Raw genomic sequence first — 57,671 nt, forward strand, 5'->3', positions numbered from 1 at the left:
TTCCGCAGCCACCGCGGCCGCGGCGTACCGATCGGTTGAGACACTGGCCCAGATGACGATTCCCCGTGACAGTTCGGGACCGCCGCCGGTCGTGGCCGACTTGGCCCGGGGACGACCGGTACGCCCGGTGACAGGTGTCAGTGGTAGCGCAAACTTGGCGGACCCTTTTGCTCAAGCTTATCGGTCAATTGTCCCGCGCATCCAATCGGGGACGCGGGACAATTGACCGATAAGCGTGAGCGAAGGGGTGGGGGTGGGGGATCGCCGTAGACTCGGCCCGGTGAAGGATGAGCTGCCACCGCCCCCGGACCCGCTGCCGCGGCCCGTCGTCGACTCGCACTGCCACCTGGACACCGCCCAGCAGGTGACCGGGTTGGACCCCGCCGAGGCGATCCAGCGCGCGGCCGCGGCGAACATCCACCGCATCGTGCAGATCGGCTGCGACGTCGAGGGCTCCCGGTGGGCGGTCGAGGCCGCTCGTCGGTTCGACACGGTGGTGGCCACGGTGTCGCTGCACCCCAACGACGCCGCCCGGATCGGCCGTGACCGACTGCCCGCCGCGCTGGCCGAGATCGACCGGCTGGCCGGCAATGAGGTGGTGCGCGGGGTGGGGGAGACCGGGCTTGACCATTTCCGTACTCGGGAAGCGGATCTCCAGCAGCTGCAGCGTGAATCCTTCGCCGCGCACATCCAGATCGCCAAGCAGCACCAGAAGACCCTGGTCATCCACGACCGCGACGCGCACGCCGACGTGTTGCAGGTGCTGGACGCCGAGGGGGTGCCGGAGCGGGTGGTGATGCACTGCTTCTCCGGCGATGCCGCGTTTGCCCGTAGGTGCCTGGATCGCGGCGCCTGGCTGTCTTTTCCCGGGCCGGTCACCTACAAGGCCAACCACGAACTGCGCGAGGCGATGCGGATCACCCCGAGCGACCGCTTGTTGACCGAGACCGACGCCCCCTATCTGGTTCCGGTGCCCTGGCGTGGCTATCCGAACGCGTCCTATCTGGTCCCGCACACGGTGCGTTTCCTTGCCGAGGAGCGCGGCGACGACCTCGAAGAGCTGTGTGATTCCCTGACCAGCAACGCGTTTGCGGCGTTCGGTGGTGCCTGGTGAGGTTGGCGGCGGCGATCCGCAAGCGACGGATGGTGCGTTCGTACGCCGATCGTCCGGTTCCCGCGGAGGTGCTGGAGGAGCTGATCGACTTCGGCGTACGCGCCCCCTCGGCGGGGTTCAGCCAGGGGGTCAGCCTGCAGCTGCTCGACGGTGCCGACCTGCAGCGGTTCTGGCAGGTCACCGTCGACCGGGAAACCAAATGGCTGGAGCGGATGAGCACCGCCCCGGTGCTGATCCTGGTCTGGGCGAGCAAGGACGCCTACCTGGACCGGTACGCCGAGCCGGACAAGGGGTGGACCGACCGCGACGAGGACCGCTGGACCGCGCCCTACTGGTTTGTCGACGCCGGCATGGCCGCCGAGAACATCCTGCTCGGGGCCGTGGCCCACGGCCTGGGGGCATGCTTCTTCGGCGTACCCCCGGAAAAGGTGGACGCCGTACGCCGCGAGTTCGGCGTACCGGACGAACAGTTGAGCGTCGGCGTGATCAGCCTCGGCTGGCCGGCGGAGGGGGAGATCCAGTCGGGATCCCCGCGGAGCCGCGGGCGCATCGCGCGCGAGCAGCAGGTGCATCGGGGGAACTGGTGAGCGGGCTGCTGGACGCCCGTTCGGTGCGCGAGCTCGCGACTCGGCTCGACCTGCGCCCGACCAAACAGCGCGGGCAGAACTTCGTGATCGATGCCAACACCGTCCGCCGGATCGTCAAGGCTGCCGAGCTTTCCGCCGATGACATCGCCCTGGAGATCGGCCCCGGGTTGGGGTCGCTCACCCTCGGCCTGCTGGACGTGGCTCGGCACGTCACGGTGGTGGAGATCGAGGACTCGCTGGCCGCGCAGCTGCCACGCACCGTTGCCGAGCGGATGCCCGAGCGGGCCGACCGGCTCGACGTGGTCGGCGCCGACGCGCTGCGGGTCACCGACCTGCCCGGGCCGGCACCCACCACCGTGGTCGCCAACCTGCCCTACAACGTCAGCGTTCCGGTGCTGCTGCACCTGCTGGCCACTTTTGGTTCCCTGCAACGGGGTCTGGTGATGGTGCAGCTGGAGGTGGCCGACCGGCTGGTCGCTGCCCCGGGGTCGAAGATCTATGGCGTGCCGTCGGTCAAGCTGGCCTGGTACTGCGAGGCCAGGCGCGTCGGCACCGTGCCGCCGTCGGTGTTCTGGCCGGTGCCCAACGTCGACTCCGGCCTGGTCCGGATGATCCGACGCGAACCACCTGCGACCACCGCCACCCGCGAGCAGGTGTTTCAGGTGATCGACCTGGCCTTCGCCCAGCGACGCAAGATGTTGCGTGCCGCGCTCTCCGGGCTGTGCGGTGGCTCGGCCGCCGCCAGCCAGGTGCTGGAGCGGGCCGGGGTGGATCCGCAGGCGCGCGGGGAATCCCTGCTGGTGCAGGACTTCGCGCGGATCGCCCAAACGCTCTCGCTACCAAGGGAATGACTGAGAAGGGTTGCTCAGCAAGTCGTGCACGCGTTTCCGCATTCGGGGTTCTGGGCTGATCAAGCCAACTCCGCGACGCGAGGCCGCGGTCACGTATCCGGATGCGGTGAGGCGATCAATCGCCTCCGGAACTGACGCTCGGAGCGGTAGAGGAAGCCCCCGTGACAGGGCATCGACCTTTCTTGCGGATCCCCGCTGAACATACACCTTGCGAAGAATCGTGAGCGCTACCTTTTCGACATCTTGGAGTGGGAGATTCAATATCGCATCATTGGTGTCGGATTCGGCGCTGAAAGATTCAATCTCGCAGTTGATAAAGTTTGATTCGCATTCAGGTGGGACTTTCGACCAGCCGACGACTGAGTTGATCAGACAGCCGCTGAATGAGGGGAACTTCTCATGCGATTCCACTAGCAAGACATCCAGTTCGTCAATCATGCAGTCCCTGAAGTTGGAGCTCGCCATGTAGCCACCTCCTTCTACGGCCAACCTAGGAATAAGTAGCTCGTGAAACTCAGGAGCCAAGGCCGAGTCTATCTCGCACCCCAGAGAGTCCGCGCAACGGGCGACTTCCATCAGCGGCTCGTCAGTAAAATTCTGGTTGATGCGATGGTTAAGGGCCTGCTTCGCATGGGCCGGCTGAAATCCCAGTTCGATCAAACGACTCGCGGCGACTTCCCCTGGTAAACCGTCGGTCGCATTGCTCCACGAGGAGGGACGACCTAATGCATGAGGTCCGAATGGATTCGCCATATAGATGGCCAAGTCTTGCCCGTAGGCGGCATTAGCTAAATCGACGTCCGCGAATTGACGACTCTCCAGCCCTTGCTCGCTTGAATTGACCGAGACGAGACCGGGAAGGCGAAGAAGCTGCTGAAGGGCCTCTTGCTCTGGGTCATATCCGCAAACTTCTCGAAACTTCTTGCGCATGTCATCTAGGCTGATTGGGCCCAGATTCCCGTCGCTTGCTCGCGCCATGGTGGCGATCCCTGCCAAGAGTGCAAGAACGGAATCGGGGCTAACTGTCTGCAGAAGGTCGGCTTCGCGGCGAGACAGCTGGCTGAGGATTGTGGCCCAAGCATCGCCACGGTCCAACCCCATCAGAGACTCTGGCCGGTCTACCGCGAGTAGAAATCTGAGAAGTAGGGGCCTTGTGGGGAGCCATGGCGGAGTTGACACATCACCAATCAGGCTGCGCACCCGACCCTCGTCAAAATCACGAAGATGCACAATGTCAGCCGTGTCCAATCCCAGAGTCTCTAGCAATTCTTCATCTGAGGAAAAGTACTGTGCGCGCCCAGCCACGAGTATTCCGATGGAACTGGGACTTTCTTGGATCAGGTTCCGAACTGGGTGCAGAGCAGCGCGTCGAACAGTCTTGAGGTCGCGAGCCCCCCCAACCCATTGAACGGGGACAAGCTCATCGAATCCATCCAAGAGTAGATCGCACGCTCCAGCTCGCCAAGCAGAAATAAGCTGTCTCTCTGAAGTGAATCCTATGTCTTCGGCGTGTCGAGAGAGCACCTCGCGGGGTGTCCGTAAACCGTGAAGATCGCGCAGGTTGATGTGGAGCGGAAAGCGATTCTCGTCAGGCGTCTTGAAATACGTCTTTCGGAGGTGGAGAAAGGTTTGACGGAGGGCCTCACTCTTTCCTGAGCCATAGTCACCGAGCAAAATCGTTGGGTCAGAGTCGCGGACGCGGTCTACGAGGGCGCTGACTCCAAAGGGCCCTGCGTTCAAGAGGGCAGATTCCATGATCGGGTCAACATAGTCACCTTGCTTATGAACATTTGTTCGATCCCACCCGGCACTCCCAAATGGCGCAGCTTGACGTAGGGAGAGATACGCCTCGGTGTCGATCAGTCTCTTGCGTAGGCCAAGATAGCTGATAGCGTGGATCTGCAGTCCATGAGCCTTGGCAATCCTATGTATTTCGGCGCGCTGGTGGGCTTCTGGTTCGGATTGGGTAACGAAGAATCCTTGAAGGTTCTTGTAGGGATCCTGGATTGCGACCTTACCCAAGAGTTGAGCGATCTTTTCGCCATCTTTGGCAGCCTTTGCCTTGCTACGATCGGTGGTGAACTCGAATACCTGTACTGAGTCCTCGGAGGTGAACACTGCGTCCCGCTCTTGGCCATCGATGATCGCACTACCGCCGGTATCTGACGGATCAAAGATTGCGCGAGCTAGTGCAAGTGCTCGGATTTCAAACTCGCGGCCCGAGTCCTTGTTGTCGCGTGGGGTACGAGACGGTTCGGCCATCAGGACTCCTTTGTCATCGAGGCAGCCTCAGCATAGCTGAACGTGCTTGCAGGTTGGTCGCTCCTATGGGGTCTCGACCAATTCCTCAGCCGCGTCGCCCGCCCAGATAAGAGCCGACGACCGCGGCCCCGAGGTCGTCCAGGTCGGGGGCGACCACCTCGCCGTCCACGCGGCGGGCCAGCCGATCGATGAACCGGGCGAGCCCCCAATCCTCGCCCAGCCGGAAGAAGGTGACGTTCGCCCCCAGCCGGCGGGCGGTGTCCAGCTCCTGCACGGTGAGCCCGATCGTGTACGCCGACGGGGGATAGCTGAACACCGACTCGCCATCCGGTTCGAGGTGGGCGGTCGGTTCACCGTCGGTGACCACCAGCAGCACCGGCTGCGCCGAGGGGTGCCGTCGGAAGAACCGGTTCGCCAGCAGCAGTCCGTGATGCAGGTTGGTGCCCTGGACGCCCCAGTTCGCCTCCAGCGAGGTGAGCTCGGTGATCTCGAGTCGCTCGGCGTGCCGACCGAAGCCGACCAGCTCCAGCGCGTCCCCGCGGAAGCGCGTCGACACCAGCTGATGCAGCGCCAGCGCGGTCTGCTTCATCGGCACCCAACGCCCCTCGATCGCCATCGAGAACGAGGTGTCCACCAGCAGCGCCACCGCCGCCTGGGTGCGCGCCTCGGTCTCGGACACCTCGATGTCGTCCATCCGCAGGCGGACGCCCCGGCTCGGATCCCCGCCCTCGGCCACCGTCCGGCGGACCGCGTTGCCGACCGAACTGGTGACGTCCCACGGCTCGGAGTCGCCGAATTGCCACGTCCGCACCGCACCGGTCCGATCGCCGGCCGCTCCCGCGGTGCGGGTTTCCCGCTGCCCGGTACGCCCGGACAACCGCTTCGCCACCTGCCGCAGCAGCGCCCGGCCCAGGTGGCGCATCGCCTTCGGCGACAGCCGCAGTTTGTCGTCCGGCCCGCGGGTGAGGAACCCCGAATTCTTCAACGCCCGCTCCAGTTCGGCGAGGGTGCGCGCGTCGACCGCGGCCTGATCGCCGAGTTGCCTAGCCAGCCGCTCCAGGTCGAGGTCGTCCATCGTGGCGCCGGCGTGCTGCTGGGCCAACTGTTCCGCGAGCGCGTCCAGGTCGGCCAGGTCCTGCATCATCGATGCCGCCTCACCCAGCCCGACGCCCTGCTCACCCTCGAACCCCTCGGAGCCGCCCCAGTCCTCACCGGGTCGCAGCTCCCGCAGCGTGGAATCCAACGCCGAGAGCGATGCCATCAGCTCCGGTGAGCCGAACGCCTGCTGCGCCAAGGCGTCCAGCTCGGCCCGCTGCTCGGGGCTGAGCGAGTTGCGCATCCGCTGTGCCGCGGCGGCCCGGGTGGCCAGCGCATCCAGCAGCTCGTCGATGTTGCGCGGGTTCTCGGGGAAGAACTCGCCGTGTTTCGCCATGAACTCGGCGAAGTCGTCGGGGGTGTCCTCACCGCGGGAATGCTTGCCCAGCAGGGAGTTCAGGTCGTCCAGCATCTGCTTGACCTGGGCCCGGTCCTCGTCGGTGGCGTTCTCCAGCGCCTGCTTCATCCCGGCGAACCGCTGGTCCAGCTGTTCGCGGCCGAGCAGGTCGGAGATCTTCTGGTACGCCTCCCGCGCCTCGCTGGAGCGCCACTGGTAGTCCCGCAGTTCGTTCACCGCGGCCGCGGTGGAGCCGGGCAGGTTCTCCAGTTGCAGCTCGGCGAACCGGGCATCGTCGTCGAGGTCGCGGGCCAGCTGCTTGCGCTCGGCCAGCACCGCCTGGTCGAGCAGTTGGCGTACCTCGTCCAGGGTGCCGTCGAGTCGATGCCGCTGCAGCAGCTGCTGCCGCTTCTCCGCCACCCGACGGGCCAGGTCGTCCAGCCCCTGCTGGTCCCGGCCGCCGTGGCGCAGGAACTCCTGCATCGCCCGCTGCGGCGAGGTGCCCTCCATCACATCGCGCCCGATCGCGTCCAGCGCCTCGGCCAGGTCGACCGGCGGCGCGAGCGGATCAGGCCCGCCGCGATAGGGGCCGTAGGAGAAGCGGTGCGCGTCGCGACGCTCCATCAGCCGTAGACCGTCCCGCCGTCGCCGGACTCCTTGCCGATCCGACGGGCCAGGTAGAGCCCCTCCAGTGCCAGCTCGACCGCGCCGGCGCGTTCACCGATGCTTTCCGCGTCGACCCGGTCGGCGACCCGCTCGGCGACCCGCTCGGCGATCCGGTCATAGAGGTCGGAGTCCAACGAGGGCAGTGATTCCAGCAGTTCGGCCGCGGTCACCCGGTCGCCGGTGCTGACCAGCGTGGAACCGTCCATCGCGTCCACCAGGTCGGCCAGGTCGAGCCCGCGGAACCGTTCCCGGACGGTCGCTGCGGTGGCGCTTCGCAGCAGGTGGGTGAGCAGCTCGGACTCCCGGCCCTCCTCGCCGACCTCGAACTCCACCTTGCCGCCGAGCACCTCTGTCGCCGCGGCCAGATCCACCAGCCGGGCCACCGCCTCGTCCTCTCCGCGCACGGTGGCGCGGTGCAGGGCGGCGGCGGCCACGGTCTCGGCCCCGGCGATCGCGAACCGCGCCGACACCCCGGAGCGCTGGTCCACCGCGGCCGAGGAGCGCAGCTCGCGGGTGAACCGGGCGAGGATCTCCAGCAGCACCGCCGGCACCGCGGCGACCAGCGTCGCCTCCTGCCGGATCACCGCCACCTCGTCGTCGATCTCCAGCGGATAGTGGGTGCGGATCTCGGCGCCGAACCGGTCCTTCAGCGGGCTGATGATCCGGCCGCGGTTGGTGTAGTCCTCGGGGTTTGCGGAGGCGACAACGAGCACGTCCAACGGCAGTCGCAGCAGATAGCCGCGGATCTGGATGTCGCGTTCCTCCATCACGTTGAGCAGCGCCACCTGGATCCGCTCGGCCAGGTCGGGCAGCTCGTTGATCGCCACGATGCCGCGGTGCGCCCGCGGCACCAGCCCGAAGTGGATGGTCTCCGGGTCGCCGAGGCTGCGGCCCTCGGCCACCTTCATCGGGTCCACGTCACCGACCAGGTCACCGACGCTGGTGTCCGGGGTGGCCAGCTTCTCGGCGTACCGCTCGTCGCGGTGCCGCCAGGCCACCGGCAGGTCGTCGCCCAACTCGGCTGCCCGCCGGCGCGAGACCACGGTGATCGGCTCGAACGGGTGCTCGCCGAGCTCGGAGCCGTCGATCACCGGCGTCCACTCGTCCAGCAGCCCGACCAGGCTGCGCAGCAACCGGGTCTTGCCCTGTCCACGTTCACCGAGCAGCACCACGTCGTGACCGGCCAGCAGCGCCCGCTCGAGTTGCGGGATCACCGTGCCGGAAAAACCGTGCAGCCCCGGCCACGGATCCTCGCCAGCGGCGAGCAGCGCGAGCAGGTTGTCCCGCAGCTCCGTGCGCAGTGGCTTGTGCTCGTGGCCGCTGGCCCGCAACTCGCCCACGGTGGCGATGTTCGGGGCCGAGGAATTCTGCTGGGAGATGGAAGAGTCCGTCACCCCGTTCATGCTACGCGCGGGGCCCCAGAGTGGCATCAGCGCTTGCGCAGGCGGCGGCGGGCCGCCTCGGTTCCGCGGGCGATCTTGTTGGCGTGCTTGCCGCCGGTACGCCGGTTGGCCATCTCCGCGCCGCGGTCGAGCAGCCGGTTCGCCTTCTCCGGGTTCTTCTCGACGTAGTCGCTCGCCTTGCGCAGAATCTTGTCGAACACGCTCATGGTGCCTCCTCGTCGGATTTCTCTCCACGATAACCGGGAGGCCCGAATCGCCCCCCGCGGCGATGGCGTACCCCGGGCCGGTTAGCGTGTGCGCGTGGCATCAGCAGCAGCACCGGACGAGACCGCGATCAGGGTCCGGGTCCCGGCGAAGATCAACCTGACCCTGGGGGTCGGGCCGGTGGCCGAGGACGGCTACCACCCGCTCACCACGGTTTTCCAGGCGGTCTCGCTGCACGACGAGCTGACCGCGCAGTGGGACGAGCCCGGTGCCTTCTCGATCGCGATGTGGGGCGAGGGCGTCGATCAGGTGGCGGCCGACGACAGCAACCTGGCCATGCGGGCCGCTCGCCTGGTGGCCGAGCGGTTCGGCGCCGAGGATCAGCTCGGGGTGCGGATGTCGGTGAAGAAGTCGATCCCGGTGGCCGGTGGCATGGCGGGCGGGTCGGCCAACGCGGCCGCGGCGCTGCTCGCCTGTTCGGTGCTCTGGGACCTGGACGCCGACCCCGAGGAGCTGCGTGAGCTGGGCGCCGAGCTGGGCGCCGACGTCCCGTTCTCGCTGATGGGTGGAACCGCCATCGGGACCGGGCGCGGCGACAAACTGGTACCGGTGCTGACCCGGGGGCAGCACCACTGGGTGCTGGCCGTGGCCGAGGACGGTCTGAGCACCCCCAAGGTGTTCGCCCGCTTCGACGAGTTGACTCCCGACGGCGGCGACCTGGAAATGCCGACCGAGTTGATGAACGCGCTGGCCAGTGGCGATTCGGTGGCGCTCGGCAAGTGCCTGCGCAACGACCTGGCGGCGGCCGCCATCGACCTGCGGCCGCGGCTGCAGCAGACCCTCGAGGAGGGGATGGAGTTCGGTGCGCTGGGGGCGATTGTCTCCGGCTCCGGTCCGACCTGCGCCTTCCTGTGTCGCAACGAGGAGGCCGCTGTGGCGTTGAGCGTACGCCTCAGCGCCGAAGGAGTGGCAAGAGCCGTACGCCGGGTGCAGGGCCCGGTGCCGGGAGCACGATTGATCAGCTGACCAACCACGGAAATCCGCCATGACCGACAGGGTGCGAATCGGCGTACAACTGCAACCGCAGCATGCCGACTATGCGGCGATCCGCCGCGCGGCCGCGGCCGTCGATGAGCTCGGCGCCGACGTGTTGTTCAACTGGGACCACTTCTATCCGTTGTATGGCGAGCCCGAGGGCAAGCACTTCGAGTGCTGGACCATGCTGGCGGCCTGGGCCGAGGCCACCGAGCGCGTCGAGATCGGCGCGCTGGTGACCTGCAACTCCTATCGCAACCCGCAGTTGCTGGCCGACATGGCGCGCACAGTCGACCACATCTCGGCCCGCGACGGAGGTGGTGGACGACTGGTGCTCGGCATCGGATCGGGCTGGTTCGAGAAGGACTACGACGAATACAGTTATGAGTTCGGCACCGCCGGTGGCCGGTTGCGGGCACTGTCCCGCGACCTGCCGATCATCAAGCAGCGTTGGGAAAAACTGAACCCGGCCCCGACTCGGCAGATCCCGATCCTGATCGGCGGTGGGGGCGAGAAGAAGACGCTGCGGATCGTCGCCGAGCACGCCCACATCTGGCACTCCTTCGGCGACGCCGACACGTTCACCCGCAAGTCGCGAATCCTCGCCGAGCACTGCGCCGACGTCGGCCGCGACTCCGCCGAGATCGAACGATCGATCGGGGTGGACGCCGACAATCTGCAGCAGGACACAGAATCCAAGCACGCCGCGGGGGCGCGGCTGTTCACCCTCGGGGTGGGCGGACCCGACTATGACCTGGGTGCGGTCCGCGAACTGATCGCCTGGCGGGATCAGCAGAACGGCTGACCGCCACGCCCGATCCGGGCGGGTTCAGATGCGGTGCGCCACCACGAACGCCCGCGGGAACGGCAGCACGGTGCCGAACGGACGAGACGGGTACGCCTGGCGCAGCAGCTTGCGGTATTCGGCCGAGAAGGTGGCGCGCAACGAGTCCGGAAGTGCTTCCAGGGTTGGTCTTGCGCCGGTCCCGGAGATCCACGAGAACACCGGGTCCGGTCCGGTCAGCACGTGCAGATAGGTGGTCTCCCAGGCGTCCACCGTGCAGCCCCAGCCGGCCAGCAGCTCCACGGCGTCCGCGGTGGGCTGCTGCCGCATCGTGGCGACCCCGTCCAGCCGTGACGCGAACCGCGGGTCGGCGGAGAGTTCGCGGAGCAGCCGATGGCTCGGCTCGTTGAAGTTGACCGGCACCTGATAGGCCAACCAGCCGTCCGGGGTGAGCATTTCGAGCAACCGCGGCAGCAGCTGTTGATGATCCGGAATCCATTGCAGGGCGGCGTTCGAGATGATCACGTCGACTGGCTCGTCGGGCTCCCAGTCACGCAGATCCGCGCGCACCCAGCTGGGGTCGGTCGGGCCGCCGTCGTCCTGGCGGGCGCGGGTGATCATCGCCGGCGACGAGTCCACCCCGATCAACTCGGCGCCGGGCCAACGGGCGCCCAGGGTGCGGGTCAGGTTGCCGGGTCCGCAACCCAGATCCACCACCCGGCGGGGTTGCTCGGCACCCACCCGGGCCAGCAGGTCGAAGAACGGCCTGCCGCGATCGTCGGCGTACCGCAGGTAGAGCCCCGGATCCCAATCAGCCATGCACGCCTCCCGCCGTCGAGGCACAGCCGACCATGCCAAGATTCTCGATGTCAAGAGGTCGCGTACGCTGGGCCCATGGCCACCCAAGACGACGAAGTCGACCGGCTCGTCGCCGCCTGGGGGAGGGAACGCGACGACCTCGACCTCGCCCCGATGCAGGTGCTGAGCCGGGTCAGTCGACTGGCCAGGCTGCTCGATCGGGCGCGGCACCAGGCGTTCGCCGATCACGGCATCGTCGCCTGGGAGTTCGACGTGCTGGCGGCACTGCGGCGGGCCGGTGAGCCCTACCGGCTCACCCCCGGGCAACTGCTGCGCGAGACCATGGTGACCTCGGGGACGATGACCAACCGGGTGGATCGCCTGGTCTCCCGTGGACTGGTCCGCCGGGCACCGGACCCCAGCGATCGGCGCGGTGTGCTCGTCAGCCTGAGCGATGCCGGCCGCGAGGTCGTGGACGGGGCGCTCGCCTCGCTGCTGGCGCATGAGTCCGAACTGCTCGATGGGCTGGATCGCGAACAGCAGAAAGAAATCTCCGGGCTGCTCAGAGCGCTGTTGTTGCGCTTCGAGCAGCCCGGAGAGTGACCCTTCGACAGGCTCAGGGGCCCTTCGACGGGCTCAGGGAGCGATCAGTGACCGTGGGCCTCGTGGCCCGGTTTCGCCTCACGCAGTTGGCTCGGGTCGGGGTCCTTGGGCGGGGGTGCCGCCTTGAGGATCAGGGTGATGATCGCGGCGATCACCATTGAGGCACCGACCACCCACAGGCCGGCCTTCTGGTTGCCGGTGAGGTCGGCCAGCCAGCCGGTGATGTAGGGGGCCGCGAACCCGGCCAGGTTGCCGATCGAGTTGATCAGCGCGATACCGGTGGCCGCCGCAGCGCCGGACAGGAAGGCGGTGGGCAGCGTCCAGAAGGTCGGCAGGAACGCCATGATGCCGACGGCGCAGATGCTCACCATCACCATCGCCATGAACGGGTTGCCCATATAGAGGGTGATCGGGATCGCGACGCCACCGATGATCAGCGGGACCGCGTTGTGCATCACCCGCTCACCGGTCTTGTCCGAGTGCCGCGACCAGAGCAGCATCGAGATCGTGCCCAGCGCGAACGGGATCGCGTTGATCAGGCCACGCTCGACCAGGGAATACTTGGTGTTGTACTGCCCCTCGAAGCCCTTGATGATCGTGGGCAGGAAGAAGCTGAGGGCGTACAACCCGTAGACGCCACCGAAATAGACCAGCGACAACGCCCAGACTCGCGGCATCGCCAGCGCCCTGCCCATGCTGATCTGGTAGGTGGAGTCCTTGTGCTCGTGCTCGTAGTCGAGCTTGGCCTGCAGCACCTCCTGCTCGCTGGGCTGCAGCCACTTGGCGGCCGACGGCCGATCGGTCAGATAGAACCAGCAGATGATGCCGATGATGACCGCCGGAATGCCTTCCACCAGGAACATCGCGCGCCAGCCGGCCATCCCGAAGATGCTGCCGTGGGTGATCTCGATGATCCACGAGGAGAGCGGTGCGCCCAGTGCGGTGGAGATCGGGATCGCGGTCATGAACAGCGCGGTGTAGCGGGCGCGGTCCTTCTGCGGGAACCAGTAGGTGAGATAGAGGATGATCCCGGGGAAGAAGCCGGCCTCGGCGATACCGAGCAGGAAGCGCAGCACGTACAGCCAGGTCGCGTTCGGCACGAAGGCGAAGATCGTCGCGATGATTCCCCAGGACACCATGATGCGGGCGATCCAGCGCCGCGCGCCAAACTTGTGCAGGGCGATGTTGGAGGGCACCTCGAGGATCAGGTAGCCGATGAAGAACAGGCCGGAGGCCAGGCCGAACTGGGTCTGGGAGAGGCCCAGGTCCCGGTTCATGCCGTTGGGGCCGGCGAAGGCGATGTTGGTCCGGTCCAGGTAGTTGATGAAGTACAGCAGGATCAGGAAGGGCACCAGCCGCTTCGCGACCTTCTGGATGGTCGCATGCAACTCCGGCGAATCGCCGTCAGCTCTCACTTCTGCGGGTGGGACGGACGAGCTCATACGTCACCTTTCAGAGTCTTGGAGGGAACCCGGCTGGCTGGGCTGGGGTGGCTCATCGGCTGCGTCGCTCGACGGCAGCGGTGGGGTGAAGCGCCCGTCGATGGCGGTCCAGCCGCCGTCGACGGGCAGCGGTACGCCGGTCATGAACCCGGCCGCATCGCTGATCAGGAAGGTGACCGCACCGGCGATCTCGGCCGGCTGGGCCCAGCGGCCCAGGGCGCCCTTGGTGGCGTACGCGTTGTACCAGTCGGGGGAGGAGCGGATCTGGTCGGTCAGCGGAGTCTCCACCACCCCCGGCAGCACTGCGTTCACGCGTACGCCGGCCGGCCCGAACTCGGCGGCGGCGGTGCGGACCAGCTGCACCGCGCCCGCCTTCGCTGCGGCGTACGCCGACTGTCCCGGCTCGACGGTGGTGGCGCGGATCGAGGAGAAGACCACGATGCTGCCGCGTCCCTGTTCGGCCATCCGCGGCGCGAACGCCTGCACCGCCCAGTAGGGGCCCTTGAGGTTGAGCGCCAGCACCTTGTCCAGGTCTGCCTCGGTGTAGTCGACGATCCGCTGCCGGACGTTGGCCCCGACGGTGACGACGAGGCCGTCGACGGGGCCGACCTCGGTGGCGAGGGCGTGCACCGCGGAGCGGTCCGTGATGTCCAGGGTGTGCGCGGTGGCGCTGGGATGCTGGGCGGCGACCCGCTCAGCGGTTTCGGCGGAGACGTCGGCGCAGACCAGGGTGGCGCCGGCCTCGGCCAGGCTGGCGGCCACCTCGGCCCCGATGCCGCCGACACCGATCAGGACCACCCGCCGGTCGGCGAGGGAGAAGGCCCCCGGCCGTCCCGTCTGCTGCATCGAAGACCCCCTGGCACGACTGTGTGCACGCTGTTGCGTGTGGGGAAACTCTGCCGCTGGGGACTGGGGTGGTCAAGGGCGCTGTATACAACTCTGACCTACCGGTATAGAGCTGTGACCAATGTGGCCAGAGGAAGGGCTACTGCTCCAGGTCCGGGTCGCTCGCCGGCATCACCACGGCCAGCAGCAACAGGCCCATGAGCAGGGCGGCCGGCACGAACATCGCGTGCTGGATGCCCAGCAGGTGGACCAATCCGCCGACCACGGCGGGCCCGGCCAGGAAGGTGGCGTACCCGAAGGTGACGACCAGGGCGAGGACCCGCCCCCCGCCCATGTGGCCGGCCACGGCGTACACCTGGGGGGCGATCATGCCCATGCCGAGCCCGACCAGGGCCCAGCCGACCACCAGCACCGGCAGCGCGCTGGAAATCGCCACCAGCAGATAACCGACGGCCGCGCAGACCCCGCCGACGCGGACCACGGCGCGGCGACCGAAACGGGTGACCAACCGGTCGCCGACCAGGCGGATCAGGAACATCGCCGCGGCGACGGTGGTGAGCCCGAGCGCGCCGGTGGTCGGGGCGACCTGGGCGACGTCGGTGACGTGGATCGAGGACCAGTCGTACGCCGTGCCCTCGCCCAGGCCGAAGGCGATCGCCATCAATCCGAGCAGCCAGGCTGCGGCCGGGATCTTCGCCCGGCCGCCGCTCTGCTCGTCGTGGTGCGACAGCGGGGCGGCCGCCGGGGCCACCCGGGCCAGCACGAGCAGGGTGATCAGCGCCGCGGCGCAGGCCAGCCCGCCGAGCAGGGGGAGGGCGCCGGCACCGGCCAGGCTCGACAGACCGGGCAGGGTGGCGAGCCCGGCGGTGGCCAGCACCAGGCCGGCCCCGGCGAAGTTGCCCAGCGACCACATTGCGTGCAGCGTGCTCATCACCGGCCGTCGGCGGGCCTGCTCGACCTGCACCCCGTAGGCGTTCATCGCGACGTCGATCGCGCCGTTGCCGAGTCCGGTCAGCGCCGCGCCGACCAGGGCCAGCGGGTACGCGGGGGCGAGGCACAGCCCGAGCACGCCGATCCCGAGCAGCGGCAGGGACGCCAGGACCACGGTCCGGGCGCCGACCCGATCGGCCAGGCGGCCGCCGAGCTGCATCGAGAGGATGCCCATCACGCCGAGGGTGAACAGCACGGCCGGCAGCTGCCAGTCGGTCATCTGGTGCCGGTCGCGCAGGCTGGGCAGGGCGGCGGCATAGGTGCCGATGACCAGGCCGTTCACGGCGAACATGGCGATCGCCGAGCCGATGGCGACGCGGCTGTGCAGGGGCGGGTTGACGGTGGTGGACACGCGGGAACTCCAGGACTCGTCTGTATCGATTTAGAAGAGGTTCAAGTCTGACGCGCACGGGAGGCGTGTGTCAACCGACCGGTCAGGAGTCGGTCGGGCGAGCGCGCAGCGTCGGCTTCCGCTCCAGGTGCCGCAGCCCGTTCCAGGCCAGGTTGACCAGATGTGCGGCCACCACCTGCTTGGACTGCTTGCGGTTGTCCAGCCACCACTGACCGGTCAACCCGACCATGCCGACCAGCATCTGGGCATAGATGGGGGCGGCCTTGGCGTCCAGCTTCCGCGTCTTGAACTCGGTGACCAGGATGTCGGTCACCTGGGAGGCGACGTCGGAGAGGATGCTGGCGAAGGAGCCCGAGCTCTGCCCGACGTCGGAGTCGCGGACCAGGATCCGGAATCCGTCGGTGTGGTTCTCTACATAGTCGAGCAGCGCGATGGTGGCGTACTCGATCAGGTCCCGCTGGGTCCCCGGGCGCTGCAACGAGCTGCGGATCGCTTCGAGCAGCGTGCGCACCTCGCGGTCGATCACCACGGCGTACAACCCCTCCTTGCCGCCGAAGTGCTCATAGACGACAGGCTTGGACACCTGCGCCCGGGCCGCGATCTCCTCGATCGAGCTGCCCTCGAACCCCTTGTCGGCGAACAGCGAGCGGGCGATCGTGATCAGCTGCTCGCGACGCTCTTGACCGGTCATCCGGACCCGACGCCGACCGGTCGCACGCTCGCTGCTCACCGGCCCAGTGTGGCACGCTAGGCTGGTCCGGCCGCACGGCGGCGATCCCCGGTTGGTCTGTCGGCAGGGCCCGCCTGACTTTGAATCAGGACAAGCGACGTAGGTTCGACTCCTACCCGGGGAGCGGAAATGTTCGTCCAGCTGAGGGAGAGCCTCCTTTGACCGATTCGGCACAGACCGATTCCGCGCGTCGGGTTGCTGCGGTCGTCGTGCTGGCCGCCGGCGCCGGCACCCGGATGAAATCGTCCAGATCCAAACTGCTGCACGAGGTGGCCGGCCGGTCCATGCTCTCCTACGCCGTTTCGGCGGCCGAGGCGCTGGACCCCGAACACCTGGTCGTGGTGGTCGGGCACCAGCGTGAGCAGGTGGAGTCCCACCTGCAGGAGATCGCACCCGAGGTGCGTACCGCCGTCCAGGACCAGCAGAACGGAACCGGACACGCGGTCGCCTGCGGACTCACCGGGCTCGAGTCGCTGACCGGGGAGGTGGTGGTCACCTATGGGGACGTACCGCTGCTGGCGGGGGAGACCCTGGCCGACCTGGTCGCCGCCCACCGGGCCGCCGGGGCAGCCGCCAGCGTGCTCACCGCCGAGTTGGCCGACGCCGGCAGCTATGGCCGGATCGTGCGGGACGCCAACGGTGAGTTCGAGCGGATCGTCGAGGCCAAGGACGCCGACCCCGACCAGTTGGCCATCACCGAGATCAACTCCGGGATCTATGTCTTCGACGCCGAGGTGCTGCGCGACGGGCTCGGCCGGCTGACCACCGGCAACGCCCAGGGCGAGCTCTATCTGACCGACGTGCTCGGGATCGCCCGCGGCGACGGCCGCAGCATCGGCACCGTCACCATCGAGGACCTGTGGCAGACCGAGGGGGTCAACGACCGCGTCCAACTGGCGGCGATGAACGCCGAGATGAACCGGCGGATCTGCGAGCGGTGGATGCGCGCGGGGGTCACGATCATCGATCCGGCCAGCACCTGGATCCACTCCGGGGTCGACCTGGCGCGCGACGTGACGCTGCTGCCGGGCACCTCGCTGGAGGGTGCCACCTCGGTCGGCGAGGGTGCCACCATCGGCCCGGACACCACCCTGCGCGATGTCGAGGTCGGGGCCGGGGCGACCGTGGTCCGCTGCCAGGGTGAGCTGGCGGTGATCGGGGAGAACGCCACGGTCGGGCCGTTCGCGTTCCTGCGGCCGGGCACCCAGCTCGGAGCCGGCGGCAAGGTGGGCACGTTCGTGGAGACGAAGAACACCACCATCGGCGAGGGCGCCAAGGTGCCGCACCTGTGCTATGCCGGGGATGCGGTGATCGACGCCGGCGCGAACATCGGCGCCGGCACGATCTTCGCCAACTATGACGGCGAGAAGAAGTGGCACACCCATGTCGGGGAGCGGGCGTTCGTCGGGTCGAACTCGGTGCTGGTGTCGCCGGTCGACATCGGACCGGGCGCCTTCGTGGCCGCCGGCTCGGGGATCACCGACAACGTGCCACCGGGGGCGCTGGCGGTGGCCCGCGGCCGGCAGCACAACTCGCAGGGGTGGGTCCAGCGGCGCAAGCCCGACAGCAAGCAGGCCCGCGCGGCCGCGGCCGCTGAGGCGTACCAACCGGATGAGCAGGTGACCGCGGACCAGCAGGTGCCACGGGACTAGGGCAAGGAGCAGCGCCAGTGAGCGGGTTGAAGCAGAATCGCGAGAAGCACCTGATGCTGTTCTCCGGCCGCGCGCACCCGGAACTGGCCGAGGAGGTGTCCGCGCTGCTGGAGACCGAGCTGACCGAGACCCGCTCGGTGACCTATGCGAACTCCGAGATCTATGTGCGGTTCGAGGAGTCGGTACGCGGCAGCGACGCGTTCGTCATCCAGGCCCACCCGGCGCCGGTGAACGAGTGGCTGATGGAGCAGCTGATCATGGTGGACGCGCTGAAACGGGCCTCGGCCGACCGGATCACCGTGGTCTCCCCGTTCTATCCGTATGCCCGCCAGGACAAGAAGCACGTCGGCCGCGAACCGATCTCGGCCCGGCTGATCGCCGACCTCTACCGCACCGCGGGTGCGGACCGGATCATGTCGGTCGACCTGCACGCGGCGCAGATCCAGGGGTTCTTCGACGGGCCGGTCGACCACCTGTGGGCGCTGCCAGTGCTGTCGGACTATCTCAGCAAGAAGTACGCCGGCGAGGACCTGGTGGTGGTCTCGCCCGATGCCGGACGGGTACGCCTGGCCGACCTGTGGACCGACAAGCTGGGCTGCCCGCTGGCGATCATCCACAAGCGGCGTGACCCGAACGTGGCCAACCAGGTCGCGGTGCACGAGGTGGTCGGTGAGGTCGAGGGCAAGGTGTGCCTGCTGGTCGATGACATGATCGACACGGCCGGCACCATCTGCCAGGCGGCCGACGCGCTGACGGCCCGCGGGGCCAAGAAGGTGATCGCCGCCGCCACCCACCCGATCCTGTCCGGGCCCGCGGCGCAGCGGCTGAACGACTCCGCCTTCGCCGAGGTGGTGGTCACCAACACCCTGCCGATCTCCAGCGAGGTGGCGGTCGACAAGCTCACGGTGCTGTCCATCGCTCCGCTGATCGCCCAGGCCATCCACGAGGTGTTCACCGACGGTTCGGTGACCTCGCTCTTCGGCGGCCAGAGCTGACCGTGCCGGTCCGGGCCTTTGTCGCGGTCCTGGTGCTGGCGCTGCTGGGACTCGGTGGCTGGGGGGCGTACGCCTGGTTCACCCAGAGCCCGGACAACCAGTTCGAGTCGCTGAGGGCCGGCGACTGCATCCGGCTGCTCGACGTGCCGGGGGTGGGCCCGGCCCCCGACGGCACGCTCACGGTGCGGCACGAGGAGGCCGACTGCGCGGAGGGCCCGACGCCGATGACCTACACGGTCGGGGTGGTCGGCCCCGGTCAGACCCCGTGCCCGAACGGCGACTACGTCGAGTACTACCAGGTCTCCACCAGTCGTACGGCGGGCCAGAACACCCGCGAGCACACCGCCTGCCTGGTGCCGAACTTCGAGCCAGACCTCTGCTACGGGGAGGACGACAGCACCTTGGGCTATCAGGTGGTGCCCTGCGGACAGGGCGCCCTGCTGCACGTGGACTCGGTCACCAGCGACCCCAGCCAGACCTGCCGCAACGGGGCCCGAAAACTGAGCTTCCCGCACCCGCCGCGACTCTTCTGCGTGCGCCCTCCCGCCTGAGGCCCACCTCGCCCCCCGCACATCTCCGGTCTCTCGACCCGGGGCCGACGAGCGGACGCGGGTCTGCGCGCCGACGGCCACGAAGAGACCGGAGTTGTGCGGTCACCTCCACAGCAGGGCGTTCTGCACCGTGGTGACGAACGACTCCGGATGGTCCTGGATCATCCGCCAGGTGAACTCGAGCACGGTCCAGCCAGCCAGGGTCAGCGCGTTGCGGCGCCAGTGGTCGTCTTCGAACACCTCTCGCTGGGTGTGCCGTTCGAACCCGTTGACCTCCACCCCGAGCATGCGGCCGGGAAAGGCGGCGTCCAGGAAGTAGTTCATGCCCTCGATCGTCACCGGGTGGTTGGTCATCCAACCCGTCAGCCCGGACGAGCGGAGCAAGCGGTGCGCGGCTCGCTCGGCCTCGGACCACGGCCGATCACGGGAATCGGTGAGGATCTCCCGGCGAGCCTGGTTGCCGGGCCGCTTCGGGTGATCGCGGTAGGCCCGCCACAGTTGCTCCAACGCCCACTCGCCCCGGCTCGGATGGCGGCGGAGCACGTCGTCGACCAGTTCGCCGCCACGCTCGGGGATGAGGTCCACCGCGGTCAGCACCTCGGAGGCGCAGGGCACTCCGCACACGCTCCTGATCCAGTCGGGAGCCACCGTGCGGTGGACGAACTCGAAGCCGGGAAACCGTCTCGCCTCCCCGCTCACCGCCGCGGTGATCGTGTTGGGCGCGAGCCTCGGCCAGCCGGTGAGCGCCGCCGCGGAGGCACCGACCACGACGGCGCTCGGGTCATAGCGGGTCACGGCCAGGGCCCGGGTGGCGTGATCGTCGGCCAACTCGGGAGTGGTGTACACCCCGGGCAGCAGGGAGACCAGGTTGCCCCGTCTGTGGTGCCAGCGCAGCGAGCCCCGGAGGGCACCCGCATCGCGGAGCAGGAGCACCCCGCCCCGTTCACACAGCAGTTCTTGGATCGCTGTTTGACTGTTCATACCCCTCACGTGCTGCCCGAGGCCCCGGATCCTCCGGTCGCGCGGGGGAACTGTGGACAAGTCCGGGCAACGGGGACCCTGTGGACAGCCCGCACATCTCCGGTCTCTCGGTCCGGCCGCAACGAGCGGACGCGGGTCTGCGCGTCGGGGGCCACGAAGACACCGGAGATGTGCGGGCCATCCGCTGAGCCCTGGCGGTTTGCCGGGGAATCGGGGCCGCCGGTAGAGTGGGCGACTGTCTTGGCGAGGGACCGCTGGTCCGTGATCGACTGGAAACCTCCTCGTCCGCTGCATGTCCGACTTGAGGAGTTGAAATGTCCCAGCAGAACAAGCTGTCCGCCGAGCTGCGCACCGAGTTCGGCAAGGGCGCGGCCCGCCGGCTGCGTCGCGCCGACCAGGTGCCCGCCGTGATGTACGGCCACGGCACCGACCCGATCCACATCTCCCTGCCCGGTCACGAGACCCTGCTGGCGCTGCGCACCGCCAACGCGGTGCTCTCGATCGCCGTCGACGGCAAGGAGCAGCTGGCCCTGGCCAAGCAGGTCCAGCGTGACCCGATCAAGGGATTCATCGAGCACGTCGACTTCATCATCGTCAAGCGCGGCGAGAAGGTCACCGTCGACGTGGCCGTCGTCGTCACCGGCGAGGCCGGCCCCGAGACCGTCGTCGTGGTGGACAACACCACCGTCTCCCTCGAGGTCCCCGCCACCGACATCCCCGAGAGCGTCGAGGTGTCGGTCGAGGGCATGGAGTACGGCAGCCAGGTGCTCGCCCAGGACCTGAAGCTGCCCAGCGGCGCCACCCTGGTCACCGACCCGGAGACCCTGATCGTGAACATCACCCAGCAGCAGTCCGCCGAGGCTCTGGAGGCCGAACTGGCCGAGGCCGAGGCCGAGGCCGGGATCGAGCGCGAGGAGTCCGACGCCGAGGCCGAGGAGTCGGCGGAGTCCGCCGAGGACGGCGAGTCCACGGACTCCGACGAGGGCGACTCCGCGGAGTAATCCACAGATGGCGAACGGTTGGCTGGTGGTCGGGCTCGGTAATCCGGGCCCGACCTACCAGTTGCACCGGCACAACATCGGCTATCTCGTGCTCGACGAGCTGGCCCGTCGCGCCGGTGCCGGGTTCAGCACCCCGCGGGGGATGCGCGCCGAGGTCTGCGAGACGCGGATCGGCCCCCTCGGCACCGGCGCCATCGGACCCGACGCCCAGAAGGTCATCCTGGCCAGGTCACGGACCTACATGAACGAACTGGGCGGGCCGGTCTCCGGCCTGGTGAAGTATCACCGCATCCCGGTCGAGCAGGTGATCGCGGTGCACGACGAGCTGGACCTCGATCAGGGGGTGCTCCGGCTCAAGAAGGGTGGCGGCGACAACGGCCACAACGGGCTGAAGTCGATGCGTGCCTCACTGGGCTCGGGTGACTTCCACCGGGTCCGCTTCGGGATCGGCCGCCCGCCCGGCCGGCAGGCCCCCGCCGACTTCGTGTTGTCGGACTTCCCCGCTTCGGTACGCCCCGAGCTCGAGGTCGACATCGTCCGGGCGGCGGACGCGATCGAGGCGCTGGTCACCGACGGGCTCGCCGCGGCACAGAATCGGTTCAATGGCTGACCGGCGGCCGGATCGGCTGACCTTGCTCCCGGGCACGCCCTATTCTGGCGGCCATGAGCTCCGACCCGTTCAACTTCGGTCCCCCCAGCGGGTCTGCGCCACCACCACAATCCCCGCCACCACCGGGTTTTGGCGGACAGGGCTTCGGCGGACAGCCACCCCAGGGGCAGCCACCCCAGGGGGCGGCTCCCCAGCAACAGGGCTTCGGCGGACAGAGCCCGTTCGGTGACTCGGACAACCCGCTCAGCGCCCCCGCCCCGACCAACCGCCCCACCGACGTATTCGGCTCCGGCGACGCCGCCGCGGCCGGCCAGCCGGCGCTCACCATCGCCCGGCCGCCCGCCTTCCTGCTGCTGATCGCCCTCGGGGTGGCCGTGGTCGCCGGTGTCGTCGCGCTGCTGCTCAACAACATCGTGGTCGCCATCATCTGCTGGTTCCTCGCCGGGCCGATCGCGATCGGGCTGGTCGCGCTGTTCGTGATCCGCGACAACTGGGCGCGCGCCTCCGGGGCGTACTCCTCGCCCGGCTGGCTGAAACCGCTGCACATCGCCACCGTCGCGCTCTGCCTGCTCGCCATCCTGGCGCCGGCGCTGCGCATCGCCGACTGGGTGGGGCACCTGTGAACCGCCCGCTCGCCCGTGGCGTACGCCTGATCCTCGCCCTGATCCTGCTCGGGGGGCTGGCCGCGCTGGGCGCCGGCGGCACCCGGGCGTACGCCGAGGAGACCGCCGCCGACCGCTATGTCGCCTGCCTGAACGGCTCCAAGAAGGGCGACCTGCTGATCCTGGTCGACTCCTCGGCCAGCCTCAAGACCTCCGACCAGGCGAACGCCAGGGTCACCGCCGGGGAATACCTGCTGCGCCGGCTGGCCCGCTCCGCCGAGGACGGCAAACTCCAGCTCAACGTCAGCCTGGCCGGGTTCGCCAACCGTTACGAACCCGGCAACGGGCAGTGGGACCAGCTCAACCCGGGCAGCGTGAACAAGGTCGTCGGCGACATCAAGACCTTCGCCCAGCGCAACGACGGCCGCGGCACCGACTATTGGCTGGGTCTGGACGGCGCCCGCCGCGCGCTGACCGACCGCAAGAACGCCGCCCCCGACTCCTGCCAGGCGGTCGTCTTCTTCTCCGACGGCTCGCTCGACATCGACCGCGCCCCCGACGAGGACCGCAACCCGATCGCCCGGCCCTACGACCCCGACAACAAGCTGCGCAACGCCGCCGACCGCGAGCGCGCCAAGCGCGCCGCCGCCGACGACCTGTGCCGCCCCGGCGGCCTGGCCGACCAGCTGCGTACGCCACCGATCACCATCTTCGGCGTCGGGCTGACCGCCGGCGGCTCGCAGGCCTCCGACTTCGACCTGATGAAACGGGTCGTGGTGGGCGGGGGCGGCTGCGGCGCACAACCCCCGGTCGGCGCGTTCGCGCTGGCCAGCGACATCGACTCGCTGCTGCAGGCGTTCGACCGGATCGCCGGCGAGGGCACCCAGCAGGAGGGCCGCTACTGCCAGGGCGGGCAGGCCCAGGCCTGCGATGAGGGCGCCCACGACTTCGTGCTCGACCAGTCCATCTCGTCGGTGGCGGTGCTCGGTTCCGGCGACATCGAGGAACCGCGGATCGTGCTGATCGCGCCCAACGACAAGCAGGTCGAGCTCAAGCACGGGGCCGCCGGCCAGCAGCAGACCGCCGACCTCGACGGGGTGAAGCTGACCTGGACGTGGATGTCGAAGAAGTCGTTCTCGGTCGACCTCGGCCAGGGCAATCGTCCCGAGAGCTGGACCGGGCGCTGGCGGGTGGTGTTCTTCGACCCGAAGGGGAGCAACCCGCAGGCCCGCTCGCGGACCAACGTGCACATCTCCGGCAACGTGTTCCCGACCTGGCCGAACGCGACGAAGGCGACGGTACGCGCGGGCGAGGCGAGCCAGGTCACCTTCGGCCTGGAGAACGCCCAGCGGCAGCCTATCGATGCGACCAAGCTGCTGGGCACCGCCACCATGGACGCGGTGCTGATCGACTCCACCGGCGGGGAGACCCCGATCGCGACCGGCCTGACCAAGGACAGGATCGCCACGCCGCAGAAGCTGGACGCCAGCAAACTGAAGCCGGGCCCGGCCAAGGTCCGGCTGGCGCTGAAGGTGAAGACCGCGAGCTGGACCAACCCGCGTACCCAACAGGTCGTCCAGGGCACCGACCTGAAGCCGCAGCTGGCCGAGATCGGGTTCACCGTCGCCGCGCCCGCCGGCTTCGGCAAGGTCGCCGACCGGGTCAACTTCGGCGCCGTCGAGGGCCCGGTCAACCTCAACGGCAGCCTCCAGGTGACCGGCCCGGGCTGCGTCTGGCTCGACCCGGCGAAGCCGCCGACGGTGACCACCGGACCCAAGGAGATCAGCCAGGTCAGCATCACCTCCAGCGCGACCGATGCCGCCAGCTGCCTCAAGGTGGCCGAGGGGGCGACCGCCGAGCTGCCGCTGAACCTGGCCAGCCCGCAGATCGGCACCGGCGGGCTGAGCGGCACCTTCGGGGTGCAGATGTCCTCGCTGGACGCCCCGGACAAGGTGCAGGACTTCACCGTCGGCTATGGCGCCGAGGTCGCCCGACCGCTGAACAGGACCAACTTCGCGCTCACCCTGATCGCCGCGCTGATCCTCGGCCCGGGCATCCCGCTGCTGTTGTTGTACGCCGCAAAGTTCGTCTCCGCGAAGATTCCGGGTCGCCCACTGCTCACCCAGCAGTTGCCGGTCCAGGTCGCCGGCAGCCAGCTGCTGCGTGACGGGGCGCCGCTGGCGTGGCGCCGCGGTGACCTGACCCAGATGGCGCAGATCAGCAGCAAGGGTGCGCGCAGCGTCGACCTGGGCGGGATCACCCTGCAGGCGCGGACCGGCGGTTCGCCGTTCGGTTCCGGGCACGTGGTGGTGGAGGCGCCCGGGCAGGTCGGGGCCTCCTCGGCGTACACCGAACCGTCGGGCAAGCAGCACCAGGCGCGGTTGCCGCTGGCGGTGCACCAGAACTGGGTGCTGCTGCACGACCCGAACGGTCCGGCCGACCGGGCCACCGCGCTGCTGCTGGTCGGCGGCGCGACCACCGAGCGGCAGCGCGAGGAGCTGCTTGAGGATCTCGGCCGGCGCGGGTCCAGGGTGTTCCAGGGGCTGCGCAGCCACAACCGGTCCGCGGCCGCCGGTCCGCAGCAACCGGGCTCACCGTTCGGCGGTCAGCCCGGTCCCGGCGGCCCGGGCCAGCCCGAGCCGTCACCGTTCGGCGGTGGTGGGGCTCAGCAGTTCCCGCAGCAGCAGTTCCCGCAGCAGCAGTCGGGGCCGCAGCAGCCGCAGCAGCAGTCGGGGCCGCAGCAACCGCAGCAGCCCCCGCACCAGCAGCAACCACCGCAGCCGAACAACCCGTTCGGCCAGAACCCGTTCGCCTGAGAGTGACAGCGGTGACGGTGCGGGCTGTCAGGGTGGCCGGGGCAGGTCCTAGGCTGGCGACGGTGCTTGGTGCGCGGCGGGTGCAGTGCCGCGACATGAGGGGAGAGAAGGGCAGATGAGGCGTTTCCTGGTGGTGGGCTGTGGTGGCTCCGGCGGATCGACCCTGGCGTACATGATGGACCAGCTCCGCTCGGACCTGGCCGCCAAGGGGGTTGACCACCTGCCGCGGGGTTGGCAGTTCGTGCACCTGGACGTGCCGAGCGCCGAGGAGTCCGGACCGGACGGGCTGGGCAACGTGGAGAACCAGAGCGGGCGCTACCTGGGACTGGGTCCCAAGGCGGGCTCGTACGCCGACCTGGACTATGCGGTCTCCCGCAAGCTGACCTCGGCCCGGGCGATCGACACCATCGCCACCTGGGCCCCGCGCAACCCGCAGGCCGTCGCCACCCCGATCTCGGTCGGAGCCGGGCAGTATCGCTCGGTTGGCCGGATGATCACCCTGTCCAAGGCCGACCAGCTGCGCTCGGGCCTGGTCGCCGCCTGGGAGGACCTGCACCGGGTCGAGACCCACGCCGACATGAAGGCCGCCGCGGCCCGCCTGCGGATGGGCGACTATTCCGAGAACGAGGTGCCGATCGTGCTGGTCGTCTCCTCGATGGCCGGCGGCGCTGGTGCGTCGATGGCGCTCGACGTGTGCCGGCTGCTGACCACCATCAACGGGCTCGACCCGAAGCTGATGGCGGTGTTCATGGTGTCCTCCGACATCTTCGACCAGCTGCCCGAGTCGGCCCGTTCGGGTGTCCGCGCGAACGCGCTGGCGATGCTCGGTGAGATCGTCGCCTCGCAGACTGGGGCCGCGCACTCCCACGACGTGCAGACCCTGGACGCGCTCGGCCAGCAATACGGCTCGGGGGCGCCGATCCCGTTCGCCCGGGTGTTCCCAGTGGGCCGGTTCGTCGGCTCCCAGCGCACCATGTTCGGCGACGGGTCGCCGAAGGCGGTCTATCGAGGGCTGGCCCGCGGCCTGGCCGGGATGATGATGTCGGAGCAGGCGACCGACCAGTTCGTCTCCTATGACCTCGGCAACACCGGCTCGGTCCCGCCGGACTCCTCCTATCTCGGCTGGGGCGCCCAGCCCGACCCGCTGCCGTGGGGCTCGTTCGGGTTCGCGTCGCTGTCGATGGGCCGCGACCGGTACGCCGAATACGCCGCCCAGCGGATCGCCCGCGCCAGCGTCGACCGGCTGCTGGACGGGCACCTGCAGGAGGGCAACACCGCCTCCGGCACCGAGCAGGTGAAGGCGCTGCTCGATTCGCAGTGGGGGCGTACCTGCAACGACCTGGGCCTGTTCGCCGGCTCGGGCGCCCAGGACGGCGGGGCGCTGGCGCAGTGGCTGATGGCCGTGGCGATGCCGCGGGATCGGGTGAACAGTGCCGCCCACCAGCTCGTGCAGTCCGAGGTGATCTCCCAGGTGCCGCGCCCCGACGGCCACGAGGCGTCCCAGTGGAACCCGATGCTGGCCGGCGTGCTCAACGCCCGCCGCGCCGCGCTGTCCGACGGGGCCGCGCGGGTGGCGTACAACTGGGCGTTCGAGTGGCACCAGGAACTACTGCGCCGGCTGGTCGCGGTGACCTCCCAGGCGATCGCCAACCTCGGCCTGGCGTACGCCACCGCCCTGGTGGAGCGGTTGCAGCAGCACGTCAAGGAGTCGATGATCCCCGCCAGCCTGGCGCTCACCCAGCACGGGCGCGGCGACATCGCCGCGATGCCGCAGCAGGTCGGAATCGCGCTGAACGGGGTCCGCGGCAAGATCGCCGGCGGCGACCAGATCATGACCGCGCTCACCCACGGCCTGGTCGACAACGTGCAGACCCACCTCTATGCCCGGGCGTCGGGGATGCTGGGGGAGGTGCTCGCCAACTTCACCACCGACGTGCTCGGCCCGCTCGGCGACGCGCTCAGCGAGCAGCAGCGACTGCTGGAGCAGGCCCGCGGCTCGGCGGTCCGCCACGACGGGCTGGCCCGGCTCGCCACCGACCAATACTCGGCCTGGCCCAGCGACGCCGACCAGAAGGCGCCCGAACGCTTCGACGAGGCCAACAACGAGGTGCTGCTGACCAGCTCCCAGCAGTTCCTCGGCCAGTACGTGTCCGACCTGCGCGCCTCGGTACCGGCCGAGGGTGGCCCCGGCGGTCCCGGTGGGCTGCCGAACTTCCCGCAGGCCCGCAGCCAGGTCGTCACCCGGGTCGTCTCCGGCCTGTGGGAGACCACCGGTGGTGTACGCCCGCCCGGCGGCCTGGTCGAGCAGACCAGCAGCTGGCAGTCCCGGGTGTTCCCGACCAACCCGCACAATGGCGAGTCCGTGGTGCCGTCGCGGGCCCGCTTCGACGTGCACGCGCGTCCGGCGGAACTGCTGGAGCGGGCCCGGTTGTTCGTGCACCGCCCCGAACAGTCCTTCCACCGGTTCTGCTCGATGTCGCTGCGCGACTACGTCCGCGGGGTCGGGGCGGCCGAGTCGGAGCGGCAGGCCCGGGTCGACGACATCTCCGGCAAGTTCGCCCAGGCGCTCACCCTGGCGCTGCCGCTGATCTCGGCCAACGACGCCGCGGTGCAACTGCTGCACGGCGGCGCCAGCGTGGAATACCGGTTCAAGTTCTCCGCGGTCCCGTTCGCCGACCTGCCGGTGGCGGCCGACCTGGAGCGGGTGCTGGTGAACAACCCGCAGATCGACGCCTCCACCCGCGACAACTACCTGCGCTCGGTGAACGACTCCGACCACGTGCTGCGCCTCGACATCTTCGGCTCCTATCCGCTCTATGCGCCGATCTGCTTCGACTCGGTGCTGCGCCCGGTCTCCGAGCAGTGGTCCACCACCTCGCCGGCCGGTCGGGAGGCGTTCTGGAACAACCGGCGGGCGCGGCCGCTGCACTCCTCGCTGCCGATGGCCGACGTGGAACGGCGGGCGATGGTCGCCGGCTGGTTCCTGGCCCAGCTGGTCGGGGCGCTGCGGATCCCGGAGTCCCCGTTCACCCGGCCCGTCGAGGTGTTCGACACCGTCAACCGGGACTGGGTCGCCTTCCCGAATCCGCTGCTCACCCCGCCGGAGCGGTTCAAGGCCCCCTATGACTGGTTGCCCGCGGTGCTCGAGTCGATCATGCTCGCCATCGCCCGCTCCCACCAGAACCCGGTGATGGGGTCCATGCAGCCCTACCGGGTGCTGCGAGGGGTGTTCGACGCCTCCCCGCTGGGCCCGGCCGCCGGGATCGTGGAGCGCTCCGGCAAGCAGCTGCTGGTCGACTGGCTCGCCGGCGGCGACATCGGCTCGGGGATCACCTCCCGGGTGCCCGAGGCCGCTCGCGCCACCGACATCGACTCCCGGGCCGAGGCGGCGAAGGAGTTCCTGAGCAAGATCCGCGACCTGGCCGGCACCCACTTCATGGCGCCCGGTGAGCAGGGCGCCCCCGGCGGCGGCACCTTCTCGGTGGTCGACGATCGGCAGGTGGGCGCCCAGGCGCCGATCTTCCGTGATCTGGCCGGTGACGTCTGGTGGGCGTGCGCCGAGCTGAGTTCGATGATCGACGACGCGGTACGCCTGGCGAACAACCCGAGCGGTCCCGGCTCGGACGGGCCGATCACACCCGAGGCGAAGCGGATCGAGATGCCGGGGGCGGGTGGGGTGTTCTGATGCCCGCCCTCACCGTGCTGATCGCCCCACCCGGACCGGCCGAGGGTGTCGGTGACGCCCTCGCCGACTGGTCGGCGGCCGGGCTGCTGCACCCGTTCCTGTGGGTGGACGGCGGCTCGGCGGCCGAATCCGGTCGCGGCAACACCCCGGCGCTGCTGGTGCACGCCGGACGCCGGGTCGGCACCAGCCTGGAGCAGACGCTGACCCAGCAGCGGTTCGAGCAGGTCCGGCTGGTGGTGCTGGTGCCGGCGCTGGCCGGCGCGGCCGGCGTACCCTCGCAGGTCGAGCAGCAGATCCACCAGGCCGCCCTGGCCACCGGGGCCGCCAGTCAGGTGCAGCTGCTGCGCGCGGTGCTCACCCGGCCCGATTCGGGTCCGGTCGCCGCCGACCTGGTCCGCGAGGGGTGGCACAACATCGTGTTGGCGCCCGAGCAGTCCCGCGGTCCCGGGCTGGGCCAGTCGGTGCTGCCGCCGGCCACCGATGCGGTGTCGGTGGGTGCCGACGCGGCCGCGGCCGTGGCCGGGCTGACGGGATTGTGGCAGCACCTCGACGCGGCCCCCCTCGACGGCGTACCCGCGCCGTTCGGGCGTACGCTGCGCCTGGCCCGCTCCTTCTATCGGAGCCTGGACGCCAGCGCCGTGGCCGACCAGGTGCGCGCCGAGCTGCTCTCGGTCGCCGACGGGGTGCCGCTGCCGCGTCAGCACGGCGTCCAGGCGGTGCACATCGACGACGCGCCGATGGCCGCCAACGACATGGCCGTCTCGGTGCTGCGTCGGCACGCGTCCCAGTTCCGCGGCGAACGGGTCGCCCCGGCCCCGGTCGAGGCCGAGAAGGTGGGCGCCTGGCGGGCGCTGAAGATGCTGTTCGGGTTCCTCTGGGCCTCGCTGACCATGGCGCCGATGAAGTGGTATTCGATGGTGGTCGGCGATACCGGTGGAGCCACCGCCAACCGGGTGCAGCAGCTCGTCTTCGGGGCCGACCCCGCCGCGTACAACGTGGTCGCCCAGGGGGAGTTGGCCGCCGGCCGCGCCGACTGGCAGGACCTCAACCGGGCCACCGCCAGCCTCGACCAGGCGCTGGACGGCGGCAAGCGTACCCACGAGATCGCCGGCGACTTCTCCGCGGTCTGGAGCGACTATGTCGACGCCGGGCTGACCCTGGTCGACGCCGGGGAACGGTCGGCGAACACCCCCATCCAGGTCGGCACCGAGCGCGGGGTGCTGCGCCGGATGTCGGACTGCGCCCCGGGCCCCGACGAGGCGTTCCGGCAGATCCCGCCGCGGGTGGCCGCGGCGGTCGGCATCTCCGATGTCCGTGCGGCCGACCCGCTCGGCCAGCACACCCTGCAGATGCGCCTGCGCGGGCTGGCGGCCGAACCGTCGTTGGCCCGCGACGCGGACGCCACCCTGCGTGAGCTGGAGACCTGGCAGCAGCGCCACCGCCACTCCTACGCGGCCCGCACCGGGGCGATGATCGCCGACACGTTGATGTCCACCGCCGAGGAGGTGCGCGGCCTGGCCCAGCTGGTCTCCCGCGGCAACACCGGTGACCTCAGCAACTCCCGCACTGCCGCCCGGCAGAAGCAGATCGCGGCCTGGCTGCGCACCCTGTTCTTCGGTTGGATCGGGCTCAGCCTGCTGCTGGTGGTCGGCGGCTTCCTCAACTTCGTCACCTGGGGCTCGGTGGCGCTGGCCAGCGGCATCGGGCTGGTCGTCTGGCTGGTCGGCTCGCTGGTGCTGTTCCTGATCGGGCAGCGTGACCTGTTCGCCGACCTGAACGCCCGGCGGGCGGAGGTGTCCAAGGCCGAGGCCGACCAGCGCAACCTGGCCACCGCCCTGCGCGATCTGCACCGGCAGACGGAGGCGTACGGGCAGTTCCTTGAGTGGACCCGGGTGCTCGGCGTGCTGCTGCACGCACCCTTCGGCGATGCGGCCGTGCAGCGCTCGGGAGCCGACCCGATCACCGAGGGGCTGCCGGTCGGCGTACGCATCGGCGTCACCGAGGTGGACCCCGAGGCGACCGCCGACGTGGTCGCGCTGATGCGCCGCGACCTGTTCCAGAGCGGCTGGCTGTCCGCACCCTGGCAGGCGACCCTGACCGACGCCGGGCAACGACTCGGCACCAGCGCGGTGGACATCTCCCAGGACCCGCGGCGGCTGTTCGCCCAGCGGGCCAGGGTGAGCGAGTCCTGGTTGACCAAATGGGCCGACGAGCTGGAACGTGCCGGGGTCGGCACCGTCGCCGGCGACCAGCTGTGGCAGTTCGCGATGCAGCGGCTCTCCCAACCCGACTATCGATCGCGGCTGGTCGGGCGGGTGAAGGTGGCCGGAACCGGTGCCGGTGCCCACCTCACCGAGAGCGAGTTCATGTCCGGGGTCGACGGCACCCGACCGGTCGACCCGGGGCGCTTCGACCTCGGGGTGCTGGCCCGCGAGGCCCGGCTCGAGGGCCGCGCGGACAGCGTCGTCGAGTCCTGGCCGTTCGCCCGGGCCGAGGGACTGAACCGGCAGGCCGTCCTGGTGCAACTGTCCGAGGCGCTGCCCGACTACACCTTCGACCTCGGTGAGACCGTCGTCCGCACCCCCGAGACGAGCGGGTCGAGCGTCGTCGCACCAACCATCGACCAGCCCGGTTTCTCCGCAGCACCCTCGGCGGGCTATGAACCGACCCCCGCCCGGCCCGCCCCCACCCGCCCCTCCGACACCACGCCGCCCCCCGGGGACGGCTGGGTGTTCTGAGCGGGGGCGCCGATGCTCAACCAGGCTGAACGTCGCCGGCAGGTGCTGCTGGCGTGGGCGTTCGTGATGCGCGAGCGCGGGGAGCAGGTCCCCGGCAACGAGCAGCTCACCGTGATCGCGATGACCCGCGCCGTCCCGCCGGGGCTGCGTACGCCGCTGGTGAACCGGTGGGCCCAGGTGCTGCACCACCTGATGTGGCTCTCCGACCAGGGCCACCCGGACCCGGTCGCCGACGCGATGAACCGGTTGCAGGCCGGGCCGCGGCCCCCGTTCCCGCAGGGGGGCGGCGTACGCCCCGGAATGCCGCCCGGGCAGCGTCCGGGCCCGCCCGGTCCACCGCAGCCCCCGCAGCCATCGCAACCGGCGCGACCGGTGGCGCCGAGCTTTCCGCCGCCCCCGCCCGGGATGCGGCCGGGGCAGCCGCTGCCGTCGGCAACCGAACCGGAGCCGACCGACGAGGTGGTGGACGCCGACATCGTCGACGCCGAGTTGGTCGAGGACACCCCGGCTGTGCCGCCGCCGGCCGACAGTCCGGCCGAGGAGCCCGCGGCGTCGACCGAGTCCGAACCTGAACTGCCGCCGCTGCAACGGCTGATGGTGTGGCGGGACCAGCAGGGCCAGCACGAGCTGAAGGACCGCCACCTGCGACAGGTGGTGAACTCCGGTGCGCAGACGGTGCCGGAGGTGGCCGCCGGGCTGCCCGCCTCGCTCAAGCCGATGGCCGCGCAGATCGCGGCGGTGCTGGGACTGGGCGGCCGGCCCCCCGCCGACGCTCGTCCCGCCGAGTCGACCCCGCCCACCGCCCGGGTGGAGGACGAGCCCGCCAGCCCGGCGCCCGGGCGTACCGAGGCGGAGCCGGCCGCCCCCGGCCAGCTCAACCCGGACGCGGTCACCTGGCAGCAGCCGCTCGAGCTGTCCGAGGTGCTCGGCGAGTTCTCGGCGATGGACTTCTCCGAACCCTCCGGCGAACCGGTTGCGGTGAAGGCGTCCGCGCGCGCCGACGGGTCGACCATGCTGCGCTGGCCGGCGTACCAGGCCGAGGTCGGGGAGGCGGTCGTCTATCGGGTGGTCGCCGACGACGAGCACGTGCCGTATTCGCCGGACATGTCCGAGGTGATCGCGGTCACCCAGCGCACCCAGCTGATCGACGACCGCCCGTTCGCCTCGGCGGTGCGGCACTATCAGGTGTGGGTGAACACCGGCGCCAATGCCGGTGAGGCGGCGCTGAACCAGCCGCGGATGCACGCCCGGCTGCCGATGGTCGCCAAGCCCGCCGACGTGGACATCCGCGAGGACGAGGGTCGGGTGATCGGCCAGTGGGCGCCCCTGGCGGGGGTACGCCGGGTGCAGGTCTATCGGGTTCCGGCCGAGCGCGCGGCTGCCGGGGCCGGGAACCCGATGTATCGGATCTGCCACGACGAGGCGAACCTCGGCGGGTTCGTCGACCACGGCGCCGAACCGGGTCGCCGTTACCTCTACCAGCTGATGGTGGAGGCGGAGGTAGAGGGAGTGCCGCAGCTCTCCCTGCCGACGGTGGTACCGGTCACCATCTCGGTGGTGCTGCAACCGGTGCAGGACCTGCAGTGCCGGTTGGAGGACGAGGGCGGCGCCCCGCAGTTCGACCTGCGCTGGACCGACCCACCGGCCGGGCGGGTCGTCATCTATCGCACCACCGGCGGTCCGCTGCCCGGCGCCGACGCGGACACCGTGGACGAGCAGGCGCTGCCCCAGATGCGACTGCGCGCCGAGGACCGGCTGGCCCACCCGATGGCCACCCACGACGGCGTCACCACCATGGAGGACGTGCCGTGGCCGCGCGGCTGGTCGCGCACCTATTTCACCCCGGTCACCCTGATCGACGGCAAGGCGCGGGTCGGCGTCACCACCTCCCAGGTGCGCACCGGGGAGGTGGAGGACGCCACCGTGGTCGAGCGGGTGTCCGGGCAGGTGCTGACCATGGACTGGCCCGAGGGTGCGGCCTCGATCAAGGTGTATGCCTCACCCGCCGGTCAGCCGGCCGCAGACGCGCTGCCCGGGGCCGAACCGATCGCCGAGATCTCCCAGGAGACCTACGTACGCCTGGGTGGGCTGCACTTCTCCCGCCCGCTGGATTCGGGTGGCTGCGACCTGCACCTGGTCCCGGTCTCCTTCGCCGGCGGCCGGGCGATCGAGGGACGGCCCACCACGGTCAGCTATCGGGGCCTGCTGAAGCTGTGGTACGAGGTGGACCGGCGCCCCGGGATCCCCGGTCGCCAGCCGAGCCTGCTGCTGGTCCGGATCCGGGCGGACCGGCCGAACCACTCGGCGCCGCCGTTCGCGCTGGTGTTCAACCCCTATCGGCTGCCGCTGGACGTCAACGACGGCGAGGCGATCAACGTCCGCCCGGCCACCGAGCAGCCGAGCCAGTGGAGCGCCCGGTTCCGCCCGCCGGGGTTGCAGCCGCAGTGGTCGGCGCCCGGCTGGATGGCGGACGTGACCGGCCGGGTCGGCTGGATCCGGGTATTCGTCGATCTCGCCCCCGACCCGCGCCGCGGCACCGTCGCACTGCTGGATCCCGCAGTGCAGCGCCTCTATCTGGACGGTCGGTGATGACCGCGCGGGGGCGGTGGGGCCAGCTGAGCTACACCTCCTTCGACCGGATGGACGGTCGGGGCGGTGGCTGGCAGGTCAAGGACACCACCGGCGGGCTCACCGAGCAGGAGACGACCGAACTACATGGGCGGGTGCAGACCCAGTTGGACACCGGGTCGGAGCTGCCCAGGTTTCCCACCCCGGCAGAGATCGCGGAGCTTCCCCGCAAGCTGTTGTACGCCCCGGCGGGCACCACCGCGGGCCAGTGCGCGAGCTGGCACGTGGCGCCCGCCGGCAACGACGCCTCCGGCCGGCCGGGCAACGTGTTCGCGCACGTGCTGCTCGACCGCGACCCGGACTGTGACGACCCGCTGCGGCCGGTGGAGCGGTGGCGCAGCGACGGCTGGTTGACCCCGTTCGGTCCCGAGGCGGTGCTGGCGGCGGAGCTGACCGACACCGAACCGCCGGCTCCCGGCGTACTCAATCGGACAACGGTGGCCAGTTGGCTGTTCGCCCCCCGGAAGTGGCGGATGCAGAACCTGGCCGGACTGCTCGACGCGCTGCGCGCGGCGCTGGCGGGTGGGCCGCCGGTGGTGCTCGGTGTCGAGGATCTCGACGAGGGGGCGAACTGGATCGCCGCGGCGAGTTTCGCGATGTCGGCCGGCACCGCGCGCCGGCTGTTCTTCTCCACCCTGGAACGCCCGAGCAGCCTGGCCGAGACGCTGACGCGCGGGGTGCGGCTGGCCTGCGTACCCGCGTCCGACCTGCCCGCGCTGAAACGGCGCCAGGACGTGGTGCTGATCGACACCACCGACCTGGTGGAGCTGGGCGACCTGGACGGAGCCCCGCACCGGACCACCCGCGGGGACGAGATCCGGGTCACCGAGTGGTCGGTGCTGGTCGCCGAACTGTTCGACTCGGCAGAAAATCTGGCCGCCGCGGTGTCCGACCTGGACGAGGTGGCCCAGCAGGTCGGTGACCACGGACTCGACCCGGCATGGCCGGTGGCCATGGTGCTCTCCCGGCGTACCGGGGGTGGGGGCGTCGAGGTGTCGCGGGTGTTGACCGGGTGCGCGCCGCCGCAACTGCGCGCGGTCCCCGAGCTCTTCCAATCGGCGCTGAGCATGCACCGCAACCAGGTGGGCGCCGACACCGAGGCCGCCTGGCAACAGGTGCTGCTGACCCGGGCCGACGATCCGAACGCGGCACCGACCGTCTCCGGCGAGGTCGCGGTCCAGGTGTACGCCGAGCGGGCGCTCTCCGATGTGAGGTGGCTGGCGGCCGGCGGGCCGGCCCGGTTGCCTTCGGCGCAGTACTACAGCCCGACCCCGGACGAGGAGTTGGTGGCACAGGTCCAGGCGGCGTTGCCGCACTGGCGCGGGGGCGGGCCGGTGGCGGTGCTGCACGGGGCGGAACTGGCGCTCAGGCTGGGTCTCGCCCACGACGAGGGGGTGCTGCACGCGTTGTGGCAGGCGGCAACCGAATCCCTGTTGCCGGTGCTGCTGGATCGATCCGCCGCGGGGGCGTTGCTGGGCCAGGTGGGTTCCTGGATCGCTCCGGAGGCCCGCGGGTGGTTGTGGTCGCAACTGGTGCAGACCCCGATCGAGCACCTCGGGCCGGCCGGGCACCGGCTGGCGCCCGGACTGCTGTCGGCGATCGGACCCGGCCCGGATGACCCCGATCCGTTGCAGGATTTCCTCCACTGGTTGGAACAGGGTGATCCGGCGAGTGCCTATCTGCCGGGTGTGCTGGTCGAACTGGCTGCCGGCCGCGACGACGATGACGCCCGCCTGGTGGGCGCCTGGGGTGCGTTGCAGGCGTACCGGCACGGTGACCGGCAGGCCCTGCACGGGCTGACATCGCGATTCTGGCCGCTCTGGCCGGTGCGGCGGATCTCCTTGCTGGAAAAGGGATTCGGGGAGTTGCCCGGGCAGGCATACCTGCCGGAGCTGTTGGGGCGGGAGTCCGAGGCGGCGGCGGTCCCCGGCTGGCGGCGGCTGGCGCACCGCAACGAGGCGGGTCCGGTGCCGGTGCTGGCGCGGACCCGGCTCCGGCTGGACTCGACCGACTGGCTCTCCGCGGCCGAACCGGCGGCGATCAGCGACGGGCTGCACGTGCTGGTGGACACCCTCGAGGAGCTGCGGCGCAGCTGCCCGGATTTCCAGCCGGACAAGGAACTGGTACGCCGGGCGCAGGTGTGGGCGGCGCTGGCGCTGCTCGCCGGGCGCGCCGGTGGGCCGGCCGGGCAGCGGCTCGAAGTGGCCGCCGGTCGCGCGCAGAGTGCCTGGCACCAGGCCGGAGTGGGTGAGCCGCCCGAGTTGACCGAGGACGAGCTGGTGGCGGCGCAGCACTGGTGCCAGCGGGAACGGGTGGACGCCCAGGTATTGACCACGCTGCTGCTGCTCGGTGACCGCTCCTCACCGCTGCATCGGGACAGTGACCGGGCGGCGGCGTGGCTGCAGGGGGTGACGGTCGGCGGTTCGCCGTTGGCCGCGGCGCTGCTCCGGGCCGCGCTGACCCGGGACGCCGAGTCACGCGAGCGCGTCGGGGAGCAGATGCTGCAGGCCGTCCGCAGGGTCCCGGGCAGTGCCGACGAGCGCGACCTGCGCCAGGCCGAACGGTTCGTCACCGGGTGGCTGCGGCAGGCGGTGCGACGACGATGACGTTGGACACATCAAGGAAACTGAACCGAGGGAGGCAATTCGATGCCCACCTATGTGCTTGAGGGCGGCGGCAGCGCACGGCTGCCGGCCAAGCCGTTGACGCTGCGGCTGCAGACCCCTGGCAGTACGCCGGTGCGGCTCCTCGGCTTCCGCGACGGACAGCCGGACCATTCGGCGATCACCCCGATGCCGGGCATGCTGGTGCTGCCCCGGGTGGACGGTCCGATCGAGGTCCGTGCGGTGCCGGACTCGGGGCGTACCTTCGGGTCGGGCACGGTGGCCTCGCTGTCCGCGGCGATCGAACTGCACGGCGATCCCGATCCCGAGCGAGCGGTGATCCCCTCGGTCGACCTGTCCGGTCTGGCGCAGCGGGACCTGGTCCGGGTGGAGCGGGTCGGGAACGAGCTGGTGCTCACCGCGATGGGAGTGGTGCACGACACGCCACTGCCTCCGTTGGCCGCGCGGGCCAGGGACCTGGCGCGCGAGATTCTCGGCCTGGAACGAATCCCGGACGATCAGGCGCGGGCGCTGCAGGTGGTGGTTGACGGGTCGGCGTCGATGCGCCCGCTGGTTGGCGAGGGCTCGGTGGCCGCCGTGGTGGAGGTGCTGGTCGGGTTGTCCCGGGTCACCGCGGGGGAACGTGAGCTCACCGCGCAGGTGGCTAGTGACCGGGCGCGGCCGGTGCAGGTCGGCTCGGTGGAGGAGCTGCCCCGGGCGGTGCACGACCTGTTGACCGACGGGCCGATGGCGACCGGGTTTCGCATACCGGCAGCGGATTCCGGCGCCGAGGTGGCGCGCTGTGTTGTGTCGGACGGCGTCCCCGCCGGATTCGGCGTACCGGATCGAAACGCCGAGGGTGAGGGTGCGGAGCCGATGCTGGTGCTGCTGGCCGCCCGGTCGGCGCGCGAGGTGCTGGCCGCGCGGGCCCCGCGTGGTACCGCCTTCGTCGAGGTGGGCGACTGGGGTGCGGCCTCGGCGTATGACCAGTTGCTGGCCGACGAGCGGATGCTCCGGGAGCTGGTGAGCCAACTGCTGGCGGGGCTGCTGCCCGAGAATTCCTCCTTCCGGGCCAGGGTTTCCGGCGTCGCGCCCGAGGCCGATGCGGACATGACGGTGCTGCGGGCGAGGTACTGATGACGAAGTGTCCCTATTGCTTCGAACAGCTGCTTCCGCAGAAGTACGCGTTCCAGTGTCAGGGCCGGTGCAACTCCGTGCCCGACGTCGAGGGGACGGCGCTCCACGGTGCACCGCGGCAGTGGCGCCCGACCATCTTCGTCGGCCCGCAGGGCGGCCCGCAGGGCTGGATGCCACCGCGGGTGACGCACTGTCAACGATGCAACGGCCCGATGGCCGAGTGCTGCCCCACCTGTCACCAGTTCCTGCCGCCGGACTGGCGCAGCGGAACGGCCACCTGTATCGCCCTGGCGGGAGCGCGGGCCACCGGCAAGAGCATCTATGTCGGCGTGATCATCAAGCTGATGGAGTTGCTGGCGGAGGCGCACCGGACCACGTTGAGCTTCGTCGACGGGGCGTCGCGGGAGATGTACAGCCACGTGTACGAGAAGCCGCTCTATGAAACGCGCGGCATCATCGCGCCGACTCCGCGGGCCAACCTGGCCGACTCCTATCAGCGTCAGCCGCTGATCCTGAGCCTCGGCATGTTGAACGGGAGAAGGCGTTTCGTGGTGTTCCGCGACGTCGCCGGGGAAGACCTGGAGGGGTCGGTGGACAACGCGCGCCACCTGTCCTTCTTCGCCCGGGCATCGGCGGTGTTCTTCCTCTTCGACCCGACCCGGGTGCCGGAGGTGCGCAATCAACTGCAGGACCTGATCCCGGCTCAGCTGCACGAGGGCGGGGATCCGGCGGTGGTGCTGAACAACCTGAACTTCCTGATCGGGGGCGGTCAGCCACGGTTGGGGATCGTGCTCAGCAAGTTTGACACCATGCAGACGTTGACGGCGGTGGCGGACACCGAACTGAGCCGGGTGATGTCGAACGCCGGGGCGGCGTTCATGCGCGATCCGGGCGCGATGCAGGCCGGCTATGACGAGCAGGACGGGCAGTTGCTGCACGCCGAGGTGCGCTCGCTGCTGCAGCGGTTGCACGGCGGGCAGATCGTGACCGCGGTGGAGCGGCCGCACTCGGGTCGGGTGCTCGACCACAGGTTCTTCGTGGTGTCGGCGCTGGGGGCGCCGACCGAGGGGGAGAACCTGCACGACCACGGGATCGCCAGCTTCCGGTGTCTGGATCCGGTGCGCTGGGCGCTCAGCCGCGACGGCGCTCTCTGAGGCGTCGGTGGCTTGATTATCCTGCCCGCATGGCCGATGTGACGCTCTATCACAACCAGAACTGCTCGACCTCGCGAGCCGCCAAGGACGCCGCCGCGGCGGCTGGGGTCGAGGTCGACGTGGTGCAGTATCTGAAGACCCCACTGGACGAGGCGGCTCTGCTCGAACTGCTCGACAAGCTGGAGGATCCTCCGTCGGACCTGGTACGCCGGGACGCTCATTTCAGGGAGCTGGGGCTCACCGACGCCGATGTCGAGACGGCCGAGCAGGTGGCCGCGCTGGTGGCGCAACACCCGAAGCTGATGCAGCGTCCGGTCCTGGTACGCGGCGATCGCGCCATCATCGGCCGCCCCAAGGACCGCGTCCCAACGTTCCTTGACTAGCGGATCCGGGCGGAGCCCGGTGCAACGTGTCGAAGGAACTCACTCAGCAGGGAACAACCTCAGGGTGGTGAGTTGCTGGTGGTGGGTCCGCGGTCGCGGTGCAGTCGTTTGCGTCCGGTGTGGGCGGCGTTGACGGCGGCGAGCAGTTCGCTACGGGTGGTGGTGGGGGTCATCGGTGTCATTACGCGGTCCGAGATGGCGCTGATATCCCTCGATCGCGCGGACGGTCAGGCGGGTGATGAATCCCATGAGGCTCCTTGGAGTGTGGGTCTCACAGGTGTTACCCGATCGAGCAGGGCTCAATCATCGGCGTCGGCACCGCGGCGAGCCAAATCGACCTGACCGGTCCGCAGGGCAGCACGACTCATCATCTGCGAGGCGACCGGGGCGGTGAGCAGCTGGAACGTGGCCACCAGCAGCAACAACCCGGTCGCGGGCAGGGACCGCAGGGACAGGGCAACCCCGCCCAGCACCAGCAGGACGCCGAGCACCTGCGGCTTGGTGGCGGCGTGCATCCGCGACAGCAGGTCCGGGAACCGCAGCAGTCCAATCGCCGCGAGCACGCAGAGCACCGCGCCCAGCAGCAGCATCACCAGCGCACACAGGTCCAGCACGGCGGCCAGAGTGGGATTCATCGGTTTCTCCCGTCGTGGTGATCGCTCAGGTCGGTGTCGCGGGCCACGAACCGGGCCACCGAGACGGATCCGACGAACGCGACCAGGGACAGCGACACCAGGATGGGCAGGGTCGAGGCGTGCCGCGCCAGGATTGCCTCGGCGGCGATCCCACAGATCAGCGTCGTGACCAGGACATCGGTGGCCAGGGTCCGGTTCAGGCTCGAGGGGCCGCGCACGATCCGCACCACCGTCAGCACGGCCGCCAGCGTCAGCAGCCCACCCACCAGCCAGCCGAACACCGGGCGCACGGTCTCCACGAATTCGATCACGGCCCTGCCTCCACATCGCGAACCTCGGACATCGAGAGCCGTTCGCCACACCCGGGAGGTGCCGGCGCGCCGAACGCCCGGGCCACCAACTGCTCGCGGCGATGGATGGCCGTCACCTCGATCAACAGCCGCTCGTCGTCGCAGCGATCCAGCACGTGGATCACCAGCTCGTTGCTGGCCGGGTCGAGGTCGATGACCACCGTCCCCGGCACCAGGGAGGTGAGTTCGGCGATGATGGTACGCCGGAAGTCGTCGGTCTCGTGCAGCTGCACCGCCGCGATCCGTCCGTGCTCGATCGGCCGCGGGCGGATGGCGAGCCAGGCCACCTGGAGGCTGGCGCGCAGCAGGTCGTAGAGGAAGAACGCGACCAGCCTGAGCAGGGACAGGGGCCGGAACCGGATCCGCGACGCCGCCCGCGGCATCGGGAACAACAGCACGACCAGCAGGGCGACCAGCAGTCCGAACAGCACGGTGCCCCAACTCGGCCGGCCCCACAGCACCACCCAGACCGTCGTCAGCACCAGCAGCGAGCCGAGGCGCATCTTCGCCAGGTGCGAGGGGAACCGGCTCATCGGATCGCCCCGTCCCCGAGCACGGCCACCAGATAGGGCGTACGCTCCAGCAGGCTCGCCGCGGCGCGGTCGGCGAACGCGTACAACGGCCCGCCGAACACGGTCAGGGCGATTCCGAAGAGCACCAGCAGCGTGGTGGGGGCCAGTACGCCGACGCTGAGCGGCCCGGCCCGATCATCCACCGGTGCCACCGGCTCGCGCCAGAAGGCCCGCGCCCACACCCGGGCGATGGCGTACAGGGTCAGCAGGCTGGTCAGCACCGAGCCACCCACCAGCAGGTACGCCAACCAGTCTCCGCGCAGCACACCCGCCTGGAGCAGGCCGACCTTGCCGATGAACCCCGACAGCGGAGGGATTCCGGCCAGGTTCATCGCAGGCACGAAGAACAGCACCGACACCACCGGCGCGGTGGACAGCAGGCCGCCGAGCTTGCTCAGCGAGGTGGTGCCGCGACGCAGTTCCACCAGCCCGGTGACCAGAAACAGGGTGGTCTGGATGGTGATGTGGTGGGCCACATAGAAGATGGCCGCGGACAGCCCGACCACCGACCCCACGGAGAGCCCGAACAGCATGTAGCCGATGTGTGAGACCAGGGTGAACGAGAGCAGCCGCTTGATGTCGTCCTGGGCCACCGCACCGAGGATGCCGACCAGCATCGTCAGCAGTGCCGCCCACAGCAGCAGTGTGTCCAGTCGCCCGTCGGGGAACAGCAGGGTGCGGGTGCGGATCAGCGCGTAGACGCCGACCTTGGTGAGCAGCCCGGCGAACACCGCGGTCACCGGTGCGGGGGCGGTCGGATAGGAGTCGGGCAACCAGCCCGACATCGGGAAAACCGCCGCCTTGATGCAGAATCCGAGCGCCAGCATCGCCTGCAGCAGCAGAGTGGTCGAGGGCGGCAGGTCGCCCAGTCGCAGCGCCAACCGGGCCAGGTTCACCGTGCCGGTGGCGGCATAGGTCAACCCGATCGCGGTCAGGAACACCAGCGAGGACAGCAGGTTGACGATCACGTAGTTTGTGCCGGCCCGCACCCGCTCGGCGGTCCCACCCAGGGTGAGCAGCACGAAGCTCGCGAACAGCAGCATCTCGAATCCGACATAGAGGTGGAAGAGATCCCCGGAGACGAAGGTCGTCGACACGCCCGCCGACAGCACCAGCAGGGTGGGGTGGAAGATCGGCAGCGGGGCGCCGCCGTCGTGCTCGTCATCGGAGCGCGCCCCCTGACCGGAGGAATACAGCATCACCGCGAAGGTGACCACCGTCGAGATCACCAGCATCAGCGCAGACAGCCGATCCACCACCAGCACGATGCCCTCGTCGACCGGCCAACCGCCGACCCGGACCATCAGCGTACGCCGCTGGTCAGCGGCCCAGAGCAGGGTCGCCGAGACCGCGACCACGGCCGCCAGCACCGTGCCGGAGATGGCCCGCTGGAGGCGCGTGTGCCGGCCCGTGACCACGGTCAACCCCGCGCCGATCAGCGGCAGCACCACGACCAGCGGGACCAGTAGGTCGAGGGTGAACCTCATCGCTGCACCTCCCCGGAGGTGGGGTGCCGTTCCGGTTCCCGGTCGTCCTCGTCCCCATCGGTGTCGGTCGCGTCGCCCTCCAGGTGATCGGAGTCGGACAGGTCGTTCGCCACCGCGAGTTCGTGGGTGCGTACGCCCTCGGCGTCGTCGGCGAGCAGTTCGGTGGAGGACACCTGCCAGGAGCGGTGCGCCAGTGCCAGGGAGAACGCCGTCACCGCCAGGGTGATCACGATCGCGGTGAGCACCATTGCCTGGGGGAGCGGATCGGAGATGCCGCCGGGACCGATCGGCGGATCCAGGTCGGACCCGGTCAGCGGTGCCGCCCCGGGGCGCCCGGAGGCGACCAGGAAGACCACGTTCACCCCGTTGGAGATCAGCAGCACCCCGAGCAGGGCGCGGACCAGCGAGCGCGACAGCAGCAGCACCACGCCGAGGCCGACCAGTCCGCCGGCCACCAGGCAGAGGGTGAGGTTGGGACTCATCGCGCCCCCCGATCCATCGGCAGGCGATCCCGGGCGAGAGGGTCGGTCACGTAGTCCTCGCCCTCGTTGTCAGCGATCTCGGTGTCCAGACCCGCGCCCAGCGAGCGCAGGATGTCCAGCATCAGCCCGACCACGATCAGATAGACGCCGATGTCGAAGAAGACCGAGGTGACCAGGTGCAGCTCACCCACCAGCGGCAGTGGGATGTCGAACGTCCACGACTGCAGCACGTCACCGCCGACCAGCATCGACACCAGGCCGAAACCGGCGGAGAGGAACAGGCCGATGCCCAGCAGCACACCGGGCATCACCGGCATCGCGGCGCGCAGCTCGTGTGCCCCGCCGGCCAGATAGCGGACGGTCAGCGCCAGCCCGGCCACCATGCCGGCGGCGAAACCGCCACCCGGGTCGTTGTGGCCACTGATCAGCAGGAACACCGACCAGACCATGACCAGGTGGAAGATCAGTCGGGTGATCACCTCGAGAAGCAGCGAACGCCGGTTGGCCGGGACCCAGTCGGCGCCGCTGAGCCAGCCGACGTCGCGGGAGGAGGCGGTGCGTCGGCTCGCGCGTTCGGAGCGGGTACGCCGCAGCCGTTGCCGCAGTTCGTCCATCCGCTCGCTGTGCCGGAAGACCAGGGAGGCGACGCCGGTCGCCGCCACCAGCACCACCGAGACCTCACCCATCGTGTCCCAGGCGCGGATGTCCACCAGGATCACGTTCACCACGTTGTGTCCGCCGCCGAACTCGTAGGCCCCACGCGCCATCGTGGTCGAGTCCGGGGGGGCGGTGCGAGCCATGGTGACAACCAGCGCGCTGCCGGCCACCACCACCCCGGCGCCGATGCCGAGCAGCAGCCGCCGCCAGGCGCCCCGGCGTTCGGTGGCCGCAGCGGAGAAGCGGGAGGGGAAGCGGCGCAGCACCAGGATGAAGACGACGATCGAGACCGTCTCCACCAGCACCTGGGTGAGCGCCAGATCGGGCGCCCCGTGCAGCAGGAACAGCATCGCCGAGCCGTATCCGGTCACCCCGACCAGGAACACCGCGCGGAGCCGGCGCCGGGAACGGACCGCGCCCAGGCCCGCCAGTCCGATCACCGCGGCCACCCCCAGTTGGGCGGGGTTGTCGAACCAGTGCGGAGTGTGCGCCCGATCCGCGAACGCGTCGCGCAGGGCCAGCACCAGGGCGCCGCCCGGCAGCACCAGCAGCACGGTCAGGATCAGCGACAGCGACAGCGGCAGCGACCCGCGGTGCAGCAGCCCGGTCACCTCGAGAGAGACCCGGTCGATGCCGCGCATCGTGGCGCGGTAGGCCCCGAGTGCCGACGGCGGGTGCGGCGCCCTGCGCTGCGCCGCCTCCAGCCGGCTCCGCACGGCGAACAGCACCGCGCCCAGGGCCAGGGTGCCCATTGAGAGCAGCAGGGCGAGGTTGAGCCCGTGCCACAGGGCCAGATGGGTCGGGTACGCCGCGGCCGGCAGCTGATCCAGCCACGGCGCCAGCCAGTCCTCGCCGAGGCCGGCGAGCGGGGCGAACACCAGTCCGGCGATCCCCAGCGCCGCGGGGATCGCGGTCACCATCCACGGGTTGGTGTGGGTGTCGGTGGGTTCGTCGGAGCTGCGGAGCTCGCGCTCGCCCGGGCCCCACGCGCCCCAGCAGAAGCGGGCGGCGTACGCGAAGGTGAGCACCGAGCCCAGGATGACCAGCACCAGCAGCGGAATCGTCCAGGCGCCCTCGGCGTGCAGCAGGGCGCCATAGATCGCCTCCTTGCCGACGAACCCGAGCAGCGGTGGGACCCCGGCCATCGAGGCGGCGGCCAGGACCGAGGTGACGGTGAGCAGGGGCATCCGTTCCCGCAGCCGGTGCAGCACCCGCAGGTCACGGGTACCGGTCGCGTGGTCGATCGCGCCGACGGTGAGGAACAGGGCGGCCTTGAACAGGGCGTGGGTGATCAGCAGGCACAGCCCGGCCAGCGCCAGGTCGCGGGTGCCGGCGCCGACCAGCAGGATCAGCAGGCCGAGCTGACTGACGGTGCCGTGGGCGAGCAGCAGCTTGAGGTCGTGCTGGCGGAGCGCTCGATAACCGCCGACCAGCAGCGTCGCGGTACCGATCACCAGGATCGCCGGCCGCCACACCGGCAGCTCGGCGAAACCCGGAGCCAGCCGCGCCACCAGATAGACACCGGCCTTCACCATCGCCGCCGCGTGCAGGTACGCCGAGATCGGGGTCGGTGCGGCCATCGCGCCTGGCAGCCAGAAGTGGAAGGGCACCTGGGCCGACTTGGTCAGCGCACCGAGCAGCACCAGCAGCACCGCCACCTGGACCATGGCACTGGGCGCCGGCGGCTGCGCGATCAGGTGGCTCAGCCGGTAGCTGCCCCCGGCCTGGCCCAGCATGACCAGACCGACCAGCATCGCCAGGCCGCCGAGGGTGGTCACCACGAGCGCCCGCAGGGCGGCCCGTCGGGCGTCGATCTGGTCGGAGTTGTGGCCCACCAGCAGATAGGACAGCACCGTGGTCGCTTCCCAGAACACATAGAGCAGCAACAGGTTGTCGCTCCACACCAGCCCGAGCATCGCCCCGGCGAAGGCGGCCAGGTGGGCCGCGCAGCGATCCAGCCCGGGCTCCTTGTCGCCGAAATAGCCGGCGCAGTAGGCGAGGACCAGGGCGCCGATCACCGAGATCACCAGCGTCAGCAGCCAGGCCAGCGGATCCAGGCGCAGTTCGATGCCCAGCGAGATCGAGTCGATCCACCGGTACGCCAGTTCCGGCGGCGCGGCGAGTACGCCCGGGGTGAGCGCGATCGCCCAGACGGCGGTGGCCCCGCTCGGCAATGCCAGCACCCAGAACGCCCGTCGTCCCATCACCCGCACCAGTGCAGGGGCCACCGCGGCCACGGCGAAATGGACGATCAGGAGTGTCAGCAACAGCGGCCCTGCCTGGTCGGTGGGTGAACGAGGGGGATTGCCCGGTCATTCTAGCGAACGGACTAGATCGGGGCCTGCCGGTCCATTGGGCGCCGGGGCTAGGATCGCCCGGTGACCCTTCAGGGACTGGTCCAGCTCGTCGGTACCGACCCCGTCATCGCTGAGGTCAGCGATGGCGCGCGCTCGCGTACCCTCTCGGCGGCCGAGGTCACCCTGCCGCCGTCGCTGCGACCGTTCCTGACCGCCCTGCTCGCCGAGACCCGCACCGTGCTGCTGGTCACCGCCACCTACCGCGAGGCGGAGAACCTGACCACCGCCATTGGCGCGGTGATGGGCGAGGAGCAGGTCTGCTACTACCCGGCCTGGGAGACGCTTCCGCACGAGCGGCTCAGCCCCCGCTCCGACACCGTCGGGCGCCGGCTCGCGGTGCTGCGCAGGCTGGCCGACCCGGTGCCGGAGCGGCGACCGCGGGTCATCGTCGCGCCGGTTCGGGCTGTGCTGCAGCCGCAGGTGAAAGGGCTCGCGGAGCTGTCCCCGGTGCGGATCGTCGCCGGCGAGGACTTCGACCTCGGTGACCTGGCCGAGGCGCTGGTGGCGGCCGCCTATCACCGGGTCGACCTGGTCCAACGGCGCGGCGAGTTCGCCGTGCGCGGCGGGATCGTCGACATCTTCCCGCCCACCCTCGAACACCCGGTGCGGATCGACCTGTTCGGCGACACCGTCGAGGAGATCCGGCACTTCACCGTCGCCGACCAGCGCTCCACCGAGCTGGTGCTGCCCGAGGTCGTCGCCGACCCGTGTCGGGAGTTGCTGCTCGACGAGGGCGTACGCCGTCGCGCCGCCGCGCTGGCCGAGCAGCACCCGCAACTGGCCGAGATGCTTGAGCCGATGGCCCAGGGCCACGCGGTGGAGGGGATGGAAGCGCTCGCCCCGGTGCTGGTGGACGGGATGGAACTGCTCGTCGACGTGCTCCCCGCCGACACCCTGGTCGCGATCTGCGACCCCGAACTGGTGCGCGGTCGCGCCGCCGACCTGGTCACCACCAGCGAGGAGTTCCTGCAGGCGTCGTGGGCGGCCGCCGCCGGCGGCGGGCGGGCCCCGATCGACCTCGGCGCCTCGGCGTACCGGAGCCTCGCCGACGTGCGCACCGCCGTCATCGCCAACGGCCAGGCCTGGTGGTCGCTCTCCCAGTTCTCTCTGGGGGATACCGGGCCGTCTCGCTCAGGGGACGTGTCGGAAAGCACCGTTCCGGCGTACACGATTCCGGCCCACGCGACGGAGTCCTGGCGCGGGGACACCGATGCGGCGGTGGCGGCGATCAAGGAGGCGATGGCCGACGGCTGGCGGGTGGTGCTCGTGGCCGAGGGCAAGGGCATGGTCAAGCGGATGGTGGAGATCCTGGGCGAGCACGAGATCGGCACCAAGGCGGTCCGGGCGCTGAACCGCCCGCCGGCGGCCAGCCTGGTGACCGTCGCGCTGGCCGAGTTGCCGCACGGCTTCCGGCTCGACTCGGCCAAGCTCGCGGTGTGGACCTCCGGGGACCTCTCCGGCCGCGGGCCGGCGGACAAGTCGCTGCGCCGGATGCCGAGCCGCCGCAAGAACCAGATCGACCCGCTCGAGCTGACCGCCGGCGACCCGGTGGTGCACGAGCAGCACGGTGTCGGGCGCTATGTGGAGATGATCCAGCGCACGGCCGGCGGTGCGGTCCGTGAATACCTGGTGATCGAGTACGCCCCCTCCAAGCGGGGCCAGCCCGGCGACCGGTTGTTCGTGCCGATGGACCAGCTCAATCTGCTGAGTCGCTATGTGGGTGGGGAAAACCCCAGCCTGGACCGGATGGGCGGCGCCGACTGGCACAAGCGCAAGGGTCGCGCCCGCAAGGCGGTCCGCGAGATCGCCGCCGAGCTGATCAAGCTGTACGCCGCCCGACAGGCCTCCCGCGGCCACGCCTTCGGCCCCGACACCCCCTGGCAGCGGGAGTTGGAGGACGCCTTTGCCTACGTCGAGACCCCCGACCAGCTGGCCTGCGTCTCGGAGGTGAAGCACGACATGGAACAGGTCGTGCCGATGGACCGGTTGATCTGCGGTGACGTCGGTTACGGCAAGACCGAGATCGCGGTGCGCGCCGCGTTCAAGGCCGTCCAGGACGGCAAGCAGGTGGCGGTGCTGGTGCCCACCACGATCCTGGTCCAGCAGCACGCGAACACCTTCGCCGAGCGCTACGCCGGCTTCCCGGTGCGGGTGGCTCAGCTCTCGCGTTTCCAGTCGGAGAAGGAATCCCGCGAGGTGAAGAAGGCGGTGACGGCCGGCCAGGTCGACGTCGTGGTCGGCACCCACCGGCTGCTGTCGGGCGAGGTGGAGTTCTCCGACCTGGGCCTGGTGATCATCGATGAGGAGCAGCGGTTCGGGGTCGAGCACAAGGAGGCGTTGAAGAAGCTGCGGCTCAACGTGGACGTGCTGGCGATGTCGGCCACTCCGATCCCGCGCACCCTGGAGATGGCGGTCACCGGGATCCGGGAGATGTCCACCATTGCCACCCCGCCCGAGGAACGGCACCCGGTGCTCACCTTCGTCGGCCCCTATGACAGGGCACAGATCGGCGCCGCGATCCGTCGCGAGCTGCTCCGCGAGGGACAGATGTTCTACATCCACAATCGGGTGCAGTCGATCGACAAGGTCGCCAACCAGCTGGCCGAGCTGGTGCCCGAGGCCCGGGTGCTCGCCGCGCACGGCCAGATGGGGGAGCACAAGCTGGAACAGGTGATGCTCGACTTCACCGAGCGCCGCGCCGACGTGCTGGTCTGCACCACCATCGTCGAGGCCGGCCTGGACATCTCGAGTGCCAACACGCTGATCATCGAACGCGCCGACCTGCTCGGGCTCTCCCAGCTGCACCAGTTGCGCGGTCGGGTCGGCCGCAGCCGCGAGCGCGGGTACGCCTACCTGCTCTATCCACCGGACAAACCGCTGACCGAGACCGCGCACGACCGGCTGGCGACGATGGCCGCCAACGCCGACCTGGGCGCCGGGATGCAGATCGCGATGCGCGATCTGGAGATCCGCGGCGCCGGGAACCTGTTGGGTGGTGAACAATCCGGGCACATCGCCGATGTCGGCTTCGACCTCTACATCCGGCTGGTCGGGGAGGCGGTCGCCGACTTCCGCAGCGACGGCCAGGCCAGCGAGTCCGAGCCCGAGCTGCGGATCGAGCTGCCCGTGGACGCCCACCTGCCGCCGGACTATGTCGAGTCGGAACGGCTGCGGCTGGAGATGTACAAGCGGCTGGCGGAGGTGCGCACGGCCGAGGACCTGGCCGAGGTGCGGGCCGAGCTGACCGACCGCTACGGTACGCCGCCGGCCCCGGTCGAGGCGCTGCTCGAGGTGGCCGCCTTCCGCAACGATGCCCGGGTCGTCGGGCTGCACGAGGTGGTGCTGCAGGGCAACTACGTCCGCTTCGGCCCGCACGACCTGCCCGAATCGCGGCTGCTGCGGCTGAAGCGGCTGCACCCGCGCACCGTGGTCAAGACCGGGCACCTGCTCGTCCCGCGACCGCTGGCCGCCACCGTCGGCGGCGTCGCGCCGACCGATACCGAGCTGCTGCGCTGGTGTGCCCAGGTGGTTCGCGACATCTTCGCCGACTGATCGGCCCACGGCTTCGCCGACTGATCGGCCCACGGCTTCGCCGACTGATCGGCCCACGGCTTCGCCGACTGATCGGCACACGGCCACTAGACTGGCGCCGGCCCAGACAGGGCAGGCGACGAGGAGTGGGTGCATGGCAGGGTCAGGAATCCGGTTCAGGGTGACGGCGGCGATCGCCGCGGCAGCGAGCGTGGTGACGCTGGGGCTGGGCGGCTGCGCCAACAGCCCGTCCACCGCGGCGACCGTCGGCGGGCGTACCTTCACCACCTCCGAGGTGACCCGGGCCTCCCAGGAACTGGCGAAGATCAACCCCCGGCTCGCCGAGCCCGGCCTGGTGCTGAGCGTCAAGATGCGCGGCGCCGCGGCCGAACAGATCGCCGCCTCGCGCGGGATCGACCTGACCGCCGAGACCAACAAACTGCTGCCCCAGCTGCAGATCCCGCCGCAGCTGCTCTCCCAGCCGGCGGGGCAGTCCTTCGTGATGGACGTGGTGAAGGCGGACGCCCTGGCCCAGAAGCTCGGTCAGGCCGAGATGGGTTCGGCGCTGGCGTTCATCCCGGTGCACGTCAACCCGCGCTATGGCGTGAAGGGTCTCGAGGACGTCGCGAACAGCGAGGGAGGGCTCGGCAGCGGGTCACTGTCCCGGCCCGCCGCGCAGTGACCCGGCGATGACCGAGCCGGCCGCCCACCCGGAACTGGACCGCTTCATCGCGGTGATGCAGCGGCTCCGGGTCGAGTGCCCGTGGGACGCCCGGCAGACCCATCGATCCCTGGTGCACTACCTGGTCGAGGAGACCTGCGAGGTGGTCGAGGCGATCGAGGCCGGTGACGACACGGACCTGCGCGAGGAACTGGGCGACCTGTTGCTGCAGGTGGTGTTCCACGCCACCATCGCCGCCCAGGAGGGCCGGTTCGACGTCGATGAGGTCGCGCGGGGAGTCGCCGACAAGTTGGTCGCGCGGCATCCGTGGGTGTTCTCCGACCAGGGCGTGCCCGACGACCTGAACGCCACCTGGGAGGCCGGGAAGAGGGCCGAGAAGGGGCGTACCTCCAGCCTGGACGGGATCCCCGAGCGGCTGTCCGCGCTCGCCCGGGCCGACAAGGTGATCGCCCGGACCGCCAGCCACGGCGTACCCCTGGACCTGCCGAGCGAACTGATCACCGCCGAGCAGGTGGGCGTCGAGGTGCTCGCCCTGGTCTCCCGGGCCCGGGCCAGCGGCATCGACGCCGAACAGGCCGTGCGGGACGCGCTGCGTTCGGTGGAGGAGGACGTACGCCGCCGCGAGGCCTGAGCGGAACCGGAACCGGAACTTTCCGGAGGCGGGGTCGGCCCGCGGCTGAATAGGTTCGAGTCGAACGGCCGAACCCCCCGCCCCAGGCAGCCGACCCGGAGCTCCACCCAGCCCACCCGCACCAGCACCCGGCCCGCCAGCACCACCACGAAACCGGCCACCAGCACCTCGACGCGCCCTGTCAGCGCCACCTCGACGCGCCCGGCCACCTCGACCACGAGCACCGGTCCCTCAGGTGCCGGTCAGGTCGGGGCGACCCAGACCTACACCGACGCGACGGGGCACCAGACCACGCGCAAGGTGTATCGGGCCGCCGATGGCACGCTCACCGTGGTCGAGCACGACACCGTCACCGGCGGCACCAGCTCGACCCGGTTGTCCGCCGACGGCGGCGTGCTCGGTCGTACGGTGAAGGCCGGCCCGCAGCAGGCGAGCTCGACGGGTTCTTCGGGCGCCACGTCCGCGGCGAGCAACGACGTGAAGTTTCCGGTGAACCAGTTCCGAAATCCCCCGGGAAGTGCACAGCGCAAGAAGTTCGACGCGGTGGACTGCGGCCGTCGTCGATGGTGATGGCGGTGCAGAGCGTGGGGCGTACCCCCAACGCGATGAACGCGACCGGCAGCAACACCGACCAGGTGCTGGACCGGGCCCGGGCGGACATGGGGGCGGCCGGTGGCGGGCTGACCAACGCTGAGGCTCTGCAGGCCGGATTGGTTCCGCAACGGCATCGCAGCGGAGAAGACCGCTCTCCGCTACAGCACCCCCGACGTGTTGGCGGCGCTGGACCGGGGCGAGACGGCGATGGCGCTCGGCCGACTCGGACAGAACATGGACACGAACTGGCAGGGCCGGTCCTGGCCGGTGAACGCGACACCGACCGCCTACGGAATGGGGCACTGGGTGACGATCACCAAGGACGCCAACGGCACCTACACCGTCTATGACCCCGCGTCCGCGACCGGCCAGCCGGTTGCCCATCCGGTGTCAGCAAGCAGTGGGTGACGGACTGGCTGAACAGCAAGGCTGGCACAAACCTGACCGTGCGCCGCTGAGGACGGCCGGCGTCTGGCCTGCGCCGGCCGCTGCGCACCGGGACCGCACGCCCCGGCGCAGCGGCCGGACGCCGCCCCTCTAGGGTGGATCTCGGGCCGGGAAACCGGCCTGACGAACGCACCAGTTCTCTCGAAAGGCATGACCGTGGCAACCATCGAATTCGTCGACGCTCGCGAGATCCTCGACTCGCGCGGCAACCCCACCGTTGAAGTGCAGGTCATCCTCGACGACGGCTCCGAGGGCCGGGCCGCCGTCCCCTCGGGTGCCTCCACCGGCGCCTTCGAGGCGGTTGAGCTGCGCGATGGCGGCGAGCGTTACGGCGGCAAGGGCGTGCTCAAAGCCGTGGAGAACGTGATCGAGCAGATCCAGCCCGAGGTGCTCGGCCTGGAGGCCAGCGAGCAGCGGCTGCTGGACCTGGCGATGCTCGACCTGGACGGCACCGACAACAAGGGCAAGCTCGGCGCCAACGCCATCCTCGGCGTCTCGCTGGCCGCCGCGCACGCCGCCGCCGAATCCGCCGAGCTGCCGCTCTACCGCTACGTCGGCGGCCCGAACGCGCACGTGCTGCCGGTACCGATGATGAACATCCTCAACGGCGGCTCGCACGCCGACTCCAACGTGGACATCCAGGAGTTCATGATCGCCCCGATCGGTGCGGCCAGCTTCGCCGAGGCCCTGGAGATAGGGGCGGGGGTCTATCACGCGCTGAAGAAGGTGCTCAAGGACAAGGGTCTGTCGACCGGTCTGGGCGACGAGGGCGGTTTCGCCCCCAACCTGGACTCCAACGCCGAGGCGTTGGACCTGATTCTCGACGCCATCCGCAGCGCCGGCTACGAGCCGGGCACCGAGGTCGCCCTGGCGCTGGACGTGGCCGCGAGCGAGTTCTTCGACAACGGTTCGTACGCCTTCGAGGGCAGGCAGCTGTCGGCGGCCGAGATGACCGAGATCTACGCCGGCTGGGTGGACAAGTATCCGCTGGTCTCCATCGAGGACCCGCTCAACGAGGACGACTGGGACGGGTGGAAGACCATCACCGACCGGCTCGGTGACAAGGTGCAGCTGGTCGGTGACGACCTGTTCGTGACCAACCCCGAGCGGCTGCAGCGCGGGATCGACAACGACACCGCCAACGCACTGCTGGTCAAGGTGAACCAGATCGGTTCGCTGACCGAGACTCTGGACGCGGTCGACCTGGCCCACCGCAACGGCTACCGCTGCATGATGTCGCACCGCTCCGGTGAGACCGAGGACGTGACCATCGCCGACCTGGCCGTCGCCACCAACTGCGGCCAGATCAAGACCGGTGCCCCGGCCCGTTCCGAGCGGGTCGCCAAGTACAACCAGCTGCTGCGGATCGAGGAGGACCTCGACGACGCCGCCGTGTACGCCGGAGCCGCCGCCTTCCCGCGGTTCGCTGCCAAGGACTGAGGCGGACCCCGCCTAGACTGGCGGGGATGCCGGACAAGCCACAGACACGACGCTCAGGAGCCGGCCCGGGACGCGGAAAGCCGCGTACCAGGGCCGGCTCCCGCGCGTCCCGGTCCACCGCCGGAGCCGGAGTCACGGCCGCCGAGGTGCCGGCCACCGGCGAGCCGATCGATCCTGGTTCGTCGGCCGATGCCCACACCGACCGGCAGCTGCGCCGACTCGGGCTCACCCGCCGGGCCGTGGCACTGTTCGTGGTGCTGGCGATCCTGGTGCTGTCGTACGCCTCCAGCCTGCGCATCTATCTCGACACGGAGCGGCAGAACGCGGAGAACCGGATGGCGATCCAGCGTTCCCGCGAGCGGATCGACAACCTGAACGGGCAACTGCAACGCTGGGAGGATCCCGACTTCGTCCGCGCCCAGGCCCGGGAACGGCTGGGTTGGGTGGTGCCCGGTGAAACCGGTTATCGCGTGATCGGTCCCGACGGGAAGCCGATCGGGACCAGGATCGAGTCCCAGCCGCGGGACCCCAAGACCCCGCAGCCGGCCACCTGGTGGCAGCAGGTGTGGGACTCGACCCGGGCCGCCGACCATCCCGCTCCCGTGCCGACCTCCTCGCCGCTGCCGAAGCCGCCCATCACCGACGGGACCAGAACGCCCAGCCCCAGCCCCAGCCCGAAACCGACGAAGGCCGGCCGGTGAGTGGGTCTCTCGAGCCGATGTCCGAGGCCGACGAGCAGGTGATCGAGCAGCAGCTGCACCGTCGCCCCCGCGGGGTGGCCGGAATCGCCTGGCGTTGTCCGTGCGGTCGCCCCGGAGTCGTCGCGACCGAGCCGCGGCTGCCGGACGGTACGCCGTTCCCGACGACCTACTATCTGACCTGCCCCCGGGCAACGGCCGGATGCTCGACCCTGGAGGCCCAGGGCGTGATGGCGGAGATGACCGGGCGATTGGGCGCCGACGAAGAGCTGGCGGGGCGCTACCGGGGCGCGCACGAGGCGTACCTCGCCGATCGTGCGCTCCTGGGTGAGGTGCCGGAAATCTCCGGAATCTCGGCCGGGGGGATGCCGCAGCGGGTGAAGTGCCTGCACGTGCTGGTGGGTCACGCGCTGGCCGCCGGCCCCGGAGTGAACCCGCTCGGGGACGAGGCGGTTGCGGCCCTGGGCGAGTTCTGGAAGCGTCCCTGTTGTGCAGGTCAGGACTGACACGCGTGTCGGCTACGCTGCCCTGAGTTCAAATCAGGCCCGATGAGCGGCGCCCGGGGTTAGTCTGGTGACTCACCCCGGACGAAGCAGGAGGACAGACGAAATGGCACCTTGGCAGTGGGTCCTGTTGGCCGTGCCTGCAATCGTGCTCCTGCTGTCGGTCGGGATGATCGCGCGCACCCTGATGGGGGCCACCGCGGACCCCGGGGCGGCTCCCCAGCCGGCTGATCAGGGTTCTGCCTCCCCCGACTCCGCCGACTCTGAACCGGTCGAGCTGGGCGGGGAGTTCGACGACCTGTTCGTCTCCTCCGCCGAGCCCAGCCGCGCAGCCGATTCGGCCGACGAGGTCGAGCGAAAGGAGGACGGCGACGACGGGGGTTCGCGCATCGCCGCCGCCGACGAATCCGTGCCGAGCGACACGACCGTCGCCGGTAGCGGCTGGCGCCGCCCCGCCGAGCCGGAGCCCGTGGTCCCGCAACGGGCCGCGGACTCGCCCTCCTGATCCCCGAGGGCCCATGCGCCCGACGGGCCCGCAACCGGCCCCCGTAGCCCAACGGCAGAGGCAGGCGGCTTAAACCCGCCCCAGTGTGGGTTCGAATCCCATCGGGGGCACCACGGCGGAATGCGCAGTCGGGTTGTCGATGTTGACTACTATTGACTACGCCACATCACGCGACGGAGGACACATGCGCACCTCGAACCCCGTACTTTCCCGGCAGGACGCCTTCACGCCCTACCGGGCACCCCAGGGCCACCAGGGACCCCCCGGTCAGCAGACCGGCCGGATGACCCTGGACGACGTGCTCACCAAGACCGGGATCACCATCGGTCTGGTGGTGCTCGCCGCGGCCGCCACCTTCTTTCTGATGCCGCCAGCGATCCTGCCGCTCGCGGGCATCGGGGCGGCGCTGTCCACCATCGTGATCACCTTCATCGTCGCGTTCCGGCGCACGGTGTCGCCCGCGCTGGTGGTGCTGTTCGCGCTGATCGAGGGCGTGTTCGTCGGCGCCATCTCCAAGTTCTTCGAGAACGCCTACTCCGGGATCGTCACCCAGGCCATCTTCGGCACCCTGGTCGCCGCCGTCGCCACCCTGGGGGCGTACAAGTTCTTCAACGTCCGGGTGACCGCCAAGTTCACCAAGATCGTGGGCATCGCCACCCTCGCCTTCGCCGTCGCCACCCTGGCCAACTTCCTGCTCGCCCTGGCCGGAGTCAACGGCGGCGCGGGCCTCGGGCTGCGCTCCGGCGTGACCGGACAGGTGAGCCTGCTCGCCATCGGCGTCTCGGCCATCGCGGTGGTGCTGGCCGTGCTCAACCTGGTGCTCGACTTCGACTACATCGAGCGCGGGATCGAGATGGGCGCCCCGGCCAATCAGTCCTGGAAGGCCGCCTTCGGCCTCACCGTCACCCTGGTCTGGCTCTACGTCGAGATCCTCCGCATCCTGAGCTATTTCCGGCGCTGAATTCTTGTGGGGGTCGACCCCCACACCCCCGCGCGCGCTCTGCGTCGCCTCGCTTCGGCTGAAATCCGCCCTGTTGGGCTGTCGGTTCCGATGGTCTGGTGGGGCGGATTTCATCCTCGGGCTCGGTGACGCAGCCCAGGGGACGCGCGCAGTTTCTTGTGGGGGGCGACCCCCACACCCCCGCGCGCGCTCTGCGTCGCCTCGCTTCGGCTGAAATCCGCCTGGTACGCCTGTAGGTTCCGATGGTCTGGTGGGGCGGATTTCATCCTCGGGCTCGGTGACGCAGCCCAGGGGACGCGCGCAGTTTCTTGTGGGGGGCGACCCCCACACCCCCGCGCGCGCTCTGCGTCGCCTCGCTTCGGCTGAATCCGCCTGGTACGCCTGACTGGTCGAGTTGGGATGCCGGGCGGATTTCATCCTCGGGCTCGGTGACGCAGCCCAGGGGACGCGCGCAGTTTCTTGTGGGGGGCGACCCCCGTCGGGGCGGGACTCAGAGGTTCTTGTCGAGCAGGGAGCGGGCGCCGGCCGTCCACCAGACGCGGCGCCAGCTGTCGGTCGGGACCCACTGGGCGGCCGCCGTGGTGCCTCCGACGTCGTGCACGACCGGGTCGATCGGGTCGGGGCAGTGGCCGGAATAGACCAGGCGCACCGCGTGGAAGTCCTCCAGAACACCGTTGGGGGCGCGGCCGATCCAGTGGTCCGACTGGACGGCGACCAACTCGCCCAGTTCCACCTGCTGGCCGGTCTCCTCCCACGCCTCGCGGACCACCGTGCGGGCCGGCTCCTCACCCGGGTCGACGCCACCCCCGGGCAGCCCCCACTGACCCGGCACGTGGGTGCGATCCGAGAACTGGGTGGCGAGCAGGCCCCGGGACGAGGTGATGATCCCGTACGCCGCGACCCGCTGGCGGACCACCGGCACCTCGTCGGGGTCGGTCTGCAGATCCGGGTCGAGGCCGCGAGGCCGGCGCAGCCGGACCTGACCGTGTGAATGCGGAGCCCCCTGCACGGTCAGCACGATCTCCTCACCGTCGCGGGAGGCGTACAACGGCCGGGTCAGGCTCAACCCGTGCTGCCAGACGGCCACGTGCGGATCCTCGCCGTGGCCGAGGTCGCTGGCGAACAGCTCCCGCCCACCGGGGGTCGACACGCACACGATCCGCATCCGTCCATCATGGCCTGTCGGTCAAGGCGTCGCGAGCCGCCGGGCCGGGCTCCAGCGAGCCAGCGGCCGCGGCTTCCGCCGTCCCGCTACACTCGTGCTCGCTCGTCCAGCGGCGACGCCCCTGTCCGGACACGTGGAGGTTCGATGCAGTACAACGACAACGCGCAGCTCGATCCCGGCCAGGTGTCGGGGGGCGGCGGCGGTGGCGGCCGGATCGCCGTCGGTGGCGGCATCGGCGTGACGATCATTCTGTTCCTGCTCTCGCAGTTGCTGGGCGTCGACCTGACCGGCCTGGCCGGCGGTTCCAGCCAGCCGCAGGAGGACCCCAACCAGCCCAAC

General features: G+C 70.1%; 49 protein-coding genes and 2 tRNA genes (2 of these 51 cut by a window edge). 34 read left to right on the forward strand and 17 right to left on the reverse strand.

Features of this window, described 5'->3' with window-relative positions; translation table 11 throughout:
- The 4 genes from CGZ93_RS16075 to rsmA form a co-directional block, all read left to right on the forward strand.
- Positions 1–39, forward strand: partial view of an Lrp/AsnC family transcriptional regulator gene (locus tag CGZ93_RS16075; RefSeq protein ID WP_094365163.1) — the end only. It extends 474 nt beyond the left edge of the window; only the last 39 of its 513 coding nucleotides appear in the window; its start codon lies off the left edge, out of view; its stop codon occupies positions 37–39.
- 241 nt (positions 40–280) lie between these two features.
- Positions 281–1,114, forward strand: coding sequence for a TatD family hydrolase (locus CGZ93_RS16080; RefSeq protein WP_094365164.1), 834 nt, complete (start codon positions 281–283; stop codon positions 1,112–1,114).
- Positions 1,111–1,701, forward strand: coding sequence for a nitroreductase family protein (locus tag CGZ93_RS19645; RefSeq protein ID WP_141211254.1), 591 nt, complete (start codon positions 1,111–1,113; stop codon positions 1,699–1,701). Before CGZ93_RS16080 ends, CGZ93_RS19645 begins: the two co-directional genes overlap by 4 nt.
- Positions 1,698–2,552 carry a 16S rRNA (adenine(1518)-N(6)/adenine(1519)-N(6))-dimethyltransferase RsmA gene (rsmA, locus tag CGZ93_RS16090; RefSeq protein ID WP_229117526.1) on the forward strand — a complete coding sequence of 285 codons (855 nt, stop codon included), beginning with the start codon at positions 1,698–1,700 and terminating at the stop codon, positions 2,550–2,552. Before CGZ93_RS19645 ends, rsmA begins: the two co-directional genes overlap by 4 nt.
- On the opposite strand, the gene CGZ93_RS18555 is transcribed toward rsmA, so the two are convergent.
- The 4 genes from CGZ93_RS18555 to CGZ93_RS16105 all read right to left on the reverse strand — a co-directional run bounded on the left by CGZ93_RS18555 (position 2,538) and on the right by CGZ93_RS16105 (position 8,521).
- On the reverse strand, positions 2,538–4,814 hold the full coding sequence (locus tag CGZ93_RS18555) for an NACHT domain-containing protein (protein ID WP_141211255.1): 2,277 nt from the start codon (positions 4,812–4,814) through the stop codon (positions 2,538–2,540). The genes rsmA and CGZ93_RS18555 overlap by 15 nt on opposite strands.
- Positions 4,815–4,899: 85 nt before the next feature.
- Positions 4,900–6,870, reverse strand: a complete 1,971-nt coding sequence (locus tag CGZ93_RS16095; RefSeq protein WP_094365166.1) for a vWA domain-containing protein — start codon at positions 6,868–6,870, stop codon at positions 4,900–4,902.
- Positions 6,870–8,306 carry a sigma 54-interacting transcriptional regulator gene (locus CGZ93_RS16100; protein ID WP_229117527.1) on the reverse strand — a complete coding sequence of 479 codons (1,437 nt, stop codon included), beginning with the start codon at positions 8,304–8,306 and terminating at the stop codon, positions 6,870–6,872. The genes CGZ93_RS16095 and CGZ93_RS16100 overlap by 1 nt, the downstream gene beginning before the upstream one ends.
- 35 nt (positions 8,307–8,341) lie before the next feature.
- The gene (locus CGZ93_RS16105) at positions 8,342–8,521 is read right to left on the reverse strand and encodes an antitoxin (RefSeq protein ID WP_094365168.1); all 180 of its coding nucleotides are present in this window, start codon (positions 8,519–8,521) and stop codon (positions 8,342–8,344) included.
- 94 nt (positions 8,522–8,615) lie between these two features.
- On the opposite strand from CGZ93_RS16105, the gene CGZ93_RS16110 reads away from it, so the two are divergent.
- Both CGZ93_RS16110 and CGZ93_RS16115 read left to right on the forward strand, forming a co-directional pair.
- Positions 8,616–9,545 carry a 4-(cytidine 5'-diphospho)-2-C-methyl-D-erythritol kinase gene (locus CGZ93_RS16110; protein WP_229117528.1) on the forward strand — a complete coding sequence of 310 codons (930 nt, stop codon included), beginning with the start codon at positions 8,616–8,618 and terminating at the stop codon, positions 9,543–9,545.
- Positions 9,546–9,564: 19 nt separating this feature from the next.
- Positions 9,565–10,359, forward strand: coding sequence for an LLM class F420-dependent oxidoreductase (locus tag CGZ93_RS16115; protein ID WP_094365169.1), 795 nt, complete (start codon positions 9,565–9,567; stop codon positions 10,357–10,359).
- 24 nt (positions 10,360–10,383) lie between these two features.
- Here CGZ93_RS16115 and CGZ93_RS16120 read toward each other — a convergent pair whose 3' ends face one another.
- On the reverse strand, positions 10,384–11,157 hold the full coding sequence (locus CGZ93_RS16120) for a methyltransferase domain-containing protein (protein WP_094365170.1): 774 nt from the start codon (positions 11,155–11,157) through the stop codon (positions 10,384–10,386).
- A 75-nt stretch (positions 11,158–11,232) separates the two neighbouring features.
- Between CGZ93_RS16120 and CGZ93_RS16125 the strand changes: the two genes are divergently transcribed.
- Positions 11,233–11,739 (forward strand): MarR family winged helix-turn-helix transcriptional regulator, encoded by a 507-nt coding sequence (locus CGZ93_RS16125; RefSeq protein ID WP_094365171.1) that lies wholly within the window; start codon positions 11,233–11,235, stop codon positions 11,737–11,739.
- Positions 11,740–11,783: 44 nt separating this feature from the next.
- Here the strand turns inward: CGZ93_RS16125 and CGZ93_RS16130 are convergent, their stop codons facing one another.
- The 4 genes from CGZ93_RS16130 to CGZ93_RS16145 form a co-directional block, all read right to left on the reverse strand.
- Positions 11,784–13,181 carry an MFS transporter gene (locus tag CGZ93_RS16130; protein WP_094365172.1) on the reverse strand — a complete coding sequence of 466 codons (1,398 nt, stop codon included), beginning with the start codon at positions 13,179–13,181 and terminating at the stop codon, positions 11,784–11,786.
- Between the two features lie 3 nt (positions 13,182–13,184).
- Positions 13,185–14,027 carry an SDR family NAD(P)-dependent oxidoreductase gene (locus CGZ93_RS16135; protein WP_094365173.1) on the reverse strand — a complete coding sequence of 281 codons (843 nt, stop codon included), beginning with the start codon at positions 14,025–14,027 and terminating at the stop codon, positions 13,185–13,187.
- Positions 14,028–14,166: 139 nt separating this feature from the next.
- The gene (locus CGZ93_RS16140) at positions 14,167–15,369 is read right to left on the reverse strand and encodes an MFS transporter (RefSeq protein WP_229117529.1); all 1,203 of its coding nucleotides are present in this window, start codon (positions 15,367–15,369) and stop codon (positions 14,167–14,169) included.
- Positions 15,370–15,451: 82 nt separating this feature from the next.
- The gene (locus tag CGZ93_RS16145; RefSeq protein WP_094365248.1) at positions 15,452–16,060 is read right to left on the reverse strand and encodes a TetR/AcrR family transcriptional regulator; all 609 of its coding nucleotides are present in this window, start codon (positions 16,058–16,060) and stop codon (positions 15,452–15,454) included.
- Positions 16,061–16,144: 84 nt separating this feature from the next.
- Between CGZ93_RS16145 and CGZ93_RS16150 the strand changes: the two genes are divergently transcribed.
- The 4 genes from CGZ93_RS16150 to CGZ93_RS16165 all read left to right on the forward strand — a co-directional run bounded on the left by CGZ93_RS16150 (position 16,145) and on the right by CGZ93_RS16165 (position 19,297).
- Positions 16,145–16,223: transfer RNA gene (locus tag CGZ93_RS16150), tRNA-Gln, on the forward strand.
- 34 nt (positions 16,224–16,257) lie between these two features.
- Positions 16,258–17,751, forward strand: a complete 1,494-nt coding sequence (glmU, locus tag CGZ93_RS16155; RefSeq protein WP_094365174.1) for a bifunctional UDP-N-acetylglucosamine diphosphorylase/glucosamine-1-phosphate N-acetyltransferase GlmU — start codon at positions 16,258–16,260, stop codon at positions 17,749–17,751.
- A 17-nt stretch (positions 17,752–17,768) separates the two neighbouring features.
- Positions 17,769–18,746: a ribose-phosphate diphosphokinase gene (locus tag CGZ93_RS16160; RefSeq protein WP_094365175.1), complete on the forward strand. Its 978-nt coding sequence runs from the start codon at positions 17,769–17,771 to the stop codon at positions 18,744–18,746.
- Positions 18,747–18,748: 2 nt separating this feature from the next.
- Positions 18,749–19,297 (forward strand): hypothetical protein, encoded by a 549-nt coding sequence (locus tag CGZ93_RS16165; protein ID WP_094365176.1) that lies wholly within the window; start codon positions 18,749–18,751, stop codon positions 19,295–19,297.
- A 102-nt stretch (positions 19,298–19,399) separates the two neighbouring features.
- Here the strand turns inward: CGZ93_RS16165 and CGZ93_RS16170 are convergent, their stop codons facing one another.
- A complete protein-coding gene (locus CGZ93_RS16170) occupies positions 19,400–20,278 on the reverse strand; it encodes an endonuclease domain-containing protein (protein WP_176451809.1) in 879 nt (292 codons plus the stop codon).
- Positions 20,279–20,592: 314 nt separating this feature from the next.
- Here CGZ93_RS16170 and CGZ93_RS16175 point away from each other — a divergent pair, with 314 nt between their 5' ends.
- From CGZ93_RS16175 to CGZ93_RS16225, 11 genes are all read left to right on the forward strand, one after another.
- Positions 20,593–21,279 (forward strand): 50S ribosomal protein L25/general stress protein Ctc, encoded by a 687-nt coding sequence (locus CGZ93_RS16175; protein WP_094365178.1) that lies wholly within the window; start codon positions 20,593–20,595, stop codon positions 21,277–21,279.
- Between the two features lie 7 nt (positions 21,280–21,286).
- Positions 21,287–21,889: an aminoacyl-tRNA hydrolase gene (pth, locus tag CGZ93_RS16180; protein ID WP_094365179.1), complete on the forward strand. Its 603-nt coding sequence runs from the start codon at positions 21,287–21,289 to the stop codon at positions 21,887–21,889.
- Positions 21,890–21,942: 53 nt separating this feature from the next.
- Positions 21,943–22,512 (forward strand): hypothetical protein, encoded by a 570-nt coding sequence (locus tag CGZ93_RS19080; protein ID WP_176451810.1) that lies wholly within the window; start codon positions 21,943–21,945, stop codon positions 22,510–22,512.
- Positions 22,509–25,307, forward strand: coding sequence for a vWA domain-containing protein (locus CGZ93_RS19085; RefSeq protein WP_094365180.1), 2,799 nt, complete (start codon positions 22,509–22,511; stop codon positions 25,305–25,307). Before CGZ93_RS19080 ends, CGZ93_RS19085 begins: the two co-directional genes overlap by 4 nt.
- 115 nt (positions 25,308–25,422) lie before the next feature.
- On the forward strand, positions 25,423–28,992 hold the full coding sequence (locus tag CGZ93_RS16195; RefSeq protein WP_229117531.1) for a tubulin-like doman-containing protein: 3,570 nt from the start codon (positions 25,423–25,425) through the stop codon (positions 28,990–28,992).
- The gene (locus CGZ93_RS16200) at positions 28,992–31,730 is read left to right on the forward strand and encodes a hypothetical protein (RefSeq protein WP_094365181.1); all 2,739 of its coding nucleotides are present in this window, start codon (positions 28,992–28,994) and stop codon (positions 31,728–31,730) included. The genes CGZ93_RS16195 and CGZ93_RS16200 overlap by 1 nt, the downstream gene beginning before the upstream one ends.
- A gap of 12 nt (positions 31,731–31,742) precedes the next feature.
- The gene (locus tag CGZ93_RS16205) at positions 31,743–34,319 is read left to right on the forward strand and encodes a hypothetical protein (protein WP_094365182.1); all 2,577 of its coding nucleotides are present in this window, start codon (positions 31,743–31,745) and stop codon (positions 34,317–34,319) included.
- The gene (locus CGZ93_RS16210; protein ID WP_094365183.1) at positions 34,319–36,964 is read left to right on the forward strand and encodes a GAP1-N2 domain-containing protein; all 2,646 of its coding nucleotides are present in this window, start codon (positions 34,319–34,321) and stop codon (positions 36,962–36,964) included. The genes CGZ93_RS16205 and CGZ93_RS16210 overlap by 1 nt, the downstream gene beginning before the upstream one ends.
- Before the next feature lie 42 nt (positions 36,965–37,006).
- Complete coding sequence (locus tag CGZ93_RS16215) at positions 37,007–38,098, forward strand: hypothetical protein (RefSeq protein ID WP_094365184.1); 1,092 nt, start codon at positions 37,007–37,009, stop codon at positions 38,096–38,098.
- On the forward strand, positions 38,098–39,252 hold the full coding sequence (locus CGZ93_RS16220) for a TRAFAC clade GTPase domain-containing protein (protein WP_094365185.1): 1,155 nt from the start codon (positions 38,098–38,100) through the stop codon (positions 39,250–39,252). Before CGZ93_RS16215 ends, CGZ93_RS16220 begins: the two co-directional genes overlap by 1 nt.
- Positions 39,253–39,281: 29 nt before the next feature.
- Positions 39,282–39,635 (forward strand): ArsC/Spx/MgsR family protein, encoded by a 354-nt coding sequence (locus tag CGZ93_RS16225; RefSeq protein WP_094365186.1) that lies wholly within the window; start codon positions 39,282–39,284, stop codon positions 39,633–39,635.
- 299 nt (positions 39,636–39,934) lie between these two features.
- On the opposite strand, the gene mnhG is transcribed toward CGZ93_RS16225, so the two are convergent.
- The 6 genes from mnhG to CGZ93_RS16255 are packed head-to-tail and all read right to left on the reverse strand — an operon-like array spanning position 39,935 to position 46,085.
- Positions 39,935–40,270 (reverse strand): monovalent cation/H(+) antiporter subunit G, encoded by a 336-nt coding sequence (mnhG, locus tag CGZ93_RS16230; protein WP_171195090.1) that lies wholly within the window; start codon positions 40,268–40,270, stop codon positions 39,935–39,937.
- On the reverse strand, positions 40,267–40,581 hold the full coding sequence (locus CGZ93_RS16235; protein WP_212753117.1) for a monovalent cation/H+ antiporter complex subunit F: 315 nt from the start codon (positions 40,579–40,581) through the stop codon (positions 40,267–40,269). The genes mnhG and CGZ93_RS16235 overlap by 4 nt, the downstream gene beginning before the upstream one ends.
- A complete protein-coding gene (locus CGZ93_RS16240; protein ID WP_094365187.1) occupies positions 40,578–41,153 on the reverse strand; it encodes a Na+/H+ antiporter subunit E in 576 nt (191 codons plus the stop codon). The genes CGZ93_RS16235 and CGZ93_RS16240 overlap by 4 nt, the downstream gene beginning before the upstream one ends.
- The gene (locus CGZ93_RS16245; RefSeq protein ID WP_094365188.1) at positions 41,150–42,679 is read right to left on the reverse strand and encodes a Na+/H+ antiporter subunit D; all 1,530 of its coding nucleotides are present in this window, start codon (positions 42,677–42,679) and stop codon (positions 41,150–41,152) included. The genes CGZ93_RS16240 and CGZ93_RS16245 overlap by 4 nt, the downstream gene beginning before the upstream one ends.
- Positions 42,676–43,161, reverse strand: a complete 486-nt coding sequence (locus CGZ93_RS16250; RefSeq protein WP_094365189.1) for an NADH-quinone oxidoreductase subunit K — start codon at positions 43,159–43,161, stop codon at positions 42,676–42,678. The genes CGZ93_RS16245 and CGZ93_RS16250 overlap by 4 nt, the downstream gene beginning before the upstream one ends.
- Positions 43,158–46,085: a Na+/H+ antiporter subunit A gene (locus tag CGZ93_RS16255; RefSeq protein WP_094365190.1), complete on the reverse strand. Its 2,928-nt coding sequence runs from the start codon at positions 46,083–46,085 to the stop codon at positions 43,158–43,160. The genes CGZ93_RS16250 and CGZ93_RS16255 overlap by 4 nt, the downstream gene beginning before the upstream one ends.
- Positions 46,086–46,196: 111 nt before the next feature.
- On the opposite strand from CGZ93_RS16255, the gene mfd reads away from it, so the two are divergent.
- The 11 genes from mfd (at position 46,197) to CGZ93_RS16310 (ending at position 56,167) form a co-directional block, all read left to right on the forward strand.
- Positions 46,197–49,727: a transcription-repair coupling factor gene (gene mfd, locus CGZ93_RS16260; RefSeq protein WP_094365191.1), complete on the forward strand. Its 3,531-nt coding sequence runs from the start codon at positions 46,197–46,199 to the stop codon at positions 49,725–49,727.
- A 133-nt stretch (positions 49,728–49,860) separates the two neighbouring features.
- A complete protein-coding gene (locus tag CGZ93_RS16265; protein WP_229117540.1) occupies positions 49,861–50,388 on the forward strand; it encodes a hypothetical protein in 528 nt (175 codons plus the stop codon).
- 7 nt (positions 50,389–50,395) lie between these two features.
- Positions 50,396–51,019 carry a MazG family protein gene (locus tag CGZ93_RS16270; protein WP_094365193.1) on the forward strand — a complete coding sequence of 208 codons (624 nt, stop codon included), beginning with the start codon at positions 50,396–50,398 and terminating at the stop codon, positions 51,017–51,019.
- A gap of 300 nt (positions 51,020–51,319) precedes the next feature.
- The gene (locus CGZ93_RS16275) at positions 51,320–51,589 is read left to right on the forward strand and encodes a hypothetical protein (protein WP_094365194.1); all 270 of its coding nucleotides are present in this window, start codon (positions 51,320–51,322) and stop codon (positions 51,587–51,589) included.
- Positions 51,590–51,787: 198 nt separating this feature from the next.
- Positions 51,788–52,021 (forward strand): hypothetical protein, encoded by a 234-nt coding sequence (locus tag CGZ93_RS16280; RefSeq protein WP_094365195.1) that lies wholly within the window; start codon positions 51,788–51,790, stop codon positions 52,019–52,021.
- A gap of 195 nt (positions 52,022–52,216) precedes the next feature.
- Positions 52,217–53,500, forward strand: coding sequence for a phosphopyruvate hydratase (gene eno / locus CGZ93_RS16285; protein WP_094365252.1), 1,284 nt, complete (start codon positions 52,217–52,219; stop codon positions 53,498–53,500).
- Between the two features lie 26 nt (positions 53,501–53,526).
- Positions 53,527–54,201: an FtsB family cell division protein gene (locus CGZ93_RS16290; RefSeq protein ID WP_094365196.1), complete on the forward strand. Its 675-nt coding sequence runs from the start codon at positions 53,527–53,529 to the stop codon at positions 54,199–54,201.
- Positions 54,202–54,218: 17 nt separating this feature from the next.
- On the forward strand, positions 54,219–54,704 hold the full coding sequence (locus CGZ93_RS16295; RefSeq protein ID WP_094365197.1) for a DUF501 domain-containing protein: 486 nt from the start codon (positions 54,219–54,221) through the stop codon (positions 54,702–54,704).
- 103 nt (positions 54,705–54,807) lie between these two features.
- Positions 54,808–55,206: a hypothetical protein gene (locus CGZ93_RS16300; protein WP_094365198.1), complete on the forward strand. Its 399-nt coding sequence runs from the start codon at positions 54,808–54,810 to the stop codon at positions 55,204–55,206.
- Positions 55,207–55,243: 37 nt separating this feature from the next.
- Positions 55,244–55,319, forward strand: a tRNA-Leu gene (locus CGZ93_RS16305).
- Positions 55,320–55,390: 71 nt separating this feature from the next.
- Positions 55,391–56,167, forward strand: coding sequence for a Bax inhibitor-1/YccA family protein (locus CGZ93_RS16310; RefSeq protein ID WP_094365199.1), 777 nt, complete (start codon positions 55,391–55,393; stop codon positions 56,165–56,167).
- Positions 56,168–56,657: 490 nt separating this feature from the next.
- Here CGZ93_RS16310 and CGZ93_RS16315 read toward each other — a convergent pair whose 3' ends face one another.
- On the reverse strand, positions 56,658–57,332 hold the full coding sequence (locus tag CGZ93_RS16315; RefSeq protein WP_094365200.1) for an NUDIX hydrolase: 675 nt from the start codon (positions 57,330–57,332) through the stop codon (positions 56,658–56,660).
- Positions 57,333–57,476: 144 nt separating this feature from the next.
- On the opposite strand from CGZ93_RS16315, the gene ypfJ reads away from it, so the two are divergent.
- Positions 57,477–57,671, forward strand: the start of a protein-coding gene (ypfJ, locus tag CGZ93_RS16320) for a KPN_02809 family neutral zinc metallopeptidase (protein ID WP_094365201.1). Its footprint extends 678 nt past the window's final position; only the first 195 of its 873 coding nucleotides appear in the window; the start codon lies at positions 57,477–57,479; its stop codon lies off the right edge, out of view.

The organism is Enemella dayhoffiae (genome assembly GCF_002250625.1).
GTDB lineage: Bacteria > Actinomycetota > Actinomycetes > Propionibacteriales > Propionibacteriaceae > Enemella > Enemella dayhoffiae.

Coding starts and splice junctions, on each gene's coding strand:
- CGZ93_RS16245 (WP_094365188.1), bottom strand. CDS start 42,679: ATGAGGTTCACCCTCGACCTACTGGTCCCGCTGGTCGTGGTGCTGCCG.
- CGZ93_RS16135 (WP_094365173.1), bottom strand. CDS start 14,027: ATGCAGCAGACGGGACGGCCGGGGGCCTTCTCCCTCGCCGACCGGCGG.
- CGZ93_RS16295 (WP_094365197.1), top strand. CDS start 54,219: ATGTCCGAGGCCGACGAGCAGGTGATCGAGCAGCAGCTGCACCGTCGC.
- CGZ93_RS16250 (WP_094365189.1), bottom strand. CDS start 43,161: ATGAGTCCCAACCTCACCCTCTGCCTGGTGGCCGGCGGACTGGTCGGC.
- CGZ93_RS16290 (WP_094365196.1), top strand. CDS start 53,527: ATGCCGGACAAGCCACAGACACGACGCTCAGGAGCCGGCCCGGGACGC.
- CGZ93_RS16120 (WP_094365170.1), bottom strand. CDS start 11,157: ATGGCTGATTGGGATCCGGGGCTCTACCTGCGGTACGCCGACGATCGC.
- CGZ93_RS19080 (WP_176451810.1), top strand. CDS start 21,943: ATGAGCTCCGACCCGTTCAACTTCGGTCCCCCCAGCGGGTCTGCGCCA.
- CGZ93_RS16215 (WP_094365184.1), top strand. CDS start 37,007: ATGCCCACCTATGTGCTTGAGGGCGGCGGCAGCGCACGGCTGCCGGCC.
- CGZ93_RS16225 (WP_094365186.1), top strand. CDS start 39,282: ATGGCCGATGTGACGCTCTATCACAACCAGAACTGCTCGACCTCGCGA.
- CGZ93_RS16300 (WP_094365198.1), top strand. CDS start 54,808: ATGGCACCTTGGCAGTGGGTCCTGTTGGCCGTGCCTGCAATCGTGCTC.
- CGZ93_RS16265 (WP_229117540.1), top strand. CDS start 49,861: ATGGCAGGGTCAGGAATCCGGTTCAGGGTGACGGCGGCGATCGCCGCG.
- CGZ93_RS16095 (WP_094365166.1), bottom strand. CDS start 6,870: ATGGAGCGTCGCGACGCGCACCGCTTCTCCTACGGCCCCTATCGCGGC.
- mnhG (WP_171195090.1), bottom strand. CDS start 40,270: ATGAATCCCACTCTGGCCGCCGTGCTGGACCTGTGTGCGCTGGTGATG.
- CGZ93_RS16205 (WP_094365182.1), top strand. CDS start 31,743: ATGCTCAACCAGGCTGAACGTCGCCGGCAGGTGCTGCTGGCGTGGGCG.
- CGZ93_RS16200 (WP_094365181.1), top strand. CDS start 28,992: ATGCCCGCCCTCACCGTGCTGATCGCCCCACCCGGACCGGCCGAGGGT.
- CGZ93_RS16130 (WP_094365172.1), bottom strand. CDS start 13,181: ATGAGCTCGTCCGTCCCACCCGCAGAAGTGAGAGCTGACGGCGATTCG.
- CGZ93_RS16145 (WP_094365248.1), bottom strand. CDS start 16,060: ATGACCGGTCAAGAGCGTCGCGAGCAGCTGATCACGATCGCCCGCTCG.
- CGZ93_RS16210 (WP_094365183.1), top strand. CDS start 34,319: ATGACCGCGCGGGGGCGGTGGGGCCAGCTGAGCTACACCTCCTTCGAC.
- CGZ93_RS16195 (WP_229117531.1), top strand. CDS start 25,423: ATGAGGCGTTTCCTGGTGGTGGGCTGTGGTGGCTCCGGCGGATCGACC.
- CGZ93_RS16105 (WP_094365168.1), bottom strand. CDS start 8,521: ATGAGCGTGTTCGACAAGATTCTGCGCAAGGCGAGCGACTACGTCGAG.
- CGZ93_RS16220 (WP_094365185.1), top strand. CDS start 38,098: ATGACGAAGTGTCCCTATTGCTTCGAACAGCTGCTTCCGCAGAAGTAC.
- pth (WP_094365179.1), top strand. CDS start 21,287: ATGGCGAACGGTTGGCTGGTGGTCGGGCTCGGTAATCCGGGCCCGACC.
- CGZ93_RS16175 (WP_094365178.1), top strand. CDS start 20,593: ATGTCCCAGCAGAACAAGCTGTCCGCCGAGCTGCGCACCGAGTTCGGC.
- CGZ93_RS16115 (WP_094365169.1), top strand. CDS start 9,565: ATGACCGACAGGGTGCGAATCGGCGTACAACTGCAACCGCAGCATGCC.
- CGZ93_RS16315 (WP_094365200.1), bottom strand. CDS start 57,332: ATGCGGATCGTGTGCGTGTCGACCCCCGGTGGGCGGGAGCTGTTCGCC.
- CGZ93_RS16240 (WP_094365187.1), bottom strand. CDS start 41,153: ATGAGCCGGTTCCCCTCGCACCTGGCGAAGATGCGCCTCGGCTCGCTG.
- CGZ93_RS18555 (WP_141211255.1), bottom strand. CDS start 4,814: ATGGCCGAACCGTCTCGTACCCCACGCGACAACAAGGACTCGGGCCGC.
- CGZ93_RS16310 (WP_094365199.1), top strand. CDS start 55,391: ATGCGCACCTCGAACCCCGTACTTTCCCGGCAGGACGCCTTCACGCCC.
- CGZ93_RS16270 (WP_094365193.1), top strand. CDS start 50,396: ATGACCGAGCCGGCCGCCCACCCGGAACTGGACCGCTTCATCGCGGTG.
- CGZ93_RS16125 (WP_094365171.1), top strand. CDS start 11,233: ATGGCCACCCAAGACGACGAAGTCGACCGGCTCGTCGCCGCCTGGGGG.
- CGZ93_RS16170 (WP_176451809.1), bottom strand. CDS start 20,278: ATGAACAGTCAAACAGCGATCCAAGAACTGCTGTGTGAACGGGGCGGG.